General features: G+C 67.1%; 54 protein-coding genes (1 of these 54 only partly in view). 24 read left to right on the top strand and 30 right to left on the bottom strand.

Annotated features, from left to right (window positions below; genetic code table 11):
* Positions 1-528: the end of an RNA polymerase sigma factor gene (locus ABNF93_RS28835; RefSeq protein WP_349331364.1), read on the top strand. The gene continues 759 nt to the left of window position 1, outside the view; the window shows 528 of its 1,287 coding nt (coding positions 760-1,287); the start codon falls outside the window, past its left edge; its stop codon occupies positions 526-528.
* 226 nt (positions 529-754) lie between these two features.
* Here ABNF93_RS28835 and ABNF93_RS28830 read toward each other — a convergent pair whose 3' ends face one another.
* A complete protein-coding gene (locus ABNF93_RS28830) occupies positions 755-1,414 on the bottom strand; it encodes a DUF402 domain-containing protein (RefSeq protein WP_349331363.1) in 660 nt (219 codons plus the stop codon).
* A 43-nt stretch (positions 1,415-1,457) separates the two neighbouring features.
* Complete coding sequence (locus ABNF93_RS28825; protein WP_349331362.1) at positions 1,458-2,258, bottom strand: SDR family oxidoreductase; 801 nt, start codon at positions 2,256-2,258, stop codon at positions 1,458-1,460.
* Between the two features lie 192 nt (positions 2,259-2,450).
* Between ABNF93_RS28825 and ABNF93_RS28820 the strand changes: the two genes are divergently transcribed.
* Positions 2,451-3,155, top strand: coding sequence for a tyrosine-protein phosphatase (locus ABNF93_RS28820; RefSeq protein WP_349331361.1), 705 nt, complete (start codon positions 2,451-2,453; stop codon positions 3,153-3,155).
* 258 nt (positions 3,156-3,413) lie between these two features.
* Here the strand turns inward: ABNF93_RS28820 and ABNF93_RS28815 are convergent, their stop codons facing one another.
* Entirely contained in the window at positions 3,414-3,959 is a 546-nt protein-coding gene (locus tag ABNF93_RS28815) for an NUDIX domain-containing protein (protein ID WP_349331360.1), read from the bottom strand.
* Positions 3,960-4,282: 323 nt separating this feature from the next.
* Here ABNF93_RS28815 and ABNF93_RS28810 point away from each other — a divergent pair, with 323 nt between their 5' ends.
* On the top strand, positions 4,283-4,486 hold the full coding sequence (locus ABNF93_RS28810) for a hypothetical protein (RefSeq protein ID WP_502877644.1): 204 nt from the start codon (positions 4,283-4,285) through the stop codon (positions 4,484-4,486).
* Positions 4,487-4,494: 8 nt separating this feature from the next.
* Here the strand turns inward: ABNF93_RS28810 and ABNF93_RS28805 are convergent, their stop codons facing one another.
* The 10 genes from ABNF93_RS28805 to ABNF93_RS28755 form a co-directional block, all read right to left on the bottom strand.
* The gene (locus tag ABNF93_RS28805) at positions 4,495-6,840 is read right to left on the bottom strand and encodes a discoidin domain-containing protein (RefSeq protein ID WP_349331359.1); all 2,346 of its coding nucleotides are present in this window, start codon (positions 6,838-6,840) and stop codon (positions 4,495-4,497) included.
* Complete coding sequence (locus ABNF93_RS28800) at positions 6,837-7,928, bottom strand: hypothetical protein (RefSeq protein WP_349331358.1); 1,092 nt, start codon at positions 7,926-7,928, stop codon at positions 6,837-6,839. The genes ABNF93_RS28805 and ABNF93_RS28800 overlap by 4 nt, the downstream gene beginning before the upstream one ends.
* A 256-nt stretch (positions 7,929-8,184) precedes the next feature.
* Entirely contained in the window at positions 8,185-9,201 is a 1,017-nt protein-coding gene (locus ABNF93_RS28795; protein ID WP_502877643.1) for a LacI family DNA-binding transcriptional regulator, read from the bottom strand.
* A 295-nt stretch (positions 9,202-9,496) separates the two neighbouring features.
* Positions 9,497-10,792 (bottom strand): MFS transporter, encoded by a 1,296-nt coding sequence (locus tag ABNF93_RS28790; protein WP_349331357.1) that lies wholly within the window; start codon positions 10,790-10,792, stop codon positions 9,497-9,499.
* Positions 10,793-10,835: 43 nt separating this feature from the next.
* Entirely contained in the window at positions 10,836-11,201 is a 366-nt protein-coding gene (locus ABNF93_RS28785; RefSeq protein ID WP_349331356.1) for a hypothetical protein, read from the bottom strand.
* Positions 11,202-11,230: 29 nt separating this feature from the next.
* Entirely contained in the window at positions 11,231-12,685 is a 1,455-nt protein-coding gene (locus tag ABNF93_RS28780) for a sulfatase family protein (RefSeq protein ID WP_502877642.1), read from the bottom strand.
* A gap of 124 nt (positions 12,686-12,809) precedes the next feature.
* Positions 12,810-13,016: a helix-turn-helix domain-containing protein gene (locus tag ABNF93_RS28770; protein WP_349331355.1), complete on the bottom strand. Its 207-nt coding sequence runs from the start codon at positions 13,014-13,016 to the stop codon at positions 12,810-12,812.
* Complete coding sequence (locus tag ABNF93_RS28765) at positions 13,016-13,495, bottom strand: DUF2975 domain-containing protein (protein WP_349331354.1); 480 nt, start codon at positions 13,493-13,495, stop codon at positions 13,016-13,018. The genes ABNF93_RS28770 and ABNF93_RS28765 overlap by 1 nt, the downstream gene beginning before the upstream one ends.
* Positions 13,496-13,526: 31 nt before the next feature.
* Positions 13,527-15,056, bottom strand: coding sequence for a BNR repeat-containing protein (locus ABNF93_RS28760; RefSeq protein WP_349331353.1), 1,530 nt, complete (start codon positions 15,054-15,056; stop codon positions 13,527-13,529).
* Positions 15,057-15,165: 109 nt separating this feature from the next.
* Positions 15,166-15,534 (bottom strand): DUF1622 domain-containing protein, encoded by a 369-nt coding sequence (locus ABNF93_RS28755; protein ID WP_349331352.1) that lies wholly within the window; start codon positions 15,532-15,534, stop codon positions 15,166-15,168.
* Positions 15,535-15,753: 219 nt separating this feature from the next.
* On the opposite strand from ABNF93_RS28755, the gene ABNF93_RS28750 reads away from it, so the two are divergent.
* A complete protein-coding gene (locus ABNF93_RS28750) occupies positions 15,754-17,103 on the top strand; it encodes a dihydrolipoyl dehydrogenase family protein (RefSeq protein ID WP_349331351.1) in 1,350 nt (449 codons plus the stop codon).
* Positions 17,104-17,159: 56 nt separating this feature from the next.
* On the opposite strand, the gene ABNF93_RS28745 is transcribed toward ABNF93_RS28750, so the two are convergent.
* Entirely contained in the window at positions 17,160-18,137 is a 978-nt protein-coding gene (locus ABNF93_RS28745) for a phosphotransferase family protein (protein WP_349331350.1), read from the bottom strand.
* Between the two features lie 281 nt (positions 18,138-18,418).
* On the opposite strand from ABNF93_RS28745, the gene ABNF93_RS28740 reads away from it, so the two are divergent.
* Both ABNF93_RS28740 and ABNF93_RS28735 read left to right on the top strand, forming a co-directional pair.
* Positions 18,419-18,796 (top strand): PadR family transcriptional regulator, encoded by a 378-nt coding sequence (locus tag ABNF93_RS28740; RefSeq protein WP_349331349.1) that lies wholly within the window; start codon positions 18,419-18,421, stop codon positions 18,794-18,796.
* The gene (locus ABNF93_RS28735) at positions 18,793-20,166 is read left to right on the top strand and encodes a permease prefix domain 1-containing protein (RefSeq protein ID WP_349331348.1); all 1,374 of its coding nucleotides are present in this window, start codon (positions 18,793-18,795) and stop codon (positions 20,164-20,166) included. The genes ABNF93_RS28740 and ABNF93_RS28735 overlap by 4 nt, the downstream gene beginning before the upstream one ends.
* 75 nt (positions 20,167-20,241) lie before the next feature.
* Here the strand turns inward: ABNF93_RS28735 and ABNF93_RS28730 are convergent, their stop codons facing one another.
* Together ABNF93_RS28730 and ABNF93_RS28725 are read right to left on the bottom strand one after the other, a co-directional pair.
* Positions 20,242-20,868 (bottom strand): GNAT family N-acetyltransferase, encoded by a 627-nt coding sequence (locus ABNF93_RS28730; RefSeq protein WP_349331347.1) that lies wholly within the window; start codon positions 20,866-20,868, stop codon positions 20,242-20,244.
* A 4-nt stretch (positions 20,869-20,872) separates the two neighbouring features.
* Positions 20,873-21,814: a GIY-YIG nuclease family protein gene (locus ABNF93_RS28725; RefSeq protein WP_349331346.1), complete on the bottom strand. Its 942-nt coding sequence runs from the start codon at positions 21,812-21,814 to the stop codon at positions 20,873-20,875.
* Between the two features lie 151 nt (positions 21,815-21,965).
* Between ABNF93_RS28725 and ABNF93_RS28720 the strand changes: the two genes are divergently transcribed.
* From ABNF93_RS28720 to ABNF93_RS28710, 3 genes are all read left to right on the top strand, one after another.
* The gene (locus tag ABNF93_RS28720) at positions 21,966-22,928 is read left to right on the top strand and encodes a helix-turn-helix transcriptional regulator (RefSeq protein ID WP_349331345.1); all 963 of its coding nucleotides are present in this window, start codon (positions 21,966-21,968) and stop codon (positions 22,926-22,928) included.
* 42 nt (positions 22,929-22,970) lie between these two features.
* Positions 22,971-23,945, top strand: a complete 975-nt coding sequence (locus ABNF93_RS28715; protein WP_349331344.1) for a dihydrodipicolinate synthase family protein — start codon at positions 22,971-22,973, stop codon at positions 23,943-23,945.
* 205 nt (positions 23,946-24,150) lie between these two features.
* The gene (locus ABNF93_RS28710) at positions 24,151-25,596 is read left to right on the top strand and encodes a sulfatase family protein (RefSeq protein ID WP_349331343.1); all 1,446 of its coding nucleotides are present in this window, start codon (positions 24,151-24,153) and stop codon (positions 25,594-25,596) included.
* Positions 25,597-25,612: 16 nt separating this feature from the next.
* On the opposite strand, the gene qcrB is transcribed toward ABNF93_RS28710, so the two are convergent.
* Positions 25,613-27,115 carry a cytochrome bc1 complex cytochrome b subunit gene (gene qcrB / locus ABNF93_RS28705; protein ID WP_349331342.1) on the bottom strand — a complete coding sequence of 501 codons (1,503 nt, stop codon included), beginning with the start codon at positions 27,113-27,115 and terminating at the stop codon, positions 25,613-25,615.
* Between the two features lie 294 nt (positions 27,116-27,409).
* On the opposite strand from qcrB, the gene ABNF93_RS28700 reads away from it, so the two are divergent.
* Positions 27,410-28,114, top strand: a complete 705-nt coding sequence (locus ABNF93_RS28700) for a class I SAM-dependent methyltransferase (RefSeq protein ID WP_349331341.1) — start codon at positions 27,410-27,412, stop codon at positions 28,112-28,114.
* A gap of 22 nt (positions 28,115-28,136) precedes the next feature.
* Here the strand turns inward: ABNF93_RS28700 and ABNF93_RS28695 are convergent, their stop codons facing one another.
* The 3 genes from ABNF93_RS28695 to ABNF93_RS28685 form a co-directional block, all read right to left on the bottom strand.
* Entirely contained in the window at positions 28,137-28,691 is a 555-nt protein-coding gene (locus tag ABNF93_RS28695) for a DinB family protein (protein WP_349331340.1), read from the bottom strand.
* Between the two features lie 145 nt (positions 28,692-28,836).
* Positions 28,837-29,358 carry a hypothetical protein gene (locus ABNF93_RS28690; RefSeq protein WP_349331339.1) on the bottom strand — a complete coding sequence of 174 codons (522 nt, stop codon included), beginning with the start codon at positions 29,356-29,358 and terminating at the stop codon, positions 28,837-28,839.
* A 130-nt stretch (positions 29,359-29,488) separates the two neighbouring features.
* Positions 29,489-33,172 carry a heparinase II/III domain-containing protein gene (locus tag ABNF93_RS28685; RefSeq protein ID WP_349331338.1) on the bottom strand — a complete coding sequence of 1,228 codons (3,684 nt, stop codon included), beginning with the start codon at positions 33,170-33,172 and terminating at the stop codon, positions 29,489-29,491.
* 299 nt (positions 33,173-33,471) lie between these two features.
* Between ABNF93_RS28685 and ABNF93_RS28680 the strand changes: the two genes are divergently transcribed.
* On the top strand, positions 33,472-34,335 hold the full coding sequence (locus ABNF93_RS28680) for a glycerophosphodiester phosphodiesterase (RefSeq protein WP_349331337.1): 864 nt from the start codon (positions 33,472-33,474) through the stop codon (positions 34,333-34,335).
* Between the two features lie 64 nt (positions 34,336-34,399).
* On the opposite strand, the gene ABNF93_RS28675 is transcribed toward ABNF93_RS28680, so the two are convergent.
* Positions 34,400-35,083, bottom strand: a complete 684-nt coding sequence (locus ABNF93_RS28675; RefSeq protein WP_349331336.1) for a hypothetical protein — start codon at positions 35,081-35,083, stop codon at positions 34,400-34,402.
* Positions 35,084-35,462: 379 nt separating this feature from the next.
* Between ABNF93_RS28675 and ABNF93_RS28670 the strand changes: the two genes are divergently transcribed.
* From ABNF93_RS28670 to ABNF93_RS28645, 6 genes are all read left to right on the top strand, one after another.
* The gene (locus tag ABNF93_RS28670; RefSeq protein ID WP_349331335.1) at positions 35,463-35,876 is read left to right on the top strand and encodes a hypothetical protein; all 414 of its coding nucleotides are present in this window, start codon (positions 35,463-35,465) and stop codon (positions 35,874-35,876) included.
* A gap of 4 nt (positions 35,877-35,880) precedes the next feature.
* On the top strand, positions 35,881-36,201 hold the full coding sequence (locus ABNF93_RS28665; protein ID WP_349331334.1) for a hypothetical protein: 321 nt from the start codon (positions 35,881-35,883) through the stop codon (positions 36,199-36,201).
* Between the two features lies 1 nt (position 36,202).
* Positions 36,203-36,700: a WXG100-like domain-containing protein gene (locus tag ABNF93_RS28660; protein ID WP_349331333.1), complete on the top strand. Its 498-nt coding sequence runs from the start codon at positions 36,203-36,205 to the stop codon at positions 36,698-36,700.
* Entirely contained in the window at positions 36,693-37,076 is a 384-nt protein-coding gene (locus tag ABNF93_RS28655; protein WP_349331332.1) for a colicin E3/pyocin S6 family cytotoxin, read from the top strand. Before ABNF93_RS28660 ends, ABNF93_RS28655 begins: the two co-directional genes overlap by 8 nt.
* A gap of 16 nt (positions 37,077-37,092) precedes the next feature.
* Positions 37,093-37,329: a DUF7683 domain-containing protein gene (locus ABNF93_RS28650; protein ID WP_349331331.1), complete on the top strand. Its 237-nt coding sequence runs from the start codon at positions 37,093-37,095 to the stop codon at positions 37,327-37,329.
* A gap of 84 nt (positions 37,330-37,413) precedes the next feature.
* Complete coding sequence (locus ABNF93_RS28645; protein WP_349331330.1) at positions 37,414-38,289, top strand: NAD(P)-dependent oxidoreductase; 876 nt, start codon at positions 37,414-37,416, stop codon at positions 38,287-38,289.
* A gap of 47 nt (positions 38,290-38,336) precedes the next feature.
* Here ABNF93_RS28645 and ABNF93_RS28640 read toward each other — a convergent pair whose 3' ends face one another.
* Positions 38,337-39,335, bottom strand: a complete 999-nt coding sequence (locus ABNF93_RS28640) for a hypothetical protein (RefSeq protein WP_349331329.1) — start codon at positions 39,333-39,335, stop codon at positions 38,337-38,339.
* Positions 39,336-39,505: 170 nt separating this feature from the next.
* On the opposite strand from ABNF93_RS28640, the gene ABNF93_RS28635 reads away from it, so the two are divergent.
* Positions 39,506-39,979, top strand: coding sequence for an SRPBCC family protein (locus tag ABNF93_RS28635; protein WP_349331328.1), 474 nt, complete (start codon positions 39,506-39,508; stop codon positions 39,977-39,979).
* A 262-nt stretch (positions 39,980-40,241) separates the two neighbouring features.
* Positions 40,242-41,237: a lysylphosphatidylglycerol synthase transmembrane domain-containing protein gene (locus tag ABNF93_RS28630; RefSeq protein ID WP_349331327.1), complete on the top strand. Its 996-nt coding sequence runs from the start codon at positions 40,242-40,244 to the stop codon at positions 41,235-41,237.
* A 179-nt stretch (positions 41,238-41,416) separates the two neighbouring features.
* On the opposite strand, the gene ABNF93_RS28625 is transcribed toward ABNF93_RS28630, so the two are convergent.
* Positions 41,417-42,355 (bottom strand): phosphotransferase family protein, encoded by a 939-nt coding sequence (locus ABNF93_RS28625; RefSeq protein ID WP_349331326.1) that lies wholly within the window; start codon positions 42,353-42,355, stop codon positions 41,417-41,419.
* Positions 42,356-42,476: 121 nt separating this feature from the next.
* On the opposite strand from ABNF93_RS28625, the gene ABNF93_RS28620 reads away from it, so the two are divergent.
* The gene (locus ABNF93_RS28620; RefSeq protein ID WP_349331325.1) at positions 42,477-42,854 is read left to right on the top strand and encodes a nuclear transport factor 2 family protein; all 378 of its coding nucleotides are present in this window, start codon (positions 42,477-42,479) and stop codon (positions 42,852-42,854) included.
* On the opposite strand, the gene ABNF93_RS35060 is transcribed toward ABNF93_RS28620, so the two are convergent.
* Together ABNF93_RS35060 and ABNF93_RS28615 are read right to left on the bottom strand one after the other, a co-directional pair.
* Positions 42,851-42,952, bottom strand: a complete 102-nt coding sequence (locus ABNF93_RS35060) for a hypothetical protein (RefSeq protein WP_502877646.1) — start codon at positions 42,950-42,952, stop codon at positions 42,851-42,853. The genes ABNF93_RS28620 and ABNF93_RS35060 overlap by 4 nt on opposite strands.
* A 157-nt stretch (positions 42,953-43,109) precedes the next feature.
* Positions 43,110-43,898, bottom strand: coding sequence for a hypothetical protein (locus ABNF93_RS28615; RefSeq protein WP_349331324.1), 789 nt, complete (start codon positions 43,896-43,898; stop codon positions 43,110-43,112).
* 214 nt (positions 43,899-44,112) lie between these two features.
* Here ABNF93_RS28615 and ABNF93_RS28610 point away from each other — a divergent pair, with 214 nt between their 5' ends.
* On the top strand, positions 44,113-44,751 hold the full coding sequence (locus tag ABNF93_RS28610; RefSeq protein ID WP_349331323.1) for a DUF2461 family protein: 639 nt from the start codon (positions 44,113-44,115) through the stop codon (positions 44,749-44,751).
* On the opposite strand, the gene ABNF93_RS28605 is transcribed toward ABNF93_RS28610, so the two are convergent.
* Positions 44,744-45,265 (bottom strand): SRPBCC domain-containing protein, encoded by a 522-nt coding sequence (locus ABNF93_RS28605; protein WP_349331322.1) that lies wholly within the window; start codon positions 45,263-45,265, stop codon positions 44,744-44,746. The genes ABNF93_RS28610 and ABNF93_RS28605 overlap by 8 nt on opposite strands.
* Before the next feature lie 274 nt (positions 45,266-45,539).
* Positions 45,540-46,781 (bottom strand): ROK family transcriptional regulator, encoded by a 1,242-nt coding sequence (locus ABNF93_RS28600; protein WP_349331321.1) that lies wholly within the window; start codon positions 46,779-46,781, stop codon positions 45,540-45,542.
* 205 nt (positions 46,782-46,986) lie between these two features.
* Between ABNF93_RS28600 and ABNF93_RS28595 the strand changes: the two genes are divergently transcribed.
* Entirely contained in the window at positions 46,987-49,977 is a 2,991-nt protein-coding gene (locus tag ABNF93_RS28595; protein ID WP_349331320.1) for a glycoside hydrolase domain-containing protein, read from the top strand.
* 37 nt (positions 49,978-50,014) lie between these two features.
* On the opposite strand, the gene ABNF93_RS28590 is transcribed toward ABNF93_RS28595, so the two are convergent.
* The 3 genes from ABNF93_RS28590 to ABNF93_RS28580 all read right to left on the bottom strand — a co-directional run bounded on the left by ABNF93_RS28590 (position 50,015) and on the right by ABNF93_RS28580 (position 55,086).
* Positions 50,015-51,529 carry a cobyric acid synthase gene (locus ABNF93_RS28590; protein ID WP_349331319.1) on the bottom strand — a complete coding sequence of 505 codons (1,515 nt, stop codon included), beginning with the start codon at positions 51,527-51,529 and terminating at the stop codon, positions 50,015-50,017.
* A gap of 128 nt (positions 51,530-51,657) precedes the next feature.
* On the bottom strand, positions 51,658-52,842 hold the full coding sequence (locus tag ABNF93_RS28585) for a phosphotransferase enzyme family protein (protein ID WP_349331318.1): 1,185 nt from the start codon (positions 52,840-52,842) through the stop codon (positions 51,658-51,660).
* A 273-nt stretch (positions 52,843-53,115) separates the two neighbouring features.
* Positions 53,116-55,086: an ABC transporter substrate-binding protein gene (locus ABNF93_RS28580; RefSeq protein ID WP_349331317.1), complete on the bottom strand. Its 1,971-nt coding sequence runs from the start codon at positions 55,084-55,086 to the stop codon at positions 53,116-53,118.
* A 400-nt stretch (positions 55,087-55,486) separates the two neighbouring features.
* On the opposite strand from ABNF93_RS28580, the gene ABNF93_RS28575 reads away from it, so the two are divergent.
* Together ABNF93_RS28575 and ABNF93_RS28570 are read left to right on the top strand one after the other, a co-directional pair.
* Positions 55,487-56,629 (top strand): mandelate racemase/muconate lactonizing enzyme family protein, encoded by a 1,143-nt coding sequence (locus tag ABNF93_RS28575; protein ID WP_349331316.1) that lies wholly within the window; start codon positions 55,487-55,489, stop codon positions 56,627-56,629.
* 185 nt (positions 56,630-56,814) lie between these two features.
* On the top strand, positions 56,815-57,099 hold a 285-nt coding region (locus ABNF93_RS28570; RefSeq protein ID WP_349331315.1), incomplete at its 3' end, for a twin-arginine translocation signal domain-containing protein.

Raw genomic sequence — 57,099 nt, 5'->3', positions numbered from 1 at the left:
CTGGAGCTGACCGCGGCGCGCTTCCCCGCCCGCATTGGATCGGACGGCGAGCCGGTGCTGCTGGAACACCAGGACCGCCGCCGCTGGGACCGCGCCGCGATCCGCCGCGGACAAGCCGCGCTCGCCCGCGCGGAGCAGGTCGGCCGGGGCCTGGGCGCGTACGGCCTGCAGGCGGCGATCGCCGAATGCCATGCCGTCGCCCCGTCGGTCGACGCGACGAACTGGGAACGCATCGTGCTCCTCTACGAGGCACTCGGCCGGCTCGCGCCATCGCCTGTGGTCGACCTCAACCGGGCAGTGGCGGTCTCCATGGCACAGGGACCGGCGGCGGCGCTGCCGGTCGTGGACGAGCTCGTTGCCGCCGAGGTGCTGTCGAGCTCGCACCTGCTCCCGACCGTTCGCGGCGAGCTGCTCACCCGCCTGGGACGCATCGACGAGGCGCGCGCCGAACTGCAGCTCGCCCTCCACCTGTGCGGCAACGAGCGCGAACGCGCCGTGCTGGAGCGTAAGGTCGCCGACCTCGGCTGACCGGCTCACGACCGGAACCTCTCAGTCGACTGCCGCGCCGCGAGTGATGTTGAGCGATGTCGTGGTGATGGACGCCGTCCTGCGTCCTGATCGTCACACCGACTCCCTCACACCACGCCTTGCGCATCACCGACGTACGACGGGTGTGTGGGGTGTCCGGCGAGAGGGTTCGTGTAACGGCCACGCGACGATGACCCGCGCTCCGGATCTTCTGTGCTTTCGGATGTCAGAGGCGGTGGAATTCCTCTGGTACGAGCGGGACCGACCAGTCGAGGCTGGGCGTCCACCGGCTCCAGTCGGCGTCGAAGGGCCAGGCCCGTGCCTCCAACGTGGCGATCGCCTTGCGCGCTTGGGCCTCGGCGAGTACGGCTTGGTCCGGAGTCAGGAGCCCGACCTCTTGCGCCCAGGAGAACTCGTCCTCGTCCTTCCACTTCCACGCCGACAGATCGTCTGTGGCCACGACGTCGAGAACGAGGTCTTTGCTGTCGAAGCCAGGGGCCGAACGTTGCCAAGGCAGTTCGAGGTTGACATACCAGCCCTGGAACTGACCGGTCTCGTGGTCCCAGGTACGGATGATCGAGTAGCCGTCGGCGACTACGTGGAGCCGGACTACGCCAGGTCCGTGGTAGACGGCATCGTCCTCGTAGCCACCATCCCAGTCACCGGGCATGATGCGCGGACCCCAGGGCCCTGTACTGCGGTTGCCGGACCTCCGCTTCGCGTGCTGCCCCGGTGGATGGTAGAGCGCTATCGCTTCAGCGTCGTCGGCGATCATCCGGGTCGGCATCGTGTAACCGATGTGCCGCGGCTCGACCCCTGGCAGGCCGTCCTGGATCGTCCGCAACAGCACGAGTTCGCCGGGTACGAAGCGCCTTGCGAGTGTCATCTGATGAACCTTACGTGCCACGAAGCTCGACTTCGCTGGACAATTACGCGAAGCCGCCGTTGCTCATCAGCAATTGGCCGTTGATCCACTGCCCTTGCGGCGAGCAGAGAAAGTCCACGAGGTGCGCGGTGTCTTGCGGTGTTCCGAGGCGGCCGAGCGGTGTCTGGCGGATGCCGCTGGCCCGCACGTCGTCTGTCATCCAGCCGGTGTCTATCGGCCCTGGGTTGATGACGTTGGAGCTGATGCCAAGGTGGGCGAGTTCGCGGGCGGCGGCCAGGATGATGCGGTCCAGGGCTGCCTTGCTCGCTCCATAGGGGAGGTTACCGACGGTGTGATCGCTGGTGAGACCGATGATCCGTCCCGTTCCAGGTGTGGCGTGGAAGCGGCGACCGTACTCGCGGATCAGCTGCCAGGTGGCGCGTGCGTTGACGGCGAAATGCCGGTCGAAGCTTTCGACGGTGGTGTCGAGCAGGCCGGAGGCGACCGACTCGCAGTGGCACATCACCAGGGCGGTGACACCGCCAAGTCGGCGTTCGGTCGCATCGAAGATGCGCGACGGGGCGCCTGCGTCACCGAGGTTCGCCTCGATCGCGGCCGTGGCAGCGCCGTGCTCGGCAAGGGATCTGTCGATCGCGCCGGCCGCTCCGGGCTCGATACCCCAGGTCATGCGATCGTCGTATGCGGTCCAGTAGGTGAAGGCGATGTCCCAGCCTGACGCCGCCAATCGGCGGGCTATTCCTGCTCCGATACCGACGGTGCGGCCCACGCCGGTGACCAGCGCGACCGGGCGGGGGACGTCGGAAGGATTACGGCCACGGTCGGCCTTGGTCTGCTCGATGCTCATCGTCACCGGGGTCCCTAAATCTGTGTCCTACGCCGCGCGCTGTTTGCCAGCTGAAGATCTCACGGAAGGGAGACTATCTGGCCCAGCTCGCAGCATCTTCCCCGAGCGGCCGGACGCAGACGGTGGCCTATTCTCGGGCGTCATGGACCAGGACATGTCCGCTCGCCGGAGCCGTCAGTCATGACTCGTGGCGTGTTCGAGACACGACGCATTGTCTGGCCGGACTGCCGAAATGTTCGTGACCTTGGCGGGCAGACTCGCTCGGGCGTCCTGATCCGTGCGGACACCTTGGATCGCCTGACCCCTCAAGGCCTGGAGACGATCAGGGCTGGCGGCATAGCGCGGATCGTGGACCTTCGATCGCCGTGGGAGATGCCACAGCAGGCACACCCGTTCCAGAACGATCCTTCGTACCGGAAGATGCCCTTTATCGACGAGACCCGCGATCACGAGCGCAAGCCGGCAGCCGAGCGCACCCTCGCCGATCTCTACCGCGGCAGCATCGACCGCAACGCTCGCCGCATCGCAGCGGCCCTGGTTGGGATCACCGGCGTGGAGGAGGGAGCGGTGGTCGTGCATTGCTCAGCGGGTAAAGACCGCACCGGCATGCTCATCGCGCTCGTGCTCGACGTGATCGGACTGCCACGGTCCGCTATCGCGGAAGACTATGCCGCCAGCGAACAAGCCATGAGAGTCGGTGACGCTGTACTGCCGCACGTCGGCGACCCCGCTCACGACCAACGGCGGCGGATGATGAGGAGAGCGAGGCCAGAAACCATTCTCCAAGCACTCGAACACGTGGACCACCTGCACGGCAGTGCTGAGGCCTACTTCATGGCAAGCGGCGTCACCGCGACGCAGATCCGTACCTTTCGCGTGCGACTCACTCAGCAGTAGAACGACGCCGTGCGATCGTTGCCCATACCCGTGACGAACTCATGGCTTGCTGAGATGGACACCTCTCCGCCAGGACTCCTTGGAGAGCAATACGGGAAGTCCCGCATGCTCTGAGTGTGTTCGGGAACCGACACGAGTTGTCTGTCTTCGTGCGCGAGGGTCGCGCCCTGGTCGCCGTTGGCTGGTTTCGGGCACTCGGCGGCGGTTGTCAGGAAATGATGGTTTGTTGAAGCCTGAAGCTCGAACTGCGCGACCGGATCAGCCGGGTGTGGTCCAGGCTGCCCCATCCTGCTCCTCGTTGTCCGAGCCGGGCCGATCGAACAGGCGCGCGTTCTCCAGATATACAGCTCTTCCAGCGGATCGAGCAGACAGGGACGCTATAACCCGGCGCGCAAGTCTCGGCGACAACAGCCTTTCTGCCTCTTCGCGAGTACAGAACGCCCAGCCGCGCAGCTCGTCCTCGGGCAGAGTGATCGCCGAAACCTCCTCAGTTTGGACCGTCCCCCCGTCGAACACGAACATCACGCCCTCAGGCTTGCCCTCATGTGATGACACCCAGTCGACACAGAGCAGGTCGAGCCGCGCCCGGCGAAGGCCCAGCTCCTCCTGCAACTCCCGGCACACGGCCCTGTGTGGTGACTCGTCAGCCTCCACCACTCCGCCGGGAATCTCCCAGGAGTTCTTGTACGTGGGCTGAACAAGAAGTATGCGGGCTGTTGGGTCGAAGAGTAACGCGCCGGCTGCCATCCGCTTTCGAGGAAGCGTCGCCCTGAAGTCAGCTTGGTTCGACTCCGTCGTAGTCACTGCCACACCGTACAGATACACAGTCAGGCCCTGCTGCGGGCTCGCCGTCGATGTGGACTGGCCCGCCCCTCCCTCCGCAAGCGCATGGCGTGAACACTCGGCGTGCTCGTCGCGCAGTGGCGCAGCACGCGTACACGCGCGCGGGCTCGAGCCACTAGCTCAAGGGCACAGGTGTGCGAGAGCGGCGTCTATCGGGTGGAGGTCGGCCAGGTCCTCGCCTGGGTCCCACCACATGCTGTCTGCCATCTCGTCATTCGGGGTGAAGGGAAGCGGAGAGACGATCCGTCCCTGGTAGATCGCCAAGTACTCGAACCGGCGACCGGGTGCTCTGCCGGCGCTTCTTCGGCTTCGCCCAATACAAGCGCTCGGCACTGCCCAGCGGGCCGAAGGTGTCCGCGGCCGGCGCACTCTCCCCGCGCGGCGACTGGCGTGCGCCGTCCGACGGCAATGCCCGCGCATGGCTGCGCGACCTCGAGCGCTGGGACGCCGAGGGAGCGTGGGAGGCAACGCCGCCGGCCGAGACCTAGGGCGTGTCCTAGCCGGTTCGGTACACGGCGATCTCGGTCATGGTCGGGGTGTAGACCTCGGTGGCGATCTGCTCGGTGAGCGCCACCCGCAGTCTGGAGGTCGTGACGCTGCCGAAGCCGGTCACGGTGAGGTCGTGGCCGATGCCGTCGTCGTGGCTCGCGAACGTCACCCACTCGCCCGTCCCCACGTCCCACCGCTGCAGCTCGAACGACTGCACCCGCGGGTTGGTGCCCCCGTCGGTGTACTCGTCCAGGTACACCTCTTCGAACGTGGTATCCGCACCGAAGTCGATGTCGAGCGTGATCGGGTAGGCCGCGTCATCGGCTGCCGCCCACCGGGTCGTCAGGTCGCCATCGGTCAACTTCTCCGCGCCGAGCGTGCCGCCTGCCCCCGGGTGGGTCGAGCTCGCGGCGACCGGCTTGTCGAGCGCGAGGTTGACCCGGTTGCCGGGCTCCTCCTCGATCGGGTCATCGTCCACCGGGTTGGTGACCTTCTCGCCGATCCGGCTCTCCGCGATGCCGATGTCCGGGGCGTCGCCGTAGTAGATGTGCGTACCGAGGAAGTCCTCGGATCCCAGGTGCGCGTTGTACCGGCCGGCGTCGATCAGCGGGGACTCATCACGTAGCCGGAACTGGGCCGCGGCCTTCCGAATCCTGTCCACGCCCGCCCCGGTGAGGTATGAAGTCGGGTTGCCCACGAACCTCGGGTCGACCCGCAGCCCGTTCGGGTCCGCCGGTTCCTGGCTGGAGTGGCTGCCGCTCGCCTCGTAGAAGTCGTTGTTCGAGAACACCGCGTGGCGGAGGGCGTCGGTCCGGCGGTACCACGGCGTCGACTCAGTCGTCGAGTAGTTGTAGAAGATGTTGTTCAGGAAGTAGACCCTGGACAGGAACGTCTCGTCGTGGAAGTAGTCCATTTCCGCGCCGTCGTAGACAAAGGTGTTGTTCACGAAGTACGTCGGTGAGTAGTTCGTGGACAGCATGTTCTTCACGAGCACGCCGTTGTCGTTGACGCTCAGGTTGTAGCGGGCGACCGAGTTGGAGCTGTTGCCCATGTACGACATCCAGCCGGCCGGGTTGTCGTGTGAGTAGTTGAACTGGTACGTGACGTTGAAGTTCGTGTACTCCAGGTCCCACGGGGTGCCGTCGAACTCGTTGTACGGGCCGCCGTAGACCTCGTTGTACTGCATGACCGAGTCAGCGCCCGCCCACAGATAGAGCGCGACGGACACCGAGTTGTAGCGCTCGAGGAACCCGTTCACCTCGTTGTACTCGACCGTCATGTTCTTGGTGTTGGCGAGCTGGATCGCACCCTGGCCGATACTCTCGGCGTAGTTGTGGCCGATGTAGACGTCCCGGCTGTAGAGGTCGCGGGTGCGCACCCACAGCTGTTCCCAGCCCTCATGCCACTTCCCGTTCTCGTCGTACTGTCCGGAGTCGGCTGTGCGGTCGCCGAACCAGTTGAACGCGAACTGGATGGCGTGCAGCTCGACGTTCTCGAAGGTGTTGTTCTCGATCCGGACATCCTGGAAGTAGTAGCCGCCGGTGCCGTACTCCCGGTAGTTGCGGCTGCCGAAGACCTGGAAGTTGATGCCGCCGTAGTGCATCTGCTGCCAGAAGCTCGGGCCGTCGGTGTTGTGGACGTAGACATCGAAGATGCGGAAGTGGTCCATGATGTTGTCCGCGCCGTCGGCCAGGAGGTCGGCGTTGACCGACACCATGATTCCGTCGCGGACGACTCGTTCTGTGGTGATGTCGGTGGCGAAGTCGTCGTCGTTGGACAGCTCGACGTTGTTGATCTCGAAGTACTGCTGGTTGCGCAGGACGATGGCGCCGGTCAGACCCACCGTCTCGGGATTCTTCGTGCCGTCCGCGTTGAACGGGCTCGGCACGTTGCCGTTCGTCGCGATGTACGGCCGGCCGGCGCGCGGATCGCCGTACGCCGAGATGGTGATCGGCCGGCCTGCGCTGCCCGAGCCCTTCGGCCACAGTTGCTCGTCATGCCACTGCTCGCCGGCCTTGAGCAGGATGCGGTCACCGGGCGCGAACGTCGTCGCGTTCGCCTTGGCGAGGCTGCGCCAGGCGGACTCCGGCGATGTGCCGCCGGCGTTGTCGGAACCGTTCGTCGCGTCGATGAAGTAGTCCGTGCCGCCGTTCGGGTTGGGCGTGTTGCCCGGCCAGCTCGGCTTGGCGGCGGCGACGCCGCTTGGAGCTGCGGCGGCCGGCATGACGGTCACGAGCGATCCGGTGAGGAGCGCGGCGAGCAGGGCGACGAGGCCCCTGCGGAGCGCCCGCGAAGAGGGTCGTCGGCGCGTCGGCGCTCCGGGGGGTGGTGGTGCGGTAGCGACAGGCTTCATTCCTGCACATCCTTTGCGTTGATGGCGTCCAACGCCTCGGCGTCGACCTCGATGTCGCTGGTGGCGATCCGGCGCTCGAGGAACTGCTTGAACCTCTCCTCGATGAGCACCTGGCGGATGCGCCGGGAGTAGTCGGCGAGCGCTGCGCTCTCGTCGACGGACCTGCCGTCGAGCTCGTAGTAGGTGACCTGGCCAGTGCCCATGACCGGGGCGGAGATCTCCCCCGGGGCGAGGTCCCCGAGCAGCGTCATGAGGTCCTGGTCGTGGGCGTTCGCCCCTGCCAAGCCGCCGTCGTACGTATCGGTCGTGAGCGTGGCACCGGGCTCCCGGGCGGCGACGTCCGCAAGTCGCCCGGCGGCGGCCACCCGCCGGTTCAGGCGTGCCGCGTAGTCCGTGGAGGCGCCGTCGCCTTCGGGCACCCGGACGACGAGCTTCGAGTAGCTGTAGGTGGTCGCGTTGGCGCTCCACGCCTCCCGGTCCGCGTCGAACGCGCGCCGGACATCGCCGTCGTCGACCCAGAGCGGGTCACCGGCGGCAGCGCTGAGTCGTTCCTTCAGGGCGGTCGTGATCTCGGTGAGCCGGTGTGAGTAGTACTCCTCGGGCGAGAACGCCGTGACGCCGTAGACGACCTCGCCCCTCGCGAGGGCGTCGGCACGTCGCTCGTTCTCGTCGGCCAGCTGGGCGAGGAAGTCCTCGTGGTCGATCGCGACGCCGAGCCCGCGCTCCTCGGCGAGAATGAGTGTGGTCTTGTCGCGCCAGATCTCGTCGAGCGCACGAGAGGTGAGCTGGTCGAGAGCGGTGCCGTCGCCGACCGGCGTGGTCCAGTCGATCGCGCCCTGCAGTCGATGCTCGTTGCGCAGCTCGTTCTGAACCGTCGGTTCGAGCCGCCGCAGGTGGAAGAGCAGCTCGTCGCGGGTCACGGTGTACCCGTCGATCGAGGCGTCCTCGCCCGCCGGGCGGGCGAGCACGATGGCGGTGACCGCGAGCGCGGCGATGGCTACACACACGCCGGCGCTCAGGGCGGCGACGGCCCGGCGGGACAGCGTGCTCACCGCACGCCGGTGGAGCCGTCCCCGCCGGTCAGGCATCCGGAGAGCAGACCGAGTGCCGTGACCGTAGTGCCCGCGAGAACGAGTGATCTTCCCATTGGTACGGGCTCCTTCCGTGGACAGCGCCACGCGGACGCAAGAACAGAGCTCGTCCGGAGCGGTTACGTCGGGCGCCAGTCCGCCGCAACCCCGTGCCACCCAGGTCGAGAAACGCGATGACTCGGCCGATCGGAGCAAAGCATGGCATCGATAACATGCGCGCGCAAGAGATCGTCACAGACCGGCAACGAGCAGATCAACGCGCGGGTGGTGGCGCGGTAGAGGCACGGATCGTCAGCGTCGCGGGAACATCAGAAGCCCCGGCACCTGCCCGGTCGAGCAGCAGGGCGACGGCCGTCGCGCCGCAGCTGTAGAAGTCCTGCCGCACGGTGGTCAGTGGGGGCGAGCAGTACGCCGCCAATGCGATGTCGTCGACGCTCACGATGGACAGGTCGTCGGGCACCGACCGCCCGCGCTCGCGCATGGCGCGGATCACTCCGAAGGCCATCTCGTCGCTGGCCGCGAATACTGCGGTCACGTCCGGGATCATCGCGATGATTTTCCCGAGCCGATATCCCGAGTCGGGGGACCAGTCGCCCTCGAGCGGCGGCGGCGCCTCGATCCCGGCGGCGGCCAGGCACTCCTGCCATCCCTGCCGCCGTTGGCGCGCCTCGATCCACTCGTCCGGCCCGGCGATGTGCCAGACCTGGCGGTGCCCCAGGTCGAGCAGGTGTTGCGTGGCGACACGGCCCGCCTCCTGCTGGTCGATCCCGAGCACCCGGGCGCCCGCCGTCCGCGAGCCGTCGAGGGTGACGGTCGGGATGTCCCGAGTGATGTCCTCCATCTTCTGCGTCGTGGCAATGAGCGGCACGGCGATGACGATGCCGTCGACGCCCTGCTCCGCGAGCTTGGACAGGGACCGCTCCATCATGCCGGTGTCGAGAGCGGCGATGGTCGCGATGCTCACCGCGAACCCGGCCTCTCCCGCAGCAGCCTCGACGCCGGCGGTCACCGCCGAGCGGGCGTAGTATCCGCCGGACTGCAGCAGTATGAGCCCGATGGTGTGGCTCCGCCCCGAAGAGAGCATGCGGGCGGCGTTGTTGAACCGGTAGCCGAGCTGCTCCACGGCGGTCAGCACGCGCCGCCTTGTCTCAGGGCTGACGTTCGGCGAGTCACGGAGCGCGCGTGAGACCGTCTGCGCCGAGACACCGGCGGTCCGCGCCACGTCAGCCATGCTCGGCTGCCTGGCGGGGCGCTCGGTGGCCTCGGTCATGTCGCTCCCTTTCCGCGGCTGGCCCGCGAGGTCCGTCTTGGCCAGATCCTACGTGGTGATGTTACGAATGACATCGATAACATCGTCCGGCTGCGATCGGTCGCCGTGCGCCGTCCCAAGCGTGGCGTAGGGCACGCCGTTGGCGCAGGGCGCCCCTCATGCGAAGCCGTGCCTCAACTCGTGCGAAACGTCCGAGGGCGGGGGTCGCTACACCGTTCCGGATCTCGGCATAACCGTCCCCGTTCACCTGGCAAGGGCGCAACGGCAACCCCGGTTGCTGAACCATGATGGACGGCTAGGTGTCCGGTGGAGAGTGGCCTTCTGCGCCAGACTGCTGACCCTGAGAGATCGGCCGCGAAGAGGTCGTGTACGCCGGCGCCTCACGTCCCCCGCCGTAGCCGATGGGGTGCACGGGTGGCCGGGCGATCAGGTCGGCGATGAACATCCTTCGGGCCACGATGACCAGCAGTGCCGCGACGGCGAACAGCATGGCGGCGACCCGCCAGGCAGTCTCGTATCCGCTCGCGGCGACCACCGCGCCGAAGAGTGCCGGTCCTGCCGCTCCACCGACGAAAGCTCCTGCCTGGAGATAGCTGCTCGCAGCACCGGGCGCGTCCCTGCTGACCCGGACGACGGCGTACAGCAGCAGCCCCGGCCACGACCATCCGAACGCAAACGCGATCAGGCCGGCCGCCACCACGGTGGGTTCGGACGGGAACGACAACACCGCCAAGGCCGCCGCACCGATGAGCATCTGGGCCGCGACAACCGGCAGGTTGCGCCCGTGCCGACGGTCGGCGAGGTGCCCGGAAACCACCCGCACGACAAGGTTCACCGCGCTACCCGTCGCCATCAGCAGCCCCGCTACGTCCGGAGTCAGACCCACCCGGAACCCCCAGGAGGCCACGAAAGCGCCGAGAGAGTTGCCGGCAGCGCTGGCCAGGCTGACCGCGATCATCGTGGTCACCAGCGCCGCCGTGGAGGGACGATCGAGCGCACCGAGTGGGCGAGAGCCGGCGACCGTGGCGCTGGGAAGGCGCAGGCTCACGAGAGCGATCGCCAGGCCGCCGAAGCCGGTGAGCGCGAAGGTCCACCGCCACCCGAGCAGCGCGCCGACCGTCGGAACGGCAAGACCCGCGAGGGTGATCGCGAGTGGGATGGCAGCCTGCTTCACCCCGAATCCGAGCCCCTGCCGATGCGCTGGCACCACTTTGGCCATGGTGACGTTCGACGTCACCTGACATGCCGCGTTGGCGACCCCAAGGATGACCATCGCCACGGTGAGAACCAGCCATGACCGAGCCGCCCAGGCGACCCCGAAGCCACCGGCCGCGGTGAGAAGCCCTGCGACAGCGGTGCTGGTCCGACGTCCCCATCGATCGACCAGTCCACCACCAAGCAACACCGATGCCGCAGCGGCCACGAAGAAGGCGCTCACCGCGACGCCGAATCTGCGTTCGTCGAAGTCGAGGTCCGCGCGTACGAACACAGACTGGGAGCTGAGCAGGAACACCGGCAGGATGCCCACCGTCGTCATGGCGCTGGCGCCGAGCACTGTCCAGGTCGTCGGCGGCACCCAGGAACGCTTCATCAGAAGGCGTGTCCTGCGCGTGACCCGCTGGCTCGACGTGACGTCAGTTCCCCCGGCTGATGCGTACGACCACCTGGGAGTCGGTCACGCTCTCCGCGGAGACCGACAGACCACCGACCTCGGTGGCCGGCTGGCCTGCGGTCAGGGTGACCCGCTCACCGGCGACCTCGACGGTCGCCCGGTCGCCCTCTGTTCCGACGAACCGGGCGTCGACTCCGAGGACGCTCGCGTTGCCCTCGACGCCTCGATCGAAGGTGACCGTGCACTGGTCGAGACCGCACTCGGTGGCGGCGCCTTCGGAGCTGCAACCGGCCAGGAGCGCTACGCCGAGGGCGGTGGCCGCGAAGAAACGCACGATCATGGCGACGGGCGGCCAGGACATGTGGGGCATGTGCATTCGGTTCGTCACAGCGCCCCAGGCTACAAGGACCAGGTCGTTCAGCCCCACGTGCTTCGGTCGGCGGCGAGTTGCTTGGCCAGGGTGGGGATGTCCAAGGCCCGTTCCCCGGCCGGGGTCGCGTGGTGAAGCAAGTTATCCAGCTGATACGGATCGCGGGTCAGGTCGTAGTACTCGCGGAAGAAGAGCTTTCCGCTGCCCACCTCGTCGCCGGCGGAATTGGTGTGAAGGTCGTAGTACTCGACGTACTGCCTCGTGGTGCTGAGATAGGACGCCCAGGTCGGCCGTCCACCGCGAACATCAAAAGACCACCGCCAGCTTTCGAGCAGGATGTGCTCGCGGCGAAAGTTCGACAACAGCGACCGGCCGTCTTGTGGTGTCGTGGGGGCGACCTGCGCGGCGTCCAGGATGGTCGGCGCGAGGTCGATGTTCGCGGCGATGCGATCGTCGACCGTGCCCGAGTCGAGGCCGGCAGCGGGCCAGGACAGGTAGAGCGGCACTTGGTGTGCCGGGCCGTAGGGAAGGGCCTTGTCCAGCAGCGCGTGGTCGCCCCAGAGGTAACCGTGATCCGAGCAGTAGATCACCAGCGTGTTGTCGAGCTGACCGGTTTCGATCAGCTTGCCCCTGACCGCTTGGAGCGCATCATCGACAGAGCGCAGCGACTGTAGCTGCCGCGCACGCAAGTCCTCGCCGTCGGCGAACGTGTAACGCGAACTCCGAACGAATGGCGGCTTGTCTCGCTTGTCCTTCTCCGGGACCGAGGGCCGACCACTCCAGGACGGGACCTCGCTTCCTTCGTACGGCACGTCGGCGGTGGAGGGCCGGTGCGGAGCGTTGGGTGTGAAGATCGCGAACCAGGGGCTGCTGCCGAGCGCCGCCCGATCCAGAAATCCCAGGAGTCGATCCCTCAGCACCGTGGTGGTGTATCCGGGAATCATCTGGACGATGCCGTTGACGTTGTAGTGCGCGTCGACGTAACGGGGCCGCACAACAGTCCACTCGTCGAAGTGAGGCGGCGGGTTCTTCACGCCCCAGTAGTTGATGTACTTTCCAAACAGCGCGGTCCGGTATCCGGCCTGTTGAAGGTGCCGCTGCACTGTGGTGTTCTGATCCAACCTGGATGGATGCCCGTTGTCCAACACTCGGTGGTTGTGCGCATAACGACCGGAGAAGATGGACGCACGAGACGGTGCACAGAGCGGCGTGGTGGCGTGGGCGTTGCGGAACCGAATTCCTTGACCTGCAATCCAGCTCACGGCAGTCGGTGTCGCCCACTCCGTGTGCAGGGGTTGGTCATCGGTAATGATCAACAAGACGTTTGGCTTTTCCGATGCGCCGCTTCCCGTGACCCTGGTGGAGATGTTGGGTCTCGTGCTGGCCGAGTACAGTGGCCACGCCACCGTGGCCGCCGTGGCGGCCGCCGCGATGCCGGCACCTTTGAGCAACCGTCTCCGGCTGACGTGTCGCCGACCCACGACCTTACGGTCCCCCGACATGCACACCGTCCTGACAGCTTCGTTCGGCACCCGCTACCAAGGGACACCCGAGTACCTGGTGGGTGGACCCCATGGGCACGGCCCTCGTTATATCAGCGGGGCGGCCAGCCGATGACGGCGGCGTTCACTCCTCGACCCACTCCAGCAGGTCGCCGGGCTGGCAGTCGAGCACCCGGCACATGGCTTCCAGGGTGCTGAAGCGCACCGCCTTGGCACGGCCGTTCTTCAGTACCGCCACGTTTGCCGGCGTGAGTCCGACCTGCTCGGAGAATTCGCCGACGCTCATCTTGCGCTTGGCCAACTCGACGTCGATGCGCACCACGATGGGCATCAGATCACCGCCTCCATGTCGGTCCGCAGCGTGGTGGCCTGCCGCAGCAGCGCACGCATCACCACCATCAGGAGACCGAGCACAGTGACACCTATGACCATCAAGAGGAGCAGGAGCGGTACGCCCGGGTCGTCCGCGTTGAGACCGACGTAGACGAACACGCCCAGAAGCACCATCCACGCCGCGGCGATGGCCCACACGATCGCATCCACCCAGGCCAAGGAGGCCGGACTGAAGATGCGGTCGTGTTTGACCATGGTGAGCAACTTCCAGGTGGACACGATCACGACCTGAACACACAGCACCCAGAACACCGCCACGGCGGTCATCGGCCACCTCAGGTACGCCTGGTCCGGGGACTCCGCAGCCATGTGCGCGAACTGTCCAGGCAGGGAGAGGACCTGGAACACGACCAGGACGCCGAACAGCAACACGAGGAAGACTCGGAGAGGGGCTACCGCCCGATGCGCCGCAACCATGTATCGAGTATGGGCTGTTCTATATCGACTGTCAATCGATACCTGCCGTTTCGCGTCGGCTCCCCTCGTAAGGAAGCGGCGGCCGTTCCGGGTTCCGCGACTTCGGGCGGTGCGGAGCGGTGGAACCCAGGTGGAAGTCGGCGATCCGGAAGGCCGACGGCAGGCCTGCGCGACGCGGTGGTTCCTGATAGGCGACCGAGAGTACGCCGTCGAGGGCCAGCCGCGAGCGGTCGATGATCAGCTCCGACACGTTGCGGACGTCCCCGGCGGCGAAGACCGTCCGCCAGTCGGTCCACCTGCTCGCCGCCGTCGCGGCCATGATGCGTGCGTCGGGCAGGATCACGTAGGCGGTGTCGTCGTTCCCGAGGACGATTTTCGTCCGTCCGGAACTTCCCTGCCGGGTGGGCAGCGCCGTCTCGTGCCAGGTGCCGTCATCGTCACGCCAGGCGTGGTACGGGCGGGCGAACCGCCTGCGGTCGGCGTAGAGGTCGCGCGCACAGCCGCCGAGTGGGTGGAGATCGCTCGCCCGCACCCGGCTGGTCATGACATGGAGGCGTCCCTCATGGTCGAACGCCTGGGACTCCTGGTTCATCAGACCGCGGTCGATCGGGATGCCTCGCACGATGTGCGGGTCGTGGACCGCGATCAGGTCCCGGGTCCCGGTGCGCCCGATCACCCGGCCGTGGTTACCGGTCCAGGTCATTCCGCCGTCATGGCTGACCGCGTAGCCGGTGTCGTGGTTGCCGACACTGGCGCCGTCGCATGAGCCGCTGGGATGTTCCCGCCAGGTCCACGTGATGGCCAGGTCACCCGTTGCCGGGTCGGCGGTGAAGCCGTGCAGGTAGGCGTTGCGCGTGGTGCTCGTCCCGTATTTCGAGCGGTAGGTGCCCTGGCTGGACGTGTAGCTGCCGAGGAACGACCAGGTGCCGGCAGGCGTGTCGTCGTAGCGCAGCAGCACCTGCTGGCCGTTGCCCGAGATGCCGTCGCGGTACGTCAGCAGCATGCGGCCACGGACCACCTCGAACCGCGGATAGGTGAGAGTCCTCGGAGCCTCCAGTGCGCCGGGCCACGATGGTCGCGTGCGCTCGAAGACTCGCGACGTCCACGGGACCTCGCCCGGCCTGCTGGCGACCCCTGGACGTGTTCGCGTGTAGCGGATGCCCTCGTTGTGCGTCGGGAACGCGACATGCAGGCGACCATCGGACGACGTCACGGCCATGGCGATCGTGTTGTGCGAGTCATCGCGGTAGAGGTCGACGTCCAGCTCCGTACTCTGCCAGCGCCCGGAGGGGAGCTTACGACGTGCGATGACGGCGCGTTCGCTGTCGCGATACCAGCCGGTGTACTGCCAGCCGCGGTAGGTGAGGATGCCGTCCTGCTGGTAGCTGGCGATGTTCGCGGTGTTCTCGTACGTGATCACGCCGCGTGCCGCCGGATCGAGGATGGCATCGCTACGCCGCGAGACACCGGACTGGTGAGGTCCTTCCGACGTGGATACGACGATGAGGAACGCCGCGAGCACAGCGCCGAGGAGCAGGCACCCGCGGTGGAGCCAGGCCATGCGTGTGAACCTCTCGCCTTGAACACGACCAAAAGAGATCGATCGGCACTGCACAAACGTCGGTACCCATGCGCGGCCTTCTGCGAACCAGAAAAGGGTTGTGCGTGTGCTATTCGACCTTTGCGGCCGGCGCCACGCCCTCCTCGGCCTTGCGCCACGGCCACCGCCCCGTGACCTCGAGTTCGAGCGAGAAGCTGAGGAACGTACGGATCGCCACGATCAGGGCGAGCACTCCGACGCTGGTGAACGTCGGTTGGACCGCGACGGTCCGGATGATGTCGCCCGCGACGAGAAACTCCAGGCCGAGCAGGATCGACCGCCCGATGCGACGGCGGTAGACGCGGTACGCACCTGCCTCGTGGCGAGCGAGCTGGACGACCGCGAGGACGGTCGAGACGAGCGTTCCCACCACGATCGCGGCGACGCCCACGCAGTCGACGCCTATACCCACCAGCGTCACGACCTGCTGGAACTCCACCATCCCCCCTTGTCCGCCCCGTCCTCAGCTCGTCCCCAGGATCACTACGTCGGTCCCTGCCGGGACGCCCTCCCCCTGGGCCAGGCCGGAGCCGGCGAGTCGGCCCGTGCTCGACTTGTACCCGTCCACAGGTGTCGACGATCCGCGGACCAGCCGACGAGCCCGCCCGACAGGTTCCCTTCGAGGTGTGGCTGATGCCCAGAAGGGCATCCCGTAGTCATGAACGAACGGTTCGATGCGATCGTGATCGGAATGGGCCCAGGCGGGGAGACCGTCGCCAACAGGCTGATCGCGGGGGGTAAGCGCGTCGCCGTGGTGGAGAAGCAGCTGATCGGCGGGGAGTGCGCTTATTGGGCGTGCATGCCGTCCAAGACCCTGCTCCGGCCGGTCGAGGCCCGGGCCGAAGCCTCCCGCGTCGCCGGGGTTGGCAAGCCCTCGATGGAATGGGCGAAGGTGCGGGAGTATCGCGACGTCATCGTCCGTCACCTCGACGACAGCGCCCAGGTCGAGGAGTACCGCGCGAATGGTGCGACCGTGATCAAGGGTGAAGGTCGACTGGCTGGGCCCGGCCAGGTCGCGGTGGACGGAGAGGTGCTGACCGCGGAAAACATCATCATCAGTACCGGATCCACACAGGCCTGGCCCGACGTCGAGGGGCTGGACCAGGTACCAGTCTGGACGAACCGGGAAGCCACAAACCTGAAGGAGATCCCCGAACGTTCGTTGCTCATCGGCGGCAGTGCGGTCGGCGTCGAACTCGGCACCTTCCTCCACCGGATGGGCAGCCGGGTCACGATCGTCCAGCGCGGACCGCGCCTGCTCGGCCGCGAGGTCCCGGAGCTGGGTGAGGCCGTCGAGGCCCACCTGACCAAGGAGGGCGTCGACGTCCGTACGAACTGCCAGGTACGCGCGGCCCGCCGAAACGGGTCCGACACCGTGGTCGACCTGGACGACGGCACCAGCGTGCGGGTCGACATGATCGTCCTTGCCTCCGGCCGGACGGTCGCCACCGCCGACCTCGGCCTCGATGCCGTCGGCGTCCGCACCGGCGCACGTGGCGAACTCCAGGTAGACCAGCATTGCCGGGTCGGCGACGGCTTGTGGGCGGTCGGGGACATCACCGGCGTCGCGCTGTTCACCCACACGGCGCTGTACCAGGGTCGCGTCGTTGCCGACAACATCCTCGGCAAGCCCCACCCCGCCAACTACACCGGCATACCGCGGGTCGTCTTCGGCGAACCCGAGATCGCCGCCGTCGGCCTCACGACCGACGCGGCCCGCCAGCAGGGAATCGACGTCGCCACCGCGCAGATCGACCTGGCCGAGTCGATCCCCAGGCCATGGACGTTCGAGACCGAACCGCGCGGCACCCTCGGCCTCATCGCCGACCGGCAACGACGAATCCTGATCGGGGCGTGGGCGTTGTCGCCCCTCGCCGGGGAATGGATCCACACGGCCGTCCTGGCCATCCGCAACCAACTGCCCATCGACGTACTGCTCGACGGGATCGCGCAGTTCCCCAGCTACAACGAGGCCTACTACGAAGCCGCCGCAGCCCTTGGACTGTGAGCGGACAAGTCCTGCACCTCCCGAGGTTTCAGGCGTACACCACGATGAGGGTCGCGTCAGTTGCCGCGGGTGAGGTCGGTGAGCGCTCGCCGTAGTGGTACGACCCCGGATTCGAGGTGTCCTGTCTGGCCACTGGTGAGCAGCCACCGCAGGTAGGCGATTGTCCTCATCATCAGTGCGCGCGAGATGGTTTGACGTAGTGCGGGATCGCGCGCCGCGTCTCCGCTGTGTCCCTCGAGTACCGCGTCGAAGTCGGCCCTTGTGTGGCGCATGGCGACCTCGGCCAGATCATCCTCGGCGGCTCCGGCACTCCACATTCCCCAGTCGATGAGCGCACGCACCCGTAAGTCCCGGTCGACAAATATGTGATCGGGCGACAGGTCACCATGACAGAGCACGGGTGCGGGTCGACGGACCGGTTCTTCCAGCGCCTGGTGGAGTAGACCACGAGCGTCCTGGATCTCCGTGTCGGTCAGTCCAGCCTCGCCCAGGTGATCGCAGTCGGCGATCACATTCGTGATGTACCGACGCTGGTCGCTGGCCTCGTCGGGCCAGTCACCAGTGCCGTCGGGCATGCCGCGGCCGCGCATCGAGACGGCGTGCAGCCTGGCCAGGACGCGGCCGAGGTCGCGCATGATGCCGGCCCGCCGACCGGCCGGCATCGACGGCAACAGGCCAGTGAGTTGCCGGCCGCTTGCCGCGGCAACCACCATGGCGTGCCGGTCCCCTTCGTTACCGGCGATCGGCTCCACCGTCAGGACATCGGGGACGGGAACGCCAGCGCGGCGGGCGTGTTCCATGGCCCATGCTTCCCGATAGAGACTGAGCGCGGGTGTGTCTGGACGGCCTATGCGCACAAACACCGTGCCGCCTTCGGCGAGGTCGGCGCGGTAGACCTCGTTCTCATCGCCATGGATGAGTCGCTCGATCCCTGCGACCTTCTGCCCGCAAACGCGCTGGATCAGCTCCATCACCGCCGGACGTGGGACGGCGAACTGCGCGTGCAACTGGTCCAGGAATGCGGTTCGATCCATCGACATTCGCCTCCGTGGCGAAGCTTGACGGTCCAACTCAACGGCTAGGCGGCAACGCACTGCGGAACGCACGACGGTACCCCCCGCATGGCTCGCTGGTACACCAGCCCGCCGCTCCCACCGGCCGAGTACCGCCTCGATCCCAGTGGCGACTTCACGCAACTCCTCCTGGCTCAGCTCCGGCGATCGACCGTCGATTCGGCCATTGCGCTGGGCTGATACCTGGAACTACTATGCATCGTACTTCTAGGGTAGGTAAGGTACGGGTGTGTGGAGGTCTCGTGAGGATCACCAAGGATCTTGTCGCCGCGTCGGCGACACCGATGGTGCTCGGCATCCTCGCCGAGGGAGAGAGTTACGGCTACGCCATTCTCAGGCGGATCAACGAGCTGTCCGGTGGCGAGCTGGACTGGACCGAAGGACTGGTCTACCCGTTGCTGCACCGGCTCGAGCGGCTCGGTCATGTGGAGTCGAGCTGGCGGTCTGTCGCCGGGGAGCGGCGGCGCAAGTACTACCGCGTCACCGACAAGGGCATGGCCGAGCTCGCCGAGCAGCGGCGCCAATGGGGCACGGTCGTGGACGCGCTCGATGAGATCTGGATCGGCCGCGGCGAGTTCGGCCGCCAGTGGACGGCGCTCCCGTTGGGGGGTTGGGCATGACAGCACTAGGCGGTCAGGACGAGCTGGAGGCCCAGTTCGCGCAGTGGCGTGACTACGTACGACGCCGCCCAGAGCTACGGCAGTCCGACGCCGACGAGCTCGAAGACCATCTCCGGGGTTCCGTCGATGAGCTCATCGCCGTAGGCCTCCGCGCCGACGAGGCCTTCCTGGTCGCGGTCAAGCGCATGGGTAGCTTGGACGACTTGTCCCGTGAGTTCGCCCGGGAGCATTCGGAACGCCTGTGGAAGCAACTGGTCCTGACCGGCGAAACCGGCGGCGAGGTGGCGAATACCCGGTCGCGGCGTGACCTCCTGGTGATGGTCATCTGCGCGGCGGGCGCGGTGGTGTCCATCAAGGTGCCGGCACTGTTCGGGTTGAACTTCGACGAGGATGGCGCGTTCTACGCACCAAACTTCAGTCTGTTCGCGCTGCCCTGGCTCGCGGGCTTCCTTGCCTGGCGCCGCCAGGTCAGGCCACAGTTGATCGGGGTACTGCTGGCGTTGTTCGCGCTCGGCGCCGTGGCAGCCAACATCTATCCGCTCGCGGAGGACTCCCAGTCGGTGGTCCTGACCGCCATCCATCTCCCCATCGCCCTGTGGCTCGTGGTCGGCCTGGCCTACGTCGCCGACGACTGGCGATCGTCACGCCGACGGATGGACTTCATCCGCTTCACGGGTGAATGCTTTGTCTACTTCGTTCTCATCGCCCTCGGCGGTGGCGTGTTGACCGCGTTCGTTGTCGGTACCTTCCAGGCCATCGGGATCGAACCGGAAACCTTCATCTCCCAATGGCTTCTCCCATGCGGCGTCGTGGCCGCCGTCGTCGTGGCCGGGTGGCTCGTCGAGGCCAAGCAGAGTGTGGTCGAGAACATTGCCCCCGTGCTCACGCGGCTGTTCACACCGCTCTTCACCGCCGTGCTGGTGGCGTTCCTTGTCGCCCTCGGGTGGACCAGCGCCACCATCGATGTCGAGCGGGAAACGCTGATCCTGTTCGACCTTCTGCTGGTCGTCGTGCTCGGTTTGCTGCTCTACTCGATCTCAGCCCGCGACCCGCTGGCCACACCCGGCCTGTTCGACAAGCTGCCGTTCGCCCTCGTGGTCAGCGCGCTGGCCATCGACGTGCTGGTGCTCCTGGAAATCACCGGACGCATCACCGAGTACGGCGCCACACCCAACAAGGCGGCGGCCCTCGGGGAGAACGTCATCCTGCTTGCCAATCTCGCCTGGTCGGCGTGGCTGGTGCTGAGTTTCGTCCGCCGACGCACCCCGTTCACCGCGCTCGAGCGGTGGCAGACCGGCTATCTCCCGGTCTACGCCGCGTGGGCCTGGATCGTGGTCCTGGTCTTCCCTCCGTTGTTCAGCTACCTCTGATCGACCAGGCCCGCGGGTCAGTGGAGCGCGTCCTGGAGTCGGTTGCGTTCGCGGGCGAGCCGCTCGACACTCGCCTCATGGTTCGGGGTGGAATGACAGCCGCATCACGGCCCGCTTGCCGGTGGCGCGGATGGTGACGAACCCGCGCACCTCGAACGACTGGCGGCGCCCCATCCAGCTGGCGTTCTCCTCTGCCCGCCGGTCAGTCAAGGCGTGCTGCGCGACGTCGACTTTCGGAAAGGCGTCGACAGCCGTGGCGCCCGAGGCACGGGCGTACTCGATCGCCGCGTCGAGCAGCGCGCTCGAGACCCCCGTCCCGCGCAGTGCACGATCGACGTAGAAGCAGGTCACGGCAAAGACGCCGCGGTCTCCCGGGCAGGGCCCGTACCAGCGAGATCGCTCGAGGCCGCTGTGGTCCTCACGTGGCGCGACCGCGACCCAACCAACCGGGCGACCCTCGGCGTAGGCGATCATCCCCGGGACGCGGCCATCGTCGACGGCGGCCTTGAAGGCTGCCTTGTTCAGCGCACGTACGCCCTGCCGTTCTCGCCAGCACGAGCACCAGCAGGACCCGGGTATCGGCGTGCCGCCGCGCGGGCCCTTGCGCTCGAACAACTCGACGAGGTCGTCCCAGCGCTCGGGCGTGACCGGGTGGATCTCGACGCCGGTGTCGTTGCCTCGAGCCGTTCGCCACACGCCCATCGCCCTACTGCTCCCTTCCCGCCGCAGCAGCGCCACGTCCTTCGTCCCGTAGCAGTCGGGCGGCGAGCTCGGCATTGCGTTGCGCGAACGCACGCCAGCGGGCAGGAGTCGCCGCCACCCGGTCACGTGCCGTCCTTTCGGCGGTGGCTCGTTGTGTCCACGTGCACAGTCGGCCAGCGCGCATCGTGAAACGTACGAGAATGCCGTCCGCCCAGCCGTACACGTCGGTATCGTCCGGCTCGAGTAACGACACCTTCTGCTCGGCGATGATCCAGTCGAACGCGGTGATCTCGTCCTGCAGCTTCGCCGCGAGCTCGAAGCTGAGCTGCTCGGCGGCGCGGTCGCGGCGACGCACCAGCTCCGCCCGCAGCGCCGTCACCGCCGCCGGATCGCGTTCGAGCACGGCGATCGCTGTCTGGGCGAGCGTGTCCCGGTCACTCGGGCCGATGCCGAGCTGGCGAGCGAGCTCGCGTGCCGAACCGTTGGCGGCGGTCGCGTACGACAGGGGCAGCACCCGGTGGAGCGCGGAGATCGCCTGCCGGATCCGCAGGCCGCCGAGGAAGGGGCCGAAGTGCGGTGCGGCCGTCGTCGCGTTGTATGCGAGCCGCAGGCCTGGTCGGGACCGCCCGGAGTCGACGCGGATGTATCCGACGACTCCCAGGCCGCCTTCGGCGCGGTTCCAGCGTGGTTTGGACTGCTCGAGCAGGTTGCGTTCCAACCAGGCCGCCTCGTGCTCGGAGTCGCACCAGACTGCCTCGACTCGCCCGATGCGCGCCACCATCGTCGCCAGGTGCGGGCGGTCGCCGAGGTTGGTCCAGTACGACTGCACGCGGCGGCGCAGGTAGCGGGCCCGGCCGATGTAGAGCACCTTGCCGGTCCCATCGCGGAAGCGGTAGACCCCCGGCTCCAGGGGAAGCCGACGGGCGACGGCGCGCGGTGACGTCATGCCACCTCCACCTGCGGCCGCTGGAGATCCCGCAGCCGGGTGGTCTCGGCGATGCGCGGCTGCTGCATCCAGATACCGGAGCCGGTCATGCCCGGACAATAGGCTGCTTCGCGGTCAGATCTCGGCCGCGAAGCAGGAGAGAATGACAGCCATGGATCCGGCCGTCCGCCTGCTACGGCTGTTGTCACTGTTGCCGTCCCGACCCTGGTGGCCCGGGCCAGACCTGGCGGCCCGCCTGGACGTCTCGCCCCGCACCCTGCGCCGCGACATGACGCGGCTGCGTGAGCTGGGCTATCCCGTCCAGGCGACCGGCGGTCAGGCAGGCGGTTACACGCTCGGCGCTGGCGGCCGCCTGCCACCGCTGCTGCTCGACGACGAAGAGGCGGTCGCGACCACCGTGGGGCTTCAGCTGGCCGCGGCGAGCGCGGTCGCCGGCATCGAGAACTCTTCCGTCGCAGCTCTGGCGAAGCTCGACCAGGTGTTGCCGCCGCGGCTCCGCGAACGGGTGCGGGCGCTACAGGAGGCGACTGTCCAGCTGCCCGGGCCGGCACTGCCGGCCGTCGATCCCACCGTGCTCACCGCGCTGGCAACGGCGTGCCGACGTACCGAAACGCTCCGGTTCTCCTACACCGACCACGCCGGCCGGACCAGTGCGCGCATTGCAGAGCCGTACCAGATCGTGCAGGCAGGTGAGCGGTGGTACCTGGTTGCCCAAGACCGCGACCGGCAGGCATGGCGGACGTTCCGGATCGACCGAATCACCGGCCCGGCACCGACCGGGGAGCGCTCTCGGATCACCGACCCGCCAGACGCCGCCGCTCTGGTGTTGGAGTCAACCAAGCTCGCCGTCTACCGCTACGAGGCACGGATCCTGCTCGACCTGGCCCACGAGAAGGCGGCGCGTGCGTTCCGCGGCCGCATCGTCGAGCCAGCGCCACACGGGCGGTCCATCCTGCGGGTGGCGGCCGACGACCTCGCCTCACTCGCGTCCTACGCGGCCGGCCTGTCGTACGACTTCGAGGTGCTCGACCCGCCCGAGCTACGCACCGAGGTGCGACGCCGGGCGTTGGAGATGGCCGTCCGGCACGCCGGGTCGGGCCCCACCGACAAGTAGCATGTGCCGCCACCGGCGGCGGGTCCTGGATGGAGGAGAGACATGTCTGAAGCTTCCGCGCAGCGACGCCCGGTGGCGCGCCCCAGGATGGACGGCGTGGTCGCTGTCCTCGTGACGCCCTACCTCGACGGGACGCGCGCGGTGGACGAGCCCGCCGTACGTCTCCTCACCCGTCGGCTCGAGGTGGCTGGTATTCGCACGCTCACCGCCCTGGGTAACACCGCCGAGGTTCACCAGCTGACGTCGGACGAGCGGATGAGCGTACTGCGGGCCGTCGCGGCGGACCGGCAGGAAGCGACCTTGATCGCCGGACTTGCCGGCAGCCTGGGTGGCGCGCTCGATGACGCCGCCCGCGCCCGCGATCTCGGATACGACGCCGTCATGATCCACGAACCAGCCGAGCCGTTCGGTGACGGCGGTGGTGTCGCTCGCTACTTCCAGCAGATCTGTGAGCGCGTCGCGCTGCCGGTCGTGTTGTACGTACGCTCGACGAGACTCAGCCGGGAGGCCTTGACGGAACTTGCGTCGAGCCCGTCGGTCATCGCGGTGAAGTACGCACGACCGGACCTGACCACCTTGGCGGAAATGCTCGACGATGGTGCGGCTCAGCACTGCGCGTGGATCAACGGCTCGGCGGAGGGACGGGTGCCGGCGTTCGCCGAGCTCGGCGTCACCGCCTTCACCTCCGGCATCGCCAACGTGCGACCTGATGTCGCCTTGGCCGTGCACGCCGCGGTGGCTGGCGGTGACCAGGTTCGGCTTCGCCGGTTGATCGACCTCGTCGCCCCGGTCGAGGCCCTTCGCACCGAGGAGCAGGGACGCTTCAACGTCGACGTTCTCAAGGAAATGCTGCGAGCGGAGGGAATCGAGACCGGTGACGTCCGTCCTCCCCACTCGCCGTTGACCCCCGCGGCCAGGGAAATCCTTCGTTCCGCTGTGGCGACGTGGCCTACGGAGGCGGATCTTCCTGCGTGGCTCGCCGGCGACGCGGCGACGTTCTCACAAGTGGTGACTTGATTTTCCACTTGTGAGAACGTCGGTAGTGCCCGTTCGGGCACACCTGCGGCCGGCGACCGGCCCATCGCCGTCACCTGGCAACTCGACCACCCCATGCCCACCGACACCTACACCCACGCCACCGTCGTGGCCGGCTAGTGTCAGTGCCAAGGCTGGAAGCACGCACCGACAAGCCTTGGTCCACATCAGGAGAGGTGATCGCCGCGTGTCCGACCGTCCGAACATCGTGTTGATCGTGGGTGAAGACATCGGTCGGATCGCTGGCTGCTACGGCGCCGACTACGTGCACACACCCCACCTCGACGGGCTGGCCGCACGCGGGTGTCGCTACGACGAGGCCTACTCCACCTACCCCGTCTGCGCTCCGTCGCGGTCGACGATGGTGACCGGTCAGTACCCGATGAAGATCGGCACGCACCACATGCGGTCCACCCTGGCGGACCCGCCGCGGCTGTTCACCCACGAGCTACGCGACGCGGGCTACTACGTGAGCTGGCCGACCAAGCTCGACTTCAACCTCGAACCGACGAGCGGCTGGCGCGATGACGATCAGCCGTGGATCGACAGGCTGCGGGCGGGCGCGATGCCGGACCAGCCCTGGCTCGCCTACCTCAACATCGCGATCACGCACGAGTCGTCCATGTGGCCGGACGAGGGTGAGTACCCGGGCCGGGACCACCTGGAGCACTGGAACCACGAGAAGCCACGCCCGGCACGCATCACCGACCCGGCCGCCGTGCCGGTGCCGCCGTACCTCCCCGACACACCGGTCGTGCGCGGCGACATCGCACGGCATGCTGACAACATCGCGGAGCTCGACCGGCAGGTCGGCGAGATCCTCGACGCGCTTGACACCTCCGGCGTTGCGGACAACACAGTCGTGGTGTTCCTGTCCGACCACGGGCGCGGCCTGCCGCGGGAGAAGCGCTGGCCCTACAGCGCAGGGATCCACATGCCGCTGCTGATCAGCTGGCCCGGCGTCCTCGAGCCCGGCAGCAGCAGCGATCGGCTGGTGTCCTGGGTCGACGTCGCGCCCACCTTCCTGTCGATCGCGGGCGCGCCCATCCCGGCCGACTACGACGGTCAGGCGTTCCTCGGTGCCGCCGAAGCACCACCGCGCGACTACGTGTTCGCCGCACGCGACCGGATGGACGAGGCGTTCGACCGGGTCCGCGTCATCCGTGATCGACAGTTCCACTACGTACGCAACTTCTACCCGCAGATCCCGTACTGCCAGCGCAACCAGTACATGGAGAACATGCCGACGATGCAGGAGCTTCGCCGGCTCAACGCCGCCGGATCCCTGAGCGGCACCGCAGCGGTCTTCATGCCGCCGGGCAAGCCCGCCGAGGAACTGTACGACCTGCGCACGGATCCCGAGTGCGTGCACAACCTGGCCGACGATTCCCACCACACTGATGTCCGCGACCGCATGGCCGCAGAGTTGGACCGCTTCCTCGCCGAGATCGATGACCTTGGCGCCTACCCGGAGCGGGAGCTGGTGGCCAAGGGCGTTGTCACCGACCGGATCGAGGAGTTTCGCGTCCGGCTCGCGGCGCTGCCCCCAGAGCAGCAGCGCGGCTACCCCCTGGCGGTCTTCGAGCCGGCCGACCTACCCGGCGCCGAACCTGGCGCTGTGACCACCCGGTAGACGCCCGCCGGACCTCTCAGCGCGTAGAGGTCATATCGTGCCGATCACGGCCCATTTCTGCCTTGGCGAGCGGGGCAATCCGATCCCGATAGAAGAGCTGCGACAGACGCACCTGCAGCCGCTGCGGCAACCTTGTCTGCCCGTGCACGTCGCGTTGGAGGGGGACCGGCGGGTGGTCCTCGTAGTCAGCCAGACGCTGGCGCTCGGCCGCGTCGACGGCCAGGTGCACCTCGGCGTACCCGCCGCTTCGCGTCCGGACGAGCTGTCCGGTCTCACGCCCGTGAAGCACGATCGCCCGGTCCCTTCGCTGCAGGCCGATGCAGATCCGCCTGGCGATGTCGAACCCCGCCACCGGGCCGATAACGAGCAGCACCTGCAGGGCATGCATGAACCCCTCGACGGAGATGCCGAACACGACGGCGATGGTGTTGGAGCCTGCGGCCGCCCACAGCACGCCGTAGAAGACGATGCCGGCCACACCGATACCGGTACGTGTGGGGTTGTTGCGCGGGCGTTCGAGCAGGTGATGGTCCTCGCTGTCTCCGGTCACCCATTGCTCGAGGTACGGATAGGCCGCCACGATCGCGAAGAACAGCGTGCAGACAAGCACCGGAAGCAGGACGGCAACGGACCAGGTCCGGCCCATCCAGACGAACTCCCACCCGGGCGCGAGGCGGAGCGCGCCGTCGAGGAAGGCCAGGGACCAGTTCGGGCTCGATCCGGCCGTGGCACTTGCCGGGTCCGCGGGGCCGTACTGCCAGATCGGATTGACGGTGAGCGTCGCGGCCATCAGCACGATCACACCGCTCATGATGAGGAACAGGCCCGCGCTCTTGGCCACGAACGCCCGGAGGTTCGTGCCAATTGGGTTGTCCTTCGTTCGCTCCCGTCCAGCGTATTCCGCGGGCTTGTGGCGGAGTCCGACGATTGCCTTTGCCACGAACGCGATCGCCAGCGCCGCGGGCAGAACCCCCACGTGCACGGGGTAGAAGAGCGCGTTGACGTCGCCGGGGAACGCGCCGCCGAACAGCAACGCCGACAGCCACGTACCGACGACGGGCGTTGCCGTGAGCACGCCGTCGAGGACAGCCATGCTGGTGCCGGACAGCAGGTCGTCAGGCAGGGCCAGGCCTGTCATGCCAGCGGCCATCGTCACGACAAGGAGCGTGACGACGATCAGCCAGCTCCGACGCCTGGGCCCCCGGAACGCGCCGGCGAAGAACAACCACAGCAGATGCAGGACGATCGCGGCCGTCATCACCAGTGAGCTCCACAGATGTACCTGACGCACCAACAGACCGCCGCGGACTTCGAACGAGATGTCCAACGTGGACGCGAATGCCCGCGACATGTCCACACCGGTGAGCGGTCCGTACGACCCGGCGTACGTCACCCGCTCCATCGACGGATCGTAGAAGAACGTCAATACGACGCCACTGATCGCGACGACGACAAAGCTGAAGACACTGATCTGCCCAAGCAGGACAGACCAGTGATCCGGGAATACCTTCGCCCGCATTGTGGCGAGAAACCCCGCCATGCGAGATCTAGGCCAGATGTCCTGGAATTGGCGCACCGGTGGCCTCCCATCGTGAGCAACGTCGTCATCCCTAGGACGAGATTCGCGGCCCGAACGTGACAGCCGATCGGCGCACCTGAGGGAGATCCACCTCACATCCCGCCTGGTACGTCCTCACGCACGACGCCTGCGGACGTAAGCGTCGACCAGGCGGGAAGACTCGGGTGCCGGTGCCGGGATTGTCGCTGCCGGTGCCGGGATTGTCGGTGCATTGATCGGCTCTAGCATGAGCCGATGACGACGACCTGGGACGAGGCGTTCGCGAACCGCTACGAGGAATGGTCGGCTCGCATGACGGCTGATGTCGCCTTCTACGTTGACCTTGCCCGCGAAGCGGACGGGCCTCTGGTCGAGCTTGCGATCGGGAACGGCCGGGTCGCGATCCCGGTCGCGCAGGCGACTGGGCGACGAGTTGTCGGCCTCGACTCCTCGCCGGCGATGCTCGAGGAAGCCCGTACCCGTGCAGCCGAGTCCGGCGTGGACCTCGACCTGCGCAAGGGCGACATGCGCGACCTCGCCCTCGACGAGCCGGCGGCGCTGATCTACTGCCCGTTCCGCGCGCTCCTGCACCTGCCGACCTGGGCCGACCGCCGCCGCACCTTCGAGCGCGTCGCCGCGTCGCTACGGCCGGACGGCCGGTTCGCCTGGAACGCCTTTGCCTGCGACCACCGGATCGCCGCGCGTCTCGACGGCGTGCACCAGCAGGAGCCCGTACCCCACACGATCCGATACTCGGTCGGCGACAACCGGATCGACACGGTCCTCGCCGATGGCGCGACGAGTTCCCTGTGGTGGGCAACGAAGAACGAGTGGCTCGGTCTACTCGACGTCGCCGGTCTCGAGGTGGAGGCGCTCTACGGCGGCTTCGCCCACGAGCCATTCGCCGATGACAGCCGGGAGTACGTGTTCGTCGCCCGCCTCCGGCGCGACCTTCCCTGAAGGGACGGCTGGATCTGGTGCGTCACTCGCGGCATTCAGCCGGAGCGTCCTCGCCGACGAGCCCGTCCACGGACTCGCGGATGAGGTCGGCATGTCCGGTATGCCGGGCGTACTCCTCGATGAGATCCGCCAGAATCCGCCGCAGGTTGAGCGTCGCGCCCCAGTGCGTGGGCTTGGTGGCGAGCGTGCCGAGCCCGCCACCTGCGAGCGCCTCGGCGACGGCCGCGCGCGACCGGGCGATGGCGCCGCGCCACAGTGCCATCAACTCCTCGGGGGTGTCATCGGAAGCCGTGCGCCACTCCCAGTCATCGCCGCCGTAGGCGTGCCAGACGTCGGGCATCTCTCGGCCGGCGAGCATCGCCGTGAAGTAGTGGTCCTCGATGAGCGCCATGTGCTTGACCAGGCCACCCAGCGTCATCGTCGACGGGCTCAGGCGCGCGGTCATGCCTGCGGCGTCGAGCCCGCCACACTTCCAGGCGAAGGTCCGGCGGTTCCGGTCCAGAGTGCTCACCAGCGCCTCGGCCTCATCGCCGGCGGGGGCGAACGCCACGGGCTCGTTCGGGTCGATCTCGCTCATGCGCCGACCCTACGATGCTTTCCGGACGTTCTGCTTCCGGATTGGTGCCGGCGGTGGCGAGAGGCGAAGCAGTCCCCACCGCGGGCGCCGTTGTGCTCCGTGATCGCGGTTTGTCAGCCGAAATATGAGGGTCCGCAGTCAGCTCTCATTGCGAGTGGAACTTTTCCCGCAGGGACTTCATGAGAGAAACGTCCGACACGTGGACAGCAGTCGGGTTCTGTCCGTTTGCTGTGGCCACCACGCTCACCTGCTCACCTTCCCTGATCGAACCGATGCCTTCCCGACCCGCGTTGACCAGGGTGTCCTCGCCGACGAGGTAGCTGTCGCGGAAGCCGTCTGCGCTTCGCAAGGTGATCTCGGAAGAGCTCACCTCTTGGACCGATCCTCGCTGGATCACCATGGTCTGGTACCCACCACCAGCCTTCGGAAGTACGAACTCACCGTGCAACATCCGACCGAACATGTCATGCATGTCATGCATGTCTTGCATGTCGCGGCCCGCGAGAAGTTCGGGGCTTCTCGGGGCACTCTGTGCCGTCAGAGTGGTCTGGGCGTTCGTACCCGCCGCAGCCGAGTTGTCCGCAGGGGCAGCGCCGCCGACCGCGAGTGCCACGACCGCGACACCGGACCCGACGAGACCGCCGAGAGTCAACCTGTTGAATCTCATGGCGCACTCCTTCCTGTCGCAGGAGTCTCCAACCCACTCTTCCCCATGCCAACCTGATCTCGGACGCGGGTGTTGTTAGCCATGGGCGTTGTCATCCGGCAATGCCTTCTTGTCGGCAGTCCAGCGAAGATCACCGCTCCCATTGCCGGGTGAGGGGAATGTCGACCTTCGATCCGGCCGCCACGTCGTACTGGTAGCCCTTGCTGAAGTCGTCCGGGTCGACGTAGCCGCGCACCGTGGTGATGTCGCCGATGTCGAGCACCACTGTGGTGTCGTCGATGAAGCGTGCGCTGTGGATGCGGTAGACGGCGTTGCGCCCGCTGCTGCCCTCGCCGGTCGCTCTGGGGTTGATGAGGAAACTCGGCGAGTTCGACTCCGGCCGCCAGGCGGGTGACTCCGGATCTTCGAAGTCTGCGTTCTCGATGGTCGTTCCCGAGATGGCGACGTCGTCGAACATCGCGGTGACGCCGAAGTTGCCAACGCCCTTCTTGCTGATCAAACGCAGTGTCAGCACTGCGGTGGTCTTGCCGGCCAACTGTCCGGTGACGTCGGCGGTCACCTCCCGCCACTGGGTCGCACCGGCAACGTCCTGCTCGACAGCGACCTCACCGTCGATAAGCACCTGGATGAAGTGATAGCCGGCGGTAGCTCCCGTGAAGTCGTCGTTCACCTTCAGCGCCAGCTGGTGTGAGGCCGCCTGCTGGACAGTGATCTGCTGACTCAACGCCCCGTACTCCCCTGCCTTGGAAGGTGTGCTCCACGGGAACGCGATTCTCGCGTGTGTGGACCGGGGGACGTGGACATAGGCGTAGCTGCCGTCGAGCTTGGTCTTGTCCGGCAGCTCGCTGTCGAGCTTCACGACGAGCTCGTTGTCGACCGACAAGTCGCGGGTGAAGTCCTGCAAAGTGCCGGTTGCGGCGGCTGGTCCCTGCATCTTCGGTAGTGAGCCGAGGAAGCTCGCTCCGTGGGTCCAGGCGTACTCCGGCTCACCGCCGTGCATGGAGTAGACACCGAACGAGCCACGGAACGTGAACGCCTTGCCGTTGCCGACCTCGACGCTCAGCATCACGTCGGCCCTGGTGGCGTTGACGATGTAGTCGACCCGTCCGTTGGTCAGTTCCACCCGCACCGCGGCCACCTCGTGCGGAGCGATCGTGCCATCCAGTGCCCGTACCGCCACAGTGGACACCGACCGCACCACCCGCCGGTCGACGTAGGGCTCGATCAGCGAGACGAACTGGCTCGCCAGGCTGGTGCCGTGGCGGTGGGCGATGAGGTATCGAAGCTTCGCCGGGTTGCCCGGCTTGTTGCGTGGCGGGGTGCCGTCGCAGATCGCCACGTCGTCCACATCGGACAGCATGGTGAGCCGGAGGTGGAGGTTCGGGTCGGGGTCGTGCACCCCCCAGGTGTCCGTGATCTTCCAGTCCACACTGAACGGTCCGGTCGGGTCGGTGTCGCGGGAAACGTTGTCCAGCCAGTCGAAGCCACTCGCACCCTTGCGGTATGGCGCGTCGTCCGGTGGCATCGGCACGTCCGGGCCGGCGTAGGTGCCGGTTGGTTGTTCGACCAGCGTGAGCCCGTCGGCCGTCGCGGGGCCCTCCGCGGCGTGGAACGAGAAGTGGTGGTCCGTGCCGCCGACGAGGCGGAAGACATCCAGGGCATAGAGGTTCTCGTCGTCGACCTTCACCATCGCCGTGAGGCGGCGGTAGGTGCTGGTCTGGACGTACGCATGGGGTGCCGACGTGTCGCACACCTGCACGCGGTCACCGACCGCGAACCCTTGCGGCGTACCGACCCATTGGCCTGCTTGCGGTTTCTTGTCGACCACCACTGTGTTGTGGGCGACGGTGTTCTGGTTCCACTCCTGGGTGCGGATACTGGTGTCGGCGAACTCCGGATATCCGAGGTCCGGCAACAGGTCCACGCCGAAGCCGTGCATTCCGAGGTTGAGTGCGTCGAGGTCGCCGTGCCCGGTGGTGCGGCCGTAGTAGACCCAGATGTCGCGCGCTTTGCTGCCGGACCCGTCCCGGAGCATCGCGAGGCCGTACCCGGTGAGGTTCTCACTGGGTGGCTGCCACGTCCCATGCTCGGCGATGACGTCCCGGATCCGTTGCTGTGTACCGGGAACGTCCGGGCTGAACAGGTCACCGTAGAGGTGGTCGGCGTTGTTGCCGCCCATCAGGTAGGCCATCTGGGCATACTCGGGGAGGCCGAGCTTCTCGAAGAAGTAGAAGAATTCGTTCGCGGAACCGAACAACCCGGGCATGCCGGTGGCACCGGTGTCGCCGATCTGCGGCACGTACGCGCCCAGCATCACCAGCGGATGCATCCCCTGGAACATCTTCCGGAACTTCGGGTGCTGGTACAGGTCGGCCGCTGGGTAACCGGAGTATCCGGACAGGAGGTCGGCGATGCCACGGATGTGGCCGATCCACAGCCGGTTGTATCCCGGCGAAGCCTCATTGCCCATGCCGTCGCGGTCCACGACGTCTACGAGCGTGCGGTACACGTCGCCGCCTGTCACTCGATAGTCGGGTGCGGGCGTCACGCCACCAGTCTTGAAGACGAAGTCGATCCACTCCTTCGTCTCGGCCGGGGCGTCCAGCACCACACCGGCGAGCGTGGTCGACCGCTGGTGCATGCCGAAGTTGCCACGGATCTTCCCGACTTGCACGCTCGGGTACACCTGCCGCAGGATGCCGTTCTCGATGTTCACCCGGATCGCGGCCGGCGTGTCCTTCGCGGAGAGTCCGTAATGGCGGGCCTTCTCGGACAGGAACGGCACCACGTTCGCTTCGTCGGTGTCAGCGATCGCGGGGAAGAAGGCGTCGTACGCATCGCAGATCCGCTGCGACAGGCCGGTCTCCCAGATACAGCCGACGACCTTCCCCTTGCCACTCAAGCCATCGGAGTGGAAGTAGCCTTCCGATCGCTTGTACGGAGCGGTGTCCATCGACGGGTACACGTCGGCGATCCGGTCGAGCAGGACCAGCCCCGCGTGGGCGTACGTCGGGTCGCCAGTCGTGATGTACGCATCGCGGAGCGCGGGCAGGCCGTTGAAGATGGACGCTGCTTCGGCGTAGAGCGCGGTCGCGCTGTACCAGACCAACCAGTGGTTGTAGTAGGGGATGAACGTCCACTTGGCGCCGTTGTCGTCGATCCAGCCGAACCCGTCGTCGACTCCCCATGTCGGGCCCTTCTCCGGGTACAGCTCGTTGACCAGCAGGCTTCGGTCAGCACGCGCGCGGTCGAAGGTGCCGTGCTCGTCGAGGCCGCTTGCATAGAACTTGCCGAAGTCGTTGGTCGGGTAGATCCGCGGCTGCCCGGAGCCTTCCGGCACCGATGGATCGATCAGCTTCCACGGCTGGTCGAGCGGGTCCGCAAGCCACGGGTAGTTGCCGAACCGGTAGATGTCCTTGCCGGTGATGGGCGAGCCGAGGTCCTGGTTCACCGCATAGCTGCGCGGCACACCCTGCCCGCTGACCAGCCGCCAGAGCCACTCATCGCCCTTGGCGACAAGGGAATCGGCCTTCGCGACCGCGGCGTCGCGGGCCGCCTTCGCCCATTCGTACTGCTCGACGTTGCGGCGGGCAGCCGCCACCTTCTCGGTGGTGTAGACCGTCGCCTGGGTCTTGGTCGGTACGTCAGCGAGCGTGGGCGTCAACTCCGCTGCGGCGGCAGGACCGGGGCGGAGTGGCGGCAGCAGCGCCGCTGATCCGAGGAGCATGCCGTAGCGCAGCACATCGCGGCGGCTGGCATGGAAGCCGGCTGCTGGTGGTTGTCGTGTTGGCCAAGGTGGGAGGAGGTCATTCATGGACACCTCAGTTCTGACCTGAGTTTCGACTTGCCCGGCAGGGTGTTTCACGCAGCCACTTCGTGCATGAACATAGGTGTGACGAGAGTTCCGGTCAAGACCTAAACTGGTCAGCTCGCGGCCCCGGTCGAAAGCAACCGATGACCCGAGATGAACGACCAGACCACAAGGCGTGCCACTACCGGCCAAGCGAGGGACGCCAGGTTGGGCAGACTGTTACCGGCCGTTCGCTTTCGCACGTCAGTGTCAGTGACCGTTCGGTCGGCCACCCGGGGCCGTCCGTCATCGGGAGGGGAACCATGCCTCGCACCGCGCGCCTCCGCGCCGCCGCACTCGCCACATTCGTGGCCCTGCTGGCCGCACTCGGCCTCGCCGCCCCCGTCGTCGCCGACACCGAGCGGCCAGTCGACGTCATCGCCCATCGGGGGTCGTCCGGCGTTGCCCCGGAGAACACGCTCGCCGCCGTCCGGTTGGCCATCGCGCAGAAGTCGGACGTGATCGAGAACGACATCCAACGCACCCAGGACGGTGCGTTGGTGATCATGCATGACACGACGCTGACTCGCACCACCGACGTCGAGCAGGTCTTCCCCGACCGTGCTCCCTGGAACGTCCGCGACTTCACCCTCGCGGAGATCAAGCAACTCGACGCCGGTTCGTGGTTCGCACCGGAGTTCGCCGGCGAGCAGGTGCCCACGCTTGCCGAATGGGTCAACGCCGTTGGTCAGCAGGCCGGAATGCTGCTCGAGCCGAAGTCACCTGAGCTCTACCCCGGCATCGATACCGACCTGGACAAAGAGCTGCGGTCGCTTCCGGCGTTCAACCGCGCCCTCAAGGCCGACCGCGTGGTCGTCCAGTGCTTCAACCACTCGTGGCTGCGCACCTACAAGGACCTGGCTCCCGACGTGCCGGTCGGGCTGCTGTACGGCAACAAGCCGACCGAGACCGACATCGCTTCCGCGGCGACGTGGGCGCAGCAGGTCAACCCAGCGCTGGGGGCGATCGACCTGACCACCGTCGAGCAGGTTCACGCACACGGCATGGAGATCCACGTCTGGACCGTCAACGCCGGGCAGGACATGCGCCGGGCGATCAACTGGCAGGTGGACGGCATCATCACCAACTACCCCCAGGTCCTACGCGACGTCCTCCGCCGCGGCTGAGTCAGGCCGGGGCATGGGGACCTGCCCACACTGTGTCCTGGTCCCGCCGCCGACGGCCATCCGCTCACGAGACGGCGTGCAGTGCGTCGGTAAGTGCCGCCGGCACAAGTGCGCAGAGCTTCTTCCGGGGTACGACCACCTTGCCGACGTCTGCGGTGTAGGGCTGGCCGAGCACCACGTACACCTGCTGGTGCTCGGCGACGTCCAGCAGCCCGTAGCACGCCCCGGGGTTGTTACTGCGGGCGACGACGGCGCGGAACCCCTCGATGCTGAGCCGCCGAACGATCCGATCCTCGATGCCCACCGCAGCGTCGAGAAAGGAGTCCAGACTCTCATTGGTGACCGCGGTGACACTCAAGGTGATGCCGTCGTCATCGACGATCCCCGTGGCCGTGTACCTGGATTTGCCCAGGCGGAAGCAGTCCGTGTTCCCCGGGAACTGCAGCGACGGCGAGTCCTCGATCTTCCCGGCAGTCGAACCGAGCCGGCTCGGTGGGATGGCCCGGCGGATCCGGCAGGAGTCCGCCCGGGTCAGCGAGATGTGACGCAGCCAGGTGCGGGTGGGAGTCGGTGTGGCGGTCGGCGTCGGACTCACGGAGGCCGACGAACCCGCCGACCCCCCTTGCGCGCCGACTTGCACGCCGGTCGAGCCTCCGTGCCCGGCGTCGTCCGTCCCGACAGCCGCGCAGCCGACGAGAGCGAGCGCAAGGACCGCGAGTGCGCCGGCGGCGCGCGCTACAACGGTCAAGCGGGAAGTTGCTGGCACGGCGCTGGTGGAAGCCATGCCTCGGGACACTAGGCAGGCTTGATCACAGATCGCTGTCATCTGGCTGGTGCAACGACCGCGCGACGATGCCGCCCACCAACGCGCCCGGAACTGCCGGTGCAACGGACGACGGACGGGTAGGGCGACAGAGGGGTCGCGCACCAAGAGAAGTGCGCGATGACCTGCGCCGCCGGGCGGCTTATCATCCTCACGCCGACCTGGCCGCGGCCTGCGGCTGGCTCCGCGTCCCATCCTCCGTCAGTCCAGCTTGCATCCTGGCCTGTGGATAACTTCTGCACGGTCTGGGTTGAAGGTGGCAGCATCGCCAGTCGACCGAGTTCTCTCGTCCACGGGGAGCCTGATGACCGAGAACCTGTCGTCGACCGCGATCGACGGACTTCTCTCGCAGACGCGACGCGCGTTCGAGGATGCGCGAACACCTGGCGCCGAGAGCGCCGAGATCCTGTCCGGTGAGGGCACCGTGCTCGACGGCCGCGTACGCGCAGTGGCCGTCTCACCTGGACGGATCGACCGCTTCGAGATGGATCCGCGCGTGATGCGCGACGGCTCCGAGGCGGTGTGCGAGGCGATGGCTGCCGCGGCCAACGCGGCTTTGAACGACCTGCGCAGCAAGGCCGCCGAGCAGTCGTCCGGGTTCGACGTACAGCGGGCTCAGAGTGACATCGAGCAGCTACAGGCCGAGTCGTTGGAGACCGCGCGCACGTTGTTCGGCGCGGTCCACGAGGCCATGGCACGGCTGGACCGGAACCGGTAGCAGGATGGTGAAGCAGGTTGATCCGGACAAGATCCGAAGCTCCGCCAAGGACCTGGAGAAGACCGCCAACCGGCTGGACGACGAGTTCGACGCGTTCCTCAACGATATGTACGGCGTCGGGCCAGCAGCCGGTGAGGCGGAGATGGTCGGCCAGGTCGTGGGCTCTGGTCTGGACGAGGCGGAGGTCGTCCTGATCGAAGGGATCGAGTCGGTCGTCGATGGCATCCACTGGTTCGCCGAGGCCCTCGAGGTGATGGCGGAAAACTACGAAGACGCCGAGAAGAGAAACGTGCAGCACGTCGACGACGCTTGGCCGGGAGACTGACATGGCACAAGGCATGGTGCTTCCTGGCTGGGCGATCAGCGTCATGGACGAGCTCGGCTTCACCTGGCCCGACGCCGACGAGGTCCGCATGATGCAGATCGGGCAGACCTGGATGGACTTTCAGGCCAAGCTCGAGGACGTCGCCCGGCAAGCGAACGAGGCCGCTGAGCGGGTCTGGACCGAGAACCACGACGACGCCATCGACCAGTTCAAGGCCGCGTGGTCCAAGCCCGGCGACACGATCGACACGTTGCGCAAAGACGCCGAGGGAGTCACGGTCGTCGGCATCGTCATCCTTGTCTGCGCCGCGGCCGTACTCATCCTCAAGATCCTCGTCATCGTCCAGCTGGTCATCCTCGTCCAGACCATCGCAGCGGCGATCGTGGCGGCGCCGGAGACCTTCGGCGCCTCACTCCTGATCATCCCGGCTGTCAAGTACGCCACCGGCCTGGCCATCGACCTGCTCATCGACCAGGCACTGGAGGCCCTCGTTGGGTAAGGGAAAGAATCGCGCCAAGAAGGCCGCCAAGTCGATGGGTTCCAAGATCGGCAGACGCGCAGAGGATGCCGTACCTCCTGCGGGCAACAAGGCCCCGCCTCCACGCAAGGGACAGCCTCCCCCGGGCCAGAAGTACCATCCTCCGCCGAAGAGCACGCCATTCCCAGGTGCGACCCGGGAGCGCGGCAAGACCCCGATCCAAGGTGGTGGCGGTACTCGGAAGCGCTGGAAGGACAATGATGGCAACATCTACGAGTGGGACAGCCAGCACGGCACGTTCGAGAAGTACGACAAGCGTGGCCGGCACCAGGGCGAGTACAACACCGACGGTGAGCAGACCAAACCAGCAGATCCGACCCGCAAGGTCGAACCATAGGAGCAGGTAAGGCAGCATGGCAGTCGTTCGTGAGATCGTTGGTTTCGGCAAAGACGACAAGCTTGTTTTCTCGCAGGAGTTTCCGGAGGAGAAGTTCCTCGAACTCCGTCCGCTGTTCGACTACGGCGACGACGAGCTGATGTATGGCGGTTCCTACGAAGTCTCCAAGGCCAACCGCGACAGGGTCGCCGCCGTCCTCGGCATCGAACTGGATCCGAACATCGACTATTTCCTCGAGGCCTCGACTGATTAGGCCTCCGCTTGGAGGGAGCAGAAGCGAGATCCGGGATGCGGTGAGGTCGATTCCATAGCCCTCAGCGCCGATTCCAGGGAGCAGATGGTGTCTCGAGCAGTCGGTCTGATCGGAGCCGGAAACGTCGGCGGCCGCATGGCGAAAGACCTGGCCGCAGCTGGCTATCGGGTCACGGTCCTCGACCCGTCGGAGAAGGCGCAGTCTCGCGCGAGGGCCAACGGTGCGGCATGTGCCGCCGACCTCGCCGAGCTCGTGGCGGCCTCCGAGATCGTCCTGCTGTCTCTGCCGAACTCCGACATTGTCGACGAGGTCGTCGCCGGGGATGGTGGCCTGTTGAGCCTGTTGCCACCCGGGCGTCTCCTGGTCGACATGAGCACAAGCCTCCCGGCACGTACGCTGCGCCTGGTGAAGCTGTGCGAACGCGCGGGCGTACGCATGATCGACGCGCCGATCACCCTGGGCAGCCCGCACGGCATGGTCATCATGGCCGGCGGGCCGCAGGAGTGGTACGACGAGGCGAAACCCCTCTTCGACGTCGTGGGACACAAGTCCACACTGGTGGGGCCGCACGGGCACGGCCATGTCACCAAGCTGGTGCAGAACATGATCTCCGGCGTCAACACGGCGATCGTCGCCGAAGCAGCCGCGTACGCCGCGAAGGCGGGCGTCGACGTCGGCCGCATAGTGGAGGCTCTTCGGGACACGAACGCTGGCTCAGGGGCGATGGCCCGCATGATGCGTCGCGACTTCGGCGACGGGGGACAGCTGGCGTTGCACCACAAGGATCTCGGCTACGCACTCCGTAGTGGTGCCGAGGTCGGCGCGGCGATGCCGTTCACCGAACTGCTGCGCGACGTGTTCGGCGACACCCTCGAGCACGGCGACACACACTGGTCGCAGGTCGCCTGCGTGACGTACTGGGAGCGCCGCATGGACGTTCAGGTGAACGCCGAGCAATAGTTCCACCATCGCCACGCAGCGGAGCCCCCAAGCTGCTCACGTCAAAGTCACCCGAACGAGACCCGGCCAGCGGCGTGCAGAACTTGCAGGGCGTTGAGGGTGATCATCAGGTTGGGTTGGCCTGGCTGTCCCCAGTCGATGACCTCGGGTGTGGTGGAGCTGCCGGCAGGGTTCCACCATCGCCCGTCGGCAGCCCAACGACCGTCCGGCAGGCGACGGCGTTCGAGCTCGTCGAGAGCGTCGCCGGCACGGGGGTCACCGAGCTTGCCCATCCGGGACAGGATGAGGAGCACCCGCAGAATGTCGTAGTGCCAGTACGACGGGTACCGCAGCTCCAGCCACCGCGGGTTTATGACCTCACCTGCCGGGCGTCGGTGCGCGCGGCCTCGCCGCCGTACGCCGGTACCCAGGCTGTACAGCAGTCGGTGTTCCAGGAAGAGCTCGACAGCGCGTTCGGCAGCGGCTCTGGCGGCCTGGTCACCGGTGGCCGCTGCGTACTCGTGCAACGCCCACGCCGTGGACAGCGTCTCGTGGAACGACGAGCGGCGACCCAACGCCTTGCTGTCGCAGTTCCACCCGCCGTCTGGCCATTGAGCGGAGATCAGCGTCTCGGCGACTTTCCGTGCCCGTGGATCGGCGGCCAGGCCCAGGCGTGAACTGACGGCCAGTGCATTCCCGCCGACGGAGCCGCACAGGAGGGCCAACCCGCCAATCTCGGCAGGCTTGTCACGGTAGGGCCCCTGGCGGGCGATCCACGCGAGCTCGTGCTCAGCGGCGGGTGCGACGCGGGGTTCCGCGGCCGGTACGCCGAGGTCGACCAGCGAGACCAGCCTCCAGTGCGCGCCAGTCCACTTGGCGTACGGACCACCGACACCCCCGAACCCACCGTTCGGTTGCTGACCGGACAGCAGCGCGGTCACCGTCGGACCGGTCAGGATTCTCTCTGCGTCTTCCTCGGCCGGCTCATCAAGAAAGTCGCGGCGAACCGCCAACCGGACCGCCGGCTCCTCGGAGTCGAGCAGCCACTCCACAGCAGCCTCGTCCATGGTTCACACCTCCCGGCTCGCGCGGTGTAACGGATGATTATCCGTTCGCACCGAAGATCGCGTCGAGCACCCGGTTCATCGAGATCTGCTCTGCACCTTCCGCCGGCGGGACGGTGAAGCGGCCGGCAACAGTCGCCGGCAGGCTACGCGTCGTGTGTTTCGATAGGGCGATGACCAATCACCGTGAGGATCTCCGCGTCGTCAGCGCCAGCCGGGAGATTTCGGCCGGTGCCGGGCACGTCTTCGAGTTCATCGCTGACCCCAGTCAACAGCCTCGCTGGGATGGCAACGACAACCTGTCGGAGGCGGCCGCTGGGCAGCGAGTCCACGCTGTCGATGATGTCTTCAGCATGACCCTCACCAGAGGCCAGGTCCGAGAGAACCACGTGGTCGAGTTCGTGGAGGGTCAGCGCATCGCCTGGAGACCGGCCGAGCCGGGTCAGCAACCGCCGGGCCACCTGTGGCGATGGGAGCTCGAGCCGATCGACGCGTCGCGTACGCGGGTGACCCACACCTACGACTGGACCGGGCTGACCGACGAGAGTCGGTTCCCACGCGCTCGGGCGACCACGGCAGACAAGCTGCAGAGCTCACTCGACCGACTCGCCGCACTTGCCGAGCACGAGGGACCTGACCCCTCTTGAGTAGGTGACACCCTCCCGCGAGCGTTCATACCGGACTTCCCCGGCGGAGACGATCGCCGAACCCCACGCTGAGGCATGCACACGAGTCGTCAGCCGAGGAGGCAGATCGGCGTCGTGGTCGATCGCAGCGACATCCTCGCCGGCTCAGATTGAACCGGCCGCCCACCTGGCGCGTGTGTCACAACAGGCGCTTGTCGAGGAGGCCAACGTTGCACAGCGCAACCGCGCGAGTCCTACGCCCGCACCCTGCTCGGGCGGTTCCGTGACGCGGCGGTCCTGGACGTGGGTCCGAACGCTGGGCGGCGCGGCGGTCCTCGGGTTCCTGGTCTGGCGGCTGGGGACCGGCCCGTTCCTCGACGGACTCCGCCTGATCGACGGCAGCGCCGTCGCGGCGGCCTCCGTCCTGGGCTGCGTGGCCACCGTGAGCTCCGCCTGGCGATGGAGCCTGGTCGCTCGGGGCCTCAGCGTCCAGTTGCCCATCGGCGCGGCCGTGGCCCGCTGCTACCGGTCCGTGTTCCTGAACACGCTGTTGCCCGGTGGTGTGCTCGGAGACGCCGACCGCGCGGTGCGGCACGGACGGGATGCCGGCGACATCGGCCGTGGCGTCCGTGCGGTGGTGTGGGAGCGCTCCGCCGGTCAGGTCGTGCTGGTCGTCCTGGCGATCATCGTGTTGTTCGCGTTCCCCTCGCCTCTACGACCACATATGCCCGCCCTGACCGCGGTGGTGCTGGTAGGCGGTCTGGCGGTCGTACTCCTGGCGCGTGCCGTGCCACGAAACAGCCTGGTGCGGCGGCTCCGGGCGCTGCGTACGGCAAAGGCGGACATCCGCGACGGGCTCCTCACTCAGGGCACCTGTCTCGGCGTCGTCCTCGCCTCCGCCGTCGCCGTGGCAGCCCACCTGGCGACGTTCCTGGTCGCGGCGCGCACTGCGGGCGCGACCGCACCACTGTCGCAGCTCGTCCCCCTGACCTTGCTGGCCCTTCTCGCCATGGGGCTGCCGGTGAACATCGGTGGTTGGGGACCGCGCGAAGGCGTGGCCGCATGGGCGTTCGGCGCCGCCGGGTTGACTGCCGCTCAGGGAGTCAGGACTGCCGTGGTGTACGGAGCGTTGGTGCTCGTCGCCAGTGTTCCCGGCGCCGTCGTCCTCGCGTTCCCGAAGCTCAGCCGCTTTCGGCGGGACCATCTGACCAACGGACGGGAGGTTCCGTACGCCAAGGAACGCTTCGTCGGTGGCGAGGTCGTCGAGAAGGTCGGTTGAACCTTCTTGACCGGAGTCAGGGTCGAACGCACGAACCTACTGAGGTGGCACGGTCATGGCGTGGATGAGCTGACGTGCGTGCACGGCGAGCCAGCGGTCGAGGTCGACCAGCTTGTCGGTACCGCTTCGAGGGCCTGCGGCGGCAGGGGCTACATCCCAGGAACGAGGGCGTTCGTGGTTCAGGAGCCGTCGAGTTCGGCGACAGCGCGGGCGAGGGCTTCCTCGAGCTCCCGCCAGTCGGAGGGCCGGTCGTCGCGCAGCTCGTCCAGGTAGCCGATGGTTCCGACAAGATCGGCCCAGGGGTTGAACCGTTCGCCGGTCAGGCGTTCCCAGTACCTGGTGAATCGGTCGGCCAAATCCAGGCCGTAGCGAAAGAGGTTGCCGCGACAGTTCGCCACATCAACAGACGGGGATCCGATGCTGGCAGCTTGCCAGTCGACCACACCAGTGACCGACGCACGGTGCCACAGCAGGTTGCCGGGGTGAAAATCGCCGTGGATGAACCCTCTGGTGTCCCCAGGCGCCGGCTGGTGGAAGACCTCGGCCGCTCGCTGCCACAGTTCGGGCCGATGTGTCCAATGAGGTGGTTCATAGCCGCTCGGAGTGTCGGGGACGTGCTCCGGGAACTGCTCTGGCGCGGGAAGGGTGGCGGTGTGAATCGTAGGCAGCACTTCCGCCATGCGGCGCAGCCACGGATCCACATCCTCAGGCACCCACTCGACGCGGCCGGGCAGGCATGTCATGAGCAGGGCAGGCGTCCCGGCTCGAGTTCCGGTCGGGTCGACGGCAAGCAGCCGCGGTGTCGGCGCGGCGATGGACTCTACGAAGGACAGGGTGCGCGCCTCCCGATCGGCAAGGTCTGGCCACTCGGCCCGGCGTTCTGGCCGGACGTAGCGGCGTAGCACCACCGTCCGGAGTCCTGTCCCACGGCGGAGCCTCAGCAGGTGCATCGCTGAGGACAGTCCCCCTTGCAGGACCTCGACCGACTCGACGGTGCCGCTCAGAGCGTGCTCTGCCCACGCCAGCGCCTGCCTCGGCGGTGCGGACCGCAAGAGTCGGACTGTCGTCTCGTCGTCGTCGAAGCCGTACGGCACCGTGTCGGCCTTATCGGCGTCCACCAGCCCACTCCGCTGGCAATGTCCTGCACAACACGGCCGTGACTCTAGCTCGCCCAGCCAGTCGCACCTCACGTCCTCGTGACGACGTCGGACGGCGCCTGCGCCTGGCAGCATGGCGAGCGTGGACAGAGAAGGCGTCGAAAGGTGGGTCGCCGGGTACGAGCGGGTGTGGCGCACACCAGGTACGGAGCCGCTTGCCGAGCTGTTCTCGCCGGACGTGTCCTACCGGCCGTCGCCGTGGGCACGCCCGGTCGTGGGACTGGCCCGGCTCGGCGCATGGTGGGAGGCCGAGCGCGACGGCCCCGACGAGGCGTTCGCAATGACGAGCGACGTCGTCGCCGTCGACGGCAACACTGCGGTGGTGCGGATCGAGGTCGCCTACCTGGGGGACGACGCGGCGCGCTGGCGCGACCTGTGGATTCTGCAGTTCGACGCCGACGGCCGTTGCGTCGGGTTCGAGGAGTGGCCCTTCGCCCCGGACCAGCCCGATGGGCACTAGGAACGGAGCCATCCTGTTCGGTTGTACCAACGTCCGCCGCTTCGCAGATGGGTGACAATCGCGTGGTGGAGCGACGTCTCCTGCGGTAGCTCATCCAGGAGCGCGATGGGCGGGTGCTTCCCCTCGTAGCGGCGGTGGAAGACATGCTGCAGTGGTGCCCAGTCGGCGAGCTCACGGTCGGTGAAGCGATCGAATCAGCGTTGGAACTGGATGATGTTCGAGCGTTCAGGCAGGTACGCGGCAAGGGACGCGATGTCACTCCGGATATCGGGTGGTCTCATCAGACCTTGGCTTCCCATCGCCTTCGGTTGCGGCGATCTCATCCAGCCACGCACGGGTCGCGGGCCATCCATGGGAAGTGAGGTGATCGCCCAGCTTCAACCACGCGTCCGTCGTCGGCGTGATGCCATCGACCCGTCCATGGCTGTCCAGTGAGTAGACCGCCTTGACCCGGCGGGCCGTCTCCTCGTCGATGCGCTCCGGATACTCGACGTCGCGCGCGACCTCACGAGCGAACCGGTCCAGCCCGTTGCCTTCCCTGCCGTGCCCTACGCTTCGCCGCAAGCTGACAGATCGGCCCTCCTCGGGATGCGCGTCGAAATGGCGTAGCAGGCACGCCACCTCCACGCGCGTCCCGTGACTACGGCTGTACGACAGCTGCTTGACATCCAGCGCTGGCACCTGGCCGGCGAACTCCGTGACAAGCTGGCGGATCGTCGTGGAGGTAGGTCCATTCGCCCATTCCACCGTGTAGGTGCCGATCCTCGTCGATCCGCCTCTGCCCGCGTGGTACAACAAGCGAACCTTGGCACCGGTGCGCTTGGACAACATTCCCGCCAATGCCCGAGCCTGCTTCGTCCGCTCCCCCGGATTCTTGGCCGGACGCTGCTCCTTGACCATCCGTTCGATCTTGCGGGCCAGGTCGACAGCAGTGCCGGCCTCCGGCAGGTCGCCGGCTTCGATGCGGTCGGCCAGGGCGCGCAGCTCACCGGCCACCCTGCGATGGGCATGCCGGCGCAGATCCTCTCCGACGTAACGACCCATGAGGCCACCTCCGCACCCGCCATCAGGCCGACTCAACGAGATCAGCGGAACGCCAGTTGAACCGACGCCGACATGCTGCTCGGCGTCTTGGCCACCGTCTTGGAGGATAACGAGCCGAGCTGCCGGTGACCCTAGGCGAGCGCTCCCCCGCTGCCTGTGGGCAGGCTCGCCGCAGCGTGGTGGGGACGTCGGTGGGCGGTGGCAGAGTGGCGCTATGAGTGGACGCTTCAACGGCTGGCCGGAGCAGGCGTTCGACGTGCTGCTCAAGCTCGAGGGCGATCCTCCGGCGGCCTTCCGGGAGACCCTTCGCAAGGAGCGGGAACAGCTGGTACGCCGGCCCATGATCGCCCTCCTCCAGGACGTCGCCGACGCAGACGCCACCTACGACGACTTCTCGGTGTGGGGCTTTCGCATCATGCTCTGGCCTTGGCAGCGGCAGGCCGCGCGCGTCCTGATCGAGCGCGGCGTCGAGCTCGGCGTGATCTTCGACCTCGACGGGCTGCACGTCCACGGTGGCGGGTGGTACTTCGGTCCCGAGCGCGAGGCCTTCCGGGCGGCGGTCGCCGACGACACGTCCGGGTCCGCCCTGGTGACGATCGTCGAGGCACTGCGGACGCGGGGCTACGACATCACCGGCGACGTGATGAAACGGGTTCCGCGGGGCTATCCGGCCGACCATCCGCGTGCCGACTTGCTACGGCACCGCACACTGTCCGCCGGGCGGCCACTCGGATGTGACGGATGGCTGCACACCCCGGAGGCGGTCGACCACGTGCTCGCGGCGTTCGAGGACCTGCGGCCGCTGATGTCGTGGCTCGCCGACCACGCAGTGGTGGACTCGGACGTCACGTGACTTGACGCAGGGCCGTCGCGAAGCGCCGTCCCGGCGTCGGGTCGACCCCGAAGCGCTCGGCGTAGCGTTCGTGAATTTCCGCCCACTGCTCGTGTGCGGCCTCTTCAGAGAGGTGCTCACCGACGAGATGGGGCTCGAGCCGCGAGAGGTAGGTCTCCCAGCCGGTTGCGGTCTGCGCTGCGAGCGCCGGGTCGTCGATGACGTGGGTGAAGATCAACCGGCAGCCACCTTCTTGAGTGGTCAGCTCGAAACTCTGCGGCTGGCCGGCGTAGACCCAAGCCAGGCGATGGGGTGCATCGACCTCGGTCACCTCAAGGGTCGCGCCGGCGGCCTCGAAGGTCTCGCCCACCTCCGGCGTCCAGTCGACGGCTGCCGGAAACCAACGCTCGAGCTCTGCTGGCACGCTGGCGGCCCGCCACACGCGCTCGATCGGGTGGGCGAGTGTGCGCTCGAAGCGCAGCGCTGAGCGACCGTCGATCGTTTCCAGAGTTCCGTAGGCGGTGGGTTCGGTCATGAGTTCTCCTTGAGGTGTCGTTCGAGAGCGTTGAGGCGCCTCGCCCAGTACGCAATCTGTCGATGGACCTTGTCGCGGCCCTCCCGGCGGCTCTCGACCAGGCCGGCGTCCCGTCCGCCGCAACACCCACCATAGGCAAGTCGTCACTTGCCTGTCAAAGCGATACGTCCCGAGTTCTTCGAGGCGTCAGCGATGCGTCGAGGCAGATCGGGGTCGGCGGCATCGGAAGATCAGGGTCGGCGGCATCGGAACCGACAACGCCGCGCCGCGCGGATCATCCCTGCGCATCGAGCAGGTGCGGCACCGCGAGGTCGAGGGCCTTACGTATCGCGCCCAGCGCGACGGCCCGCTCTCCGAGCGTCGAGACGGCGACCTGAGGAGGCTCGACCCCTGGCCCCGAGACACCGTCCAGTGCCGCACGAATGGCCGGAAGGATGATGTCCCCGGAGGCTGAGGCGTTTCCGCCGATGACGAACAGCTCCGGGCTGACCAGCGTGGTGATGACGATGGCGACCGCGCAGGTCCTTTCCATAGCGGTCTCCACCTGGCGGACGGCGGCCCGTTGGCGGCGCTGCGCGGCGGCGAGGGTCCTGTCGAGGTCGTCGACCTGCACGCCGTGCAGCGGTGCAAGGCCTCTGAGGAGAGTACGGACCGGCTCGCCCTGGACCTGTCGGCGCGAGATCAGCTGGTCGACCTCGGTGCGGACGACAGCCCGGAGGAGCTCCTCGATGGATTCGGACGAATCGGTGTCCCTGAGCAGCCCGAGGAACGTCATCTCGCCGGTGCCGCCACGCTTGCCGCGGACGAGTTCGCCGCCGATGACGATCCCGGCACCTATCCGATCACCAGCCAGGAGGAGTACGACGTCGTCGACGCCGTGCGCCGCGCCCTGCCAGCACTCACCCAGAGTGGCGAGGTTCGCGTCGTTCTCGACGGCGACGGCGCAGTCGAAGCCGCGCCCGAACTCGGCCGCCAGACAGAGACCGGACCAGCCCGCCATGGCGTTGCAGTAGGTCACGGTGCCGGTCTGGCTGTCGACGATTCCAGGCGTTCCCACACCGATGGCTCGAAGGTCGGACGGGCTGACGCGGGCGTCGTCCATGGCCGATGCGGCGATCCGACGCGCCGCGCGAAGGCGCTGCGGCCGGCTCATGGCCGGGTCCACTGAGCGCTCTCGACCTCCGACGACGGCGCCGAGCAGGTCGGTGACGACGACCTCGAGCCGGTGTGCCCCGATGTCCACGCCGAGGAGGTAGCCGGATTCCGCGCGGAAGCGGAGCCGCCGAGGCGGGCGTCCCCGTCCTCGCGCACCATCGGTCGCCGACTTCGGGACCTCCGCCACGAGTCCGAGTCCGATGAGGTCCTCGACGACGGCGTCGAGGGTCACGCGCGACAGGCCGGCCTCGGCGGCGAGCTCCGCGACGTTGAGCGGCCCACCGGAGCGGAGTACGTCGAGGACCCGCCCGGCATTGAGGCGACGCAGCAGCGGCGGCGTCGCCGACTCGGCGCGTGACATCCACCTCTCCTCTCCGGCGCTGTCGGCGTCACCCTATGGTCCTGGCGGGGTGAGGCCCGGAGCAACCATTTTTTCATGGAACCCTTGACTTATTATCCGGATGCGTCCCACCCTTGTCGCGCAACCCCTCCTCGTCATCTCCTCGTTCGGCTGAGTGAATGCGGCGGCTGGTCCTCGGGCCGGATCCGCCTCCGGAAGGACAGCGATGCGGACCAGAGCCCCTTCCCTGATCATCGTCATGGGACTCCTTCTGCTCCCCCTGGGCCCCCTCGCGCAGGCGAAGAGCGCAAGGTTCGACGTCTGGGTGGAGAACGCGCTCAGGACCATCTACCGAACCAGCACCCTCCCGCAGAACGCAGGAGACGCCATCCGAGTCGTCTCGGCGCGGAACGAGTACGAAAGCGCCCAGATCGCGCTGCGGAGCATCGAACCGCTGACGATCAGCAGGGTGCGGTTCTCCAACCTCGTCTCCGCCAGCGGCAAGGTCATCGACAACAAGCATCTGCGGCATCGCTTCGAGGAGTACGAAGACAACGCGACCGTCCAGCCGAACGCGTTCTTCCCCGACCGGGTGGGCCGACAGCTCTATCCCCAGTCGGCACTGCCCGACCCGCTCTCGAACGACCGCACGGTCAAGGTGGACGCAAACTCCACCCAACCGATCTTCGTTACGAGCTACGTGCCCACCAGTACGACACCCGGAGCATACGAGGGAACGGTCACTGTCGAGACCACGCGCGGAAACCGCGTCGTCCCCATCCGGGTCAGCGTCTTCGACGTCACGGTTCCCGCCACCTCCGACGCCACCATCGATCAGTACCACTGGACGATGACGAACGGCTTCACCTGGGACGGGCTGAGGTGGAACGGCGAGGGCAGCCAGGCCTACGACGTGGGGCAGCACTACTACGGCGTAAAGACCTACAGCGACAAGTGGTTCACGCTCATGGACAACTTCGCCCAGACACTGGCCGACTACCGGACCACCATGGTGTGGATACGCACCGACCTGCTCCTCCAGGCGACTGGCACGGAGCTCTCCGAGTTCACCGAGGGAGTTCCCGACGATCTGGACTGGTCACTCTTCGACCGCTACGTGGAGACCTTCCGCCGGCACGGCATCACGGCCTTCGCCAACCAGCACCTGATCCACACGCTCAACAAGATGCCCGACAGCGAGAAGCCGGACGCCTCGTGGAACACCGAACTCCCCGACGAGCTGCCCGTGACCGATGCGTACCTCGAGAACTATCTGACCGCACTGAACCAGCATCTGCAGGAGAAGGGCTGGACCGGACCGGACGGCGGCACGTGGTACCAGCACATCCTTGACGAACCGATCACGGACGCCCAGAAGAACTGGTGGACCTACGTCGCCAGGAAGATCAAGCAGATCAACGCGCAGACCGGCGCCGAGTTCCGCACGATGGACGCCGATCCCAACGGGATCCTGCTCGGTGAGCAGACCAAGGATCACGTCGACACCTGGGTGCCGCTGACCCCGGCCTTCGAGGCGAAGAAGGAGGAGTACAAGGCACAGCAGGCAGCCGGGCAGGACCTGTGGGTGTACACCTGCGAGGTCAACACGCCGCCGTGGCTCAACCGGTTCTGGTCGCAACCGACCCTGACCGGACGGTTGCTCTTCTGGAACCTCCAACGCCAAGGCGTGCAAGGGCACCTGCACTGGGCGTGGAACGCATGGTACGTCGGCCCCTGGAACGGTGACTCCTACATCGTCTATCCCGACAAGGAACACCTGACGGTGAAGAGCAGCCTGCGCTACGAGGCACACCGCGACGGCCTGGAGGATTACGAACTCCTGCACCAGCTGCAGCAAAAGGACCCTGAACTCGCGCGGAGGATCGCCGACAGTGCCGTGAGCCCGGAGGACCCGCGGAAGTACACGCTCGATCCGGCGTACATCAAGACTCTTCACGACTACGTGGTCCAGGCGGCCGCCGGTGTGGACGCCGGAGACTTCCCCGACCCGACGAGTCCCTACCCCGACCAGGAAGTGCCCTCGACGTACCTGGTCGACGACACCGACACCTCCCTCACCTACGACGGAGACTGGTTCTCCCGCAAGCGGCAGTACGCCTACCTGGGTGCGGTCACCATGAGCGAAACCGCCGACGACGCACTGGCGTACACGTTCGACGGGTCCGGAATCGACCTCATCGTCGAGAAGGGCACGACGTCGGGAAAGGTGTCGATATCCGTCGACGGCGGGGAACCCGAGATCATCGACCTGTACGAAGCCGTGCGGTACGACTACGCCACGGTGTTCCGGGCACGCGACCTGGCCGCCGGGGTGCCGCACACGATCAGGGTCGTGAATCTCGATGGCAAGGAGCTCCGCCTCGACGGGCTACGCGTCCACCTGCATCCCGGCCAACAGCACGGCGACGCGTCGCTGGAAAGCCTCGACATCCCTGGTGTCAGGGACTACGTCTTCGACGGTCGACTCACGACCTATCGACTCCTCATTCCCGAGGAGAGGGACTCGGTCACCGTCACGCCGTCGCTGACCGACCCCGAGGGCTCGCTCACGATCAACGGTACGCAGGTGACTGATGGCACCACGGTCACTGTCGATGTGCCGGTAGGCAAGAGCACCCTTCGCATTCGTACGACCGCGGGCGACGGCACGACCTCGATGCTCTACACGGTCGAGTTCGTCAAGGGCGCTGTGAACACACCCGGCACCAACGTCTCGAGGTCGTACTCCACCATCACCGCGTCCGCAACCCGCTCGGGTGAGGGCGGCGTGGTCTACGGTCCACAGAAGATGGTCGACGGTGATTCCGGAACGATGTTCGCCGCCGAACAGGGCTACACCGACGCCCATCCGTTCCCCCACGAGATCGTGACCACCTGGGACCAGCCGCAGAGCATGAACACCCTCGTCATGCAGACGCCGTCCGGAGTCCTGCAGGGCATCACCGATGTCGACGTCCAGACGTCCACCGACGGATCGACCTGGACCACGGTGGCGCGGGGCGTCCAGCTCCGATGGGCACGGGATGAGGACGACGGCGTGATGGAGTCGGTGGCCGCCGACCTTCCCGAGCTCGACAACGTGACGCACCTTCGGATAAAGATCAACGACGCCAACTACACGACGTGGAGCATGTACGCGGTGTACGAACTCGAGCTCTACGACCTTCCCGACCACGGCGAGATCGCCATCGGCTGAGCGCAACGTCGACGGTGCGGACCCGGAGGCACTCGCCTCACGCCATGCCACCCCGGATGGTACGGATGCCCGCCGGTGCGCCGTTTCGGGCAAGGGCCAGCAGGGCATCGACATCGAGGTGTTCCTCGACGGTGTCCGCCAGTCGGTCGATCCGCTCCTCGCGCAGCTGTGCGAACGACGCGCTGCCGGGCTTGAACCCGTCCGCTCCGCGTAGGCGGGCGACCTCGGTGAGCCAGGCCCGCCGCAGCGCGTCCGCCTCGAAGATCCCGTGCCACAGGGTGCCGAAGACCGTGCCGCGGCGGGCTCCACCCAGGAACGCCTCACCTTCGGACACGGTGACCCGCCCGTGGTGGATCTCGTAACCCGACGCCGGCGCCCCCAGTGCCTCTCCGGAACACAACCGCACCACCTTGTGGGCCTCGAAGCACGTGTCGGCATCGAGCAGCCCGAGCCCGGACACCGCGGCGCCGGCCCGACCCTCCACACCGTCGGGGTCAGTAATACTGCGGCCGAGCATCTGGAAACCGCCGCAGATGCCCAGAACGACCCCACCCGCTGCCGCATGGTCGGCAACCGCTCGTGCCAGCCCGCGTTGGTGGAGCCACTCCAGGTCGGCCAGCGTCGAGCGGGTGCCCGGCAGCACAACGACATCGGCGCCGGCGAGACTCCGTGGGTCGTCGACGAAGCGCACCGCCAGACCAGGCTCCACGGCAAGAGCGTCGACATCGGTGAAGTTGCTGATCCGCGGGAACCGCACCACAGCGACCTGCAGCGTGTCCCCGACGGACCCATCCATGCCACCGCCGCCGCCGGGACGCGCCCGTTCCTCCAATGCCAGGGCGTCTTCCGCGTCCAGCCACAGGTCGCGGATCCACGGCAGCACGCCGTAGACCCGACGGCCGGTCATCCGCTCCAGGTCGACAAGGCCAGGTCGCAGCAGACCGACGTCACCGCGGAACTTGTTCACCACGAAGCCTGCCACCAGCGCCTGGTCGGCGGCCTCCAGCAACGCGACCGTGCCGAAGAAGGCCGCGAACACGCCTCCGCGATCGATGTCCCCGACCACCACCGCAGGCATACCGGCATGCCGAGCCAACCCCAGGTTGACGTAATCGCCCACGCGCAGGTTGATCTCCGCAGGACTTCCCGCGCCCTCACACACCACAACGTCGTACCGACCGCGAAGGTCATCGAACGCATCGAACGCCGCGCGAGCAAGGTGCTGACGCCCGACCGCGAACTCCCCCGCCTCCAACCGGCCCGCCGAGCGGCCCATCACCACCACGTGACTGCTTCTGTCGCTGCCCGGCTTGAGGAGTACCGGGTTCATCGCCGCCTCGGGCTCCGCGCCCGCCGCCACCGCCTGCACCCACTGAGCCCGGCCGATCTCGGCGCCCTCCGCGGTGACCATCGAGTTGTTCGACATGTTCTGCGCTTTGTACGGCGCCACCCGTAGACCGCGCCGCGCGAACGCCCGGCACAGCGCCGTGGTCACCACAGACTTACCGGCATCAGAAGTCGTACCGGCAACCAGCAATCCGACGCCGCTCACCCGCACGTCTCCACAACCGCCTCAGCGCCCGACCAAGCCACACCCGCAACATACCGACCGCCCGCACCCAGCGGCCCCCGCCCCGACCGGCCGCTGGGCTCCTCCCGCACACGGTGATCGCGGCGCGTCTACGTCAGGGGCTGTAGCTCCTCGAGGAGTTGCTCGATCTTGGTGACGGTGAGCTGGTCGGCGATCAGCTGCTGTACCTCGGCCTCAACGTAGGCTCGCTTCTCGTCGCCGATGGCGCCCCGCGCCGTGCAGAACTGGTCGTACGTCCAGTTGAGGTGCGCTGTGATCGTGAGCCAGAACGAGGAGAGGTCGAGCGGCGGGACAGCACCGGCCCGGTCGCGGTAGCCGGCAACGAGCGCTCGCGCGGTGCCCGGATTAGCCGGACCGGACACCGTCCAATGCACGAGGACGTAAGCGAGCTCCCACTCTGGTCGGTGCGGGCCTGCGAAGTCCCAGTGGACCAGGGCCAGCTCGTCGTTGGGTGCCATCCGCACCGATCCGATGTTGAGGTCGGCGATGCTGACCACCAGCGGCTCGACGGCCGGTCGGAAAGGGACGGACTCGAGCGCGCTCAGCGTGCCTTCTCGAAGGCGAACCAAGTCGTCTGTCCAGGGCTTGCCCGCCGCGGACGTTCCGGTGATGAGCTGATCCCACTCCGCGTCTGAGTGGCGGTACGTGAGATGCCCCGGTGCGAACGGTGTGAACACCTGGTCGCTGGGCATCGCCACCTCGTGCACCGTCGCCAGAGTCCGGCCGACCTGCCGCGCGACCGATGAACGCACTGGCTGCAGAACCTCAGGGCCGAGTTCCATCCACTCATCGACTCGCCAGCTCTTCCCGCCGACGCGCCGGACCAGCGCACCGTCAGCGGCGCGGACGGGCTTGGGGGCGAGGACACCCGCAGCACGTGCTCGCTCGCGCAGCTCCGTCGCGCGAGAGGCCTGGTCGTTCCCGATCCAGTCGAAGACGGGTCCGACCAGCCACACGCCCCGCTCCGTCTCCAGCCGCCACCGCCGGCCCATGAATGCGTACGAGATCGGTGTCATGGGCGCCTTGACGTCACCAAGATCGAACGCGTCAGCAAGGTCGCGGGCGAGTCCCGGGTCGGCCGTCGGCGGCATCGAGCGCCGGCGCTCGACCTCGGCCTTCAGGTCCGGCCACGTCCGAAAGCCGTACTGGTCGGCGACGGCGCGTTGCGCGTCGGAAAGGGCGGCCGTCGGATCGGTCTCGCGCAGCGCGACGAGGAGGTCTTTGGCTTCCTGACGGAGGAAGTCGAGATTCGGAGTGTCGGGCAGGACTCTCACTGCTACTCGCTCTCGTACCCGGACTCGCACGGGTGGTTCAGAGCGGCGGTGAGGTACCCACGCTGATCCAACGTCTGGTGGGGTGGCTTCTAGCCTTCCGGCGAGTCTCGACGCGCCCCTCGACACGTTGCCCGTATACAAGCATGACGTCCCCGATGCGTCAACGCCTGCCTGATCGATGCACGACGGGCACGCAGCTTGCACGCCGAGGAGTGGGCGAACGGTCAAGCCTGGATCGCGTCGTTGCACCACCACGGGTTTCGGCGCGCTGGCCTATTCGCGGAAGTATTGCTCGGGGTTGGTCGGCCCTGGCTCGGGATAACTGCTCCCGTCGAGGAATGGGTCCGGGACGTTGTGAAAGTCGTTCTGGACGATGTTGTACTGCTGGGTCGTCCGTGCGGTCCCGATGACGTAGAACTCCTCGGCGGCGATCTTGAGGATCTCGGTGAACAGCTCGACCCGCTCGGCCTCGTCGAGGGTGGCTTTCACCTGGTCGAACAGCTCCATCTGGCGCTTCTGCGGTGCCGGCGGCTCCTCGCCCTCCGCGCCGCCGGAGTCGTACCACTGAGCCCACCTTATGGCCATCGACGATCCGGCGGCGGGTAGGTACCAACCGGGATTCAGGTACGGAATCAGGCCACCGTCACCGTCATCCATGATGGCCTCGTGATCGTTGGCGTCGATGCGGGCGAAGATCAACTCGGCCGCCACCACCTCGACGCGCGCGTCGACACCGACCTCGCGCCAGTAACGCCCGGCCAGTTCGGCGATATCGGCCCATGCGGGGTTGAAGTTGACTCGGACCTGGAGGTTGAAGCCCAAGCGCTTACCGTCGTCGCGAAGCCGGAACCCCTCGTCGTCTCGCTGGCTGTACCCAGCCAGGTCAAGGTGCTCGTTGGCCTTGTCCAGGTCGTACTCGGTGTATTGCGTACCGAGCGGCTCGTAGAAGTATTTCGATTCCGGCCGCGGCGAGGTGTTCCAGGGCTCACCCTGGCCCTTCATGATGAGGCTGACGATCTCCTTGCGGTTCAGGGCGTACGACAGGCCGATCTTGAAGTCCTTGTTCTGGAACACTGCCCGCATCGCCGGGTCTTTGTGGTTGTGGTTCAAGACGAAGGTACCGAAGTTCATTCGGTCCTCGACCATGTCGACGAAGTGATATCCACCCGCCTGCCGCCCTCGTGCGAACACCGGCTTGCTCTGCAGGGTGGCGATTCCGGGCGTGATGACGCTGTAGCGCCCTTCGGTGATCTGCAGGGTGGAGACGTTGGGCTCCTCGACGATCTCCATGACGACCTTGTCGAGGTAGGGCAGCTGGGCACCGTTGGGGTCGGTCTTCCAGTAGAACGGATTGCGTTCGGCGACGAGGCGGTTGCCTTCGCCGATCCCTTGGACGATTCTCCAGGGGTAGACGGTTGGCAGCTCGGGGTTCTGCCATGAGCCGAGGTTGCCGGGACCCAGGCCGCCACGTGCGCCGAACAGTTCCATCCAGTTGGCGAAACCTTCGTCCTTCGCGAGACTCTCCGCATCGGGGTTGTACTTCGGGTGGAACTTCTCCAGGTAGTGACGAGGTAGGGAGGTCAGAACCGTGCCGCTGGCGGCGATGTTCTCCAGGAAGATTCCGTTGGGCTCGGCGAAGACGAACTTGAACGTCACGTCATCGATCTTCTCCAGCGTCGCCGGCTGCCTGGCGGTCGTGAGCCACGTCGTGAATACCGGAAACAAGTCCTTGTTCTTCTGGACATCCTCGTAGGCGAAGACGATGTCGTCGACGCCGAACGGCTCGCCATCCGACCACTTCATGTCCGCACGAAGATGGAAGGTGTACTCGCGCGTGTCCTCGCTTACGTCCCATTCCTTCGCGATCCCGGGGACAACGCCGGTGCTCTCGATATTCCATCGCACCAACGGCTCGTACGACAGACACCCGACCAGGTGCGGGTCGGCGGCGACACTGGTGAGGAACGTGTCCCACTGCCCGCCGTACCGCCCGATCCGGTCGGTGGGCTGCACCTCCAGCGGTTCCTTCGGGAGCCGTTGCTTGAGTGGGGGCAGCTTCCCGTCCTTCACCAACGCGGCAAGGTCAGGTGCCTCCTTGGCGCCGCTCTTGCTTGACGCGCCGCCGCCTCCGCCCTCCGGATCGGTGGACAACAGGTCGCACCCGGAAACGGCTAGCATCGCCGTCGCCGCCGTGCCGAATCGCAGTACGTCTCGCCTCGCCGGTCGCCGGTTCGCTAGTCCCATGTAGCTAGCACCCCATCCAAAGAGTCCACCCACCATGGTGGTCATGCCTGTGCCGACAGCGATGGCACCTCTCTAACTCCGTTAGGTCCGTGAGTGCCAACGGAAACGAAGATCGTCACATTGAAAAAAGGACCCGGTCAAGGACTGCCCGGCAGGTTGTCCAGGAATGGAACCGGCCACGGACACCACTCGTGTGGCGGAGCAGCCACAGCTCGAGACGTGGCCGATCCCCGGGCAAGGCGACGAGGCCGAGTGAGGTCTCGATGGCCAGAAGTTCCGGCGGTTGGCGACCGCCGCTGGCCCGATCCGGCGGGAAGCTCCATGACTGTGAGCGGCTTGGCTAGCGTGTCCGGACCAGTGCTTCAAGTGTCCGGGCCAGTGCTTCAAAAGGAAGAGGGATATGAAGATCACCGCGGTGGAGACGGTCGTGCCGGACCTGAATCTTTCCCGCCCGTTCGTCTTCGTGCTGGTGCGTACGGATGAGGGAGTGATCGGGCTCGGTCAGACCGCCGACGTGCGCACGATCGGGGTGTTGCGCGACCTCGCGGAGCGGTTTCTCATCGGTGCCGACCCTCGCCGGTCGACGCTGCACTGGCACGAGATGTTCGACTGGTCGGCGTACCACGGCTATGCCGGCGCGGAGTCGCGGGCGATCTCGGCACTCGACATCGCGCTGTGGGACATTCGCGGCCAGCTCGCAGGCCAACCGATCGGCTCATTGCTCGGTGGCCCGGTGCGCGAATCCGTACCCATCTACAACACGTGTGGTGCGTACGCGGGCAACTCCGATGGTGAGCGAGCGCGGCGCGACCCCGTGGGGTTGGCCGAGGAACTGTTGGCTGCGGGGATCACCTGCATGAAGGTAGCGCCGTTCGAGCGCTTCATCGTGCCGTCCCGCGGAGCCTTGATCACCAAGGAGCAGTTGGCGGAGGGCGTCGCCGGTATCGAGAAGATCGCCGCGGCACTCGGTGACCGCATGGAGGTGATGGTCGAGGCACACGGCCTGTTGAGCCCGAACGTCGCGGCGCAGGTGGTCGTGGCGCTGGATGGGCTGCCGGTGCGGTGGATCGAGGATCCGATCGCACAGGACAACACCGAGGAATGGGTCCGGCTGCGTGAGAAGAGCACCGTGCCGATCGCCGGTGGAGAGCGGCTGCAGACCCGGCACCAGCTTCGCCGGCTGATCGAGCACGGCGGTGTCGACGTCGTGATCAGCGATATCACCTGGTGCGGCGGGATCACCGAGACGAAGCGTGTCGCCGACCTGGCAGAACTGCACGGGGTGCCGCTGGCCACGCACGGCAACTCCGGGCCGGTCAACCTGTGGTCGGCCGCGCACCTGCTCACCTCGATCCCCAACGCGTACATGGCAGAGACCGTACGCGTCCAGCACGATCCGACCATCGGCTACTTCCACAAGGTGGTCGACGGGCCGTCGATCCTCACGGACGGCCACCTGAACGCCCCCACCGCACCCGGTCTGGGTATCACCCTTCGCGACGACTTTCCGACCCTCACTTCCTCACGTGGGGCGACGGGCTAGCTTCCGCGACCTCGACGACCGTGCGAACTGCGGCTACACCGTCGGAGCGACGAGACAGCGGTTCGTGGTGACGGCCACTATTGGCCGTGGCAACCATGATCGTGGCGCTGGGAGAACTCCGAACCAGCATTGACGGTCGAGTGGGAACGTAGTACTCATCGCACTACCGCAGAGAGGAGCCAGGTGTGTCCTTCGATCTGAGTAGGCGCGATGTACTCCGTGCCGGTGGTGCGGTGGTGGCGGCGGCCGTGACCGCCGGCTGTGACGTGCTCTCTACCCAGCCCAAGAACTCGGGCGACGGTGGCGGTAGCAGCGGTGGGCCGAAACCGAAGGAGGCACCGGCGCTTGCCGAGCTGGTCAAGCAAGGCAAGCTTCCGGAGCTGTCGAAGCGGCTGCCGCCGGATCCGGTGGTCGTCCAGCCGCTGGACCGTTTGGGCACGTACGGCGGCCAGTGGCGGTTGACGACCCAG

Origin of the sequence: Actinopolymorpha sp. B9G3, from assembly GCF_040120725.1 — a bacterium.
Classification (GTDB): domain Bacteria; phylum Actinomycetota; class Actinomycetes; order Propionibacteriales; family Actinopolymorphaceae; genus Thermasporomyces.
Note: the sequence above shows the minus strand (reverse complement) of the source record. Positions and strands in the feature narration are given on the sequence as shown.

Coding starts and splice junctions, on each gene's coding strand:
- ABNF93_RS28745 (WP_349331350.1), bottom strand. CDS start 18,137: ATGGATCGAACCGCATTCCTGGACCAGTTGCACGCGCAGTTCGCCGTC.
- ABNF93_RS28765 (WP_349331354.1), bottom strand. CDS start 13,495: ATGGTTGCGGCGCATCGGGCGGTAGCCCCTCTCCGAGTCTTCCTCGTG.
- ABNF93_RS28800 (WP_349331358.1), bottom strand. CDS start 7,928: ATGCCTGACCGGCGGGGACGGCTCCACCGGCGTGCGGTGAGCACGCTG.
- ABNF93_RS28695 (WP_349331340.1), bottom strand. CDS start 28,691: ATGAGCGAGATCGACCCGAACGAGCCCGTGGCGTTCGCCCCCGCCGGC.
- ABNF93_RS28650 (WP_349331331.1), top strand. CDS start 37,093: ATGGCAGTCGTTCGTGAGATCGTTGGTTTCGGCAAAGACGACAAGCTT.
- ABNF93_RS28670 (WP_349331335.1), top strand. CDS start 35,463: ATGACCGAGAACCTGTCGTCGACCGCGATCGACGGACTTCTCTCGCAG.
- ABNF93_RS28690 (WP_349331339.1), bottom strand. CDS start 29,358: ATGAGATTCAACAGGTTGACTCTCGGCGGTCTCGTCGGGTCCGGTGTC.
- ABNF93_RS28770 (WP_349331355.1), bottom strand. CDS start 13,016: ATGCCCATCGTGGTGCGCATCGACGTCGAGTTGGCCAAGCGCAAGATG.
- ABNF93_RS28715 (WP_349331344.1), top strand. CDS start 22,971: ATGTCTGAAGCTTCCGCGCAGCGACGCCCGGTGGCGCGCCCCAGGATG.
- ABNF93_RS28825 (WP_349331362.1), bottom strand. CDS start 2,258: ATGAGCATCGAGCAGACCAAGGCCGACCGTGGCCGTAATCCTTCCGAC.
- ABNF93_RS28790 (WP_349331357.1), bottom strand. CDS start 10,792: ATGAAGCGTTCCTGGGTGCCGCCGACGACCTGGACAGTGCTCGGCGCC.
- ABNF93_RS28795 (WP_502877643.1), bottom strand. CDS start 9,201: ATGACCGAGGCCACCGAGCGCCCCGCCAGGCAGCCGAGCATGGCTGAC.
- ABNF93_RS28660 (WP_349331333.1), top strand. CDS start 36,203: ATGGCACAAGGCATGGTGCTTCCTGGCTGGGCGATCAGCGTCATGGAC.
- ABNF93_RS28730 (WP_349331347.1), bottom strand. CDS start 20,868: ATGGGCGTGTGGCGAACGGCTCGAGGCAACGACACCGGCGTCGAGATC.
- ABNF93_RS28645 (WP_349331330.1), top strand. CDS start 37,414: ATGGTGTCTCGAGCAGTCGGTCTGATCGGAGCCGGAAACGTCGGCGGC.
- ABNF93_RS28720 (WP_349331345.1), top strand. CDS start 21,966: ATGGATCCGGCCGTCCGCCTGCTACGGCTGTTGTCACTGTTGCCGTCC.
- ABNF93_RS28600 (WP_349331321.1), bottom strand. CDS start 46,781: ATGTCACGCGCCGAGTCGGCGACGCCGCCGCTGCTGCGTCGCCTCAAT.
- ABNF93_RS28830 (WP_349331363.1), bottom strand. CDS start 1,414: ATGACACTCGCAAGGCGCTTCGTACCCGGCGAACTCGTGCTGTTGCGG.
- ABNF93_RS28575 (WP_349331316.1), top strand. CDS start 55,487: ATGAAGATCACCGCGGTGGAGACGGTCGTGCCGGACCTGAATCTTTCC.
- ABNF93_RS28580 (WP_349331317.1), bottom strand. CDS start 55,086: ATGGGACTAGCGAACCGGCGACCGGCGAGGCGAGACGTACTGCGATTC.
- ABNF93_RS28640 (WP_349331329.1), bottom strand. CDS start 39,335: ATGGACGAGGCTGCTGTGGAGTGGCTGCTCGACTCCGAGGAGCCGGCG.
- ABNF93_RS28700 (WP_349331341.1), top strand. CDS start 27,410: ATGACGACGACCTGGGACGAGGCGTTCGCGAACCGCTACGAGGAATGG.
- ABNF93_RS28685 (WP_349331338.1), bottom strand. CDS start 33,172: ATGAATGACCTCCTCCCACCTTGGCCAACACGACAACCACCAGCAGCC.
- ABNF93_RS28615 (WP_349331324.1), bottom strand. CDS start 43,898: ATGGGTCGTTACGTCGGAGAGGATCTGCGCCGGCATGCCCATCGCAGG.
- ABNF93_RS28635 (WP_349331328.1), top strand. CDS start 39,506: ATGACCAATCACCGTGAGGATCTCCGCGTCGTCAGCGCCAGCCGGGAG.
- ABNF93_RS28750 (WP_349331351.1), top strand. CDS start 15,754: ATGAACGAACGGTTCGATGCGATCGTGATCGGAATGGGCCCAGGCGGG.
- ABNF93_RS28680 (WP_349331337.1), top strand. CDS start 33,472: ATGCCTCGCACCGCGCGCCTCCGCGCCGCCGCACTCGCCACATTCGTG.
- ABNF93_RS28595 (WP_349331320.1), top strand. CDS start 46,987: ATGCGGACCAGAGCCCCTTCCCTGATCATCGTCATGGGACTCCTTCTG.
- ABNF93_RS28665 (WP_349331334.1), top strand. CDS start 35,881: ATGGTGAAGCAGGTTGATCCGGACAAGATCCGAAGCTCCGCCAAGGAC.
- ABNF93_RS28725 (WP_349331346.1), bottom strand. CDS start 21,814: ATGACGTCACCGCGCGCCGTCGCCCGTCGGCTTCCCCTGGAGCCGGGG.
- ABNF93_RS28805 (WP_349331359.1), bottom strand. CDS start 6,840: ATGAAGCCTGTCGCTACCGCACCACCACCCCCCGGAGCGCCGACGCGC.
- ABNF93_RS28735 (WP_349331348.1), top strand. CDS start 18,793: ATGACAGCACTAGGCGGTCAGGACGAGCTGGAGGCCCAGTTCGCGCAG.
- ABNF93_RS28610 (WP_349331323.1), top strand. CDS start 44,113: ATGAGTGGACGCTTCAACGGCTGGCCGGAGCAGGCGTTCGACGTGCTG.
- qcrB (WP_349331342.1), bottom strand. CDS start 27,115: ATGCGGGCGAAGGTATTCCCGGATCACTGGTCTGTCCTGCTTGGGCAG.
- ABNF93_RS28760 (WP_349331353.1), bottom strand. CDS start 15,056: ATGGCCTGGCTCCACCGCGGGTGCCTGCTCCTCGGCGCTGTGCTCGCG.
- ABNF93_RS28780 (WP_502877642.1), bottom strand. CDS start 12,685: ATGTCGGGGGACCGTAAGGTCGTGGGTCGGCGACACGTCAGCCGGAGA.
- ABNF93_RS28605 (WP_349331322.1), bottom strand. CDS start 45,265: ATGACCGAACCCACCGCCTACGGAACTCTGGAAACGATCGACGGTCGC.